Annotated in this window: 55 protein-coding genes (2 of these 55 cut by a window edge); 22 read left to right on the top strand and 33 right to left on the bottom strand. The window is 66.8% G+C overall.

What is annotated here, in order from left to right; genetic code table 11:
* The 5 genes from L6D75_RS00540 to L6D75_RS00520 all read right to left on the bottom strand — a co-directional run.
* Positions 1-395, bottom strand: partial view of an MdtA/MuxA family multidrug efflux RND transporter periplasmic adaptor subunit gene (locus L6D75_RS00540; protein ID WP_176510791.1) — the beginning only. The gene continues 907 nt to the left of window position 1, outside the view; 395 of the gene's 1,302 nt are visible here — the first part of the coding sequence; the start codon lies at positions 393-395; its stop codon lies beyond the left edge, outside the window.
* A 230-nt stretch (positions 396-625) separates the two neighbouring features.
* Positions 626-1,126 (bottom strand): thiol peroxidase, encoded by a 501-nt coding sequence (gene tpx / locus L6D75_RS00535; RefSeq protein ID WP_176510790.1) that lies wholly within the window; start codon positions 1,124-1,126, stop codon positions 626-628.
* A gap of 168 nt (positions 1,127-1,294) precedes the next feature.
* Positions 1,295-2,575: an HAAAP family serine/threonine permease gene (locus L6D75_RS00530; protein ID WP_176510789.1), complete on the bottom strand. Its 1,281-nt coding sequence runs from the start codon at positions 2,573-2,575 to the stop codon at positions 1,295-1,297.
* A gap of 285 nt (positions 2,576-2,860) precedes the next feature.
* Positions 2,861-4,057 (bottom strand): amino acid aminotransferase, encoded by a 1,197-nt coding sequence (locus tag L6D75_RS00525; protein WP_176510788.1) that lies wholly within the window; start codon positions 4,055-4,057, stop codon positions 2,861-2,863.
* Between the two features lie 141 nt (positions 4,058-4,198).
* Positions 4,199-5,224 carry an Ldh family oxidoreductase gene (locus L6D75_RS00520; protein WP_176510787.1) on the bottom strand — a complete coding sequence of 342 codons (1,026 nt, stop codon included), beginning with the start codon at positions 5,222-5,224 and terminating at the stop codon, positions 4,199-4,201.
* 139 nt (positions 5,225-5,363) lie between these two features.
* Here L6D75_RS00520 and L6D75_RS00515 point away from each other — a divergent pair, with 139 nt between their 5' ends.
* From L6D75_RS00515 to L6D75_RS00480, 8 genes are all read left to right on the top strand, one after another.
* Positions 5,364-6,227, top strand: a complete 864-nt coding sequence (locus tag L6D75_RS00515) for a MurR/RpiR family transcriptional regulator (RefSeq protein WP_176510786.1) — start codon at positions 5,364-5,366, stop codon at positions 6,225-6,227.
* Positions 6,228-6,248: 21 nt separating this feature from the next.
* Complete coding sequence (locus L6D75_RS00510) at positions 6,249-7,001, top strand: transporter substrate-binding domain-containing protein (protein ID WP_176510785.1); 753 nt, start codon at positions 6,249-6,251, stop codon at positions 6,999-7,001.
* Positions 7,002-7,164: 163 nt separating this feature from the next.
* Positions 7,165-7,884 carry an ABC transporter permease gene (locus L6D75_RS00505; protein ID WP_176510784.1) on the top strand — a complete coding sequence of 240 codons (720 nt, stop codon included), beginning with the start codon at positions 7,165-7,167 and terminating at the stop codon, positions 7,882-7,884.
* Positions 7,881-8,591 (top strand): ABC transporter permease, encoded by a 711-nt coding sequence (locus L6D75_RS00500; protein WP_176510783.1) that lies wholly within the window; start codon positions 7,881-7,883, stop codon positions 8,589-8,591. The genes L6D75_RS00505 and L6D75_RS00500 overlap by 4 nt, the downstream gene beginning before the upstream one ends.
* Before the next feature lie 16 nt (positions 8,592-8,607).
* Positions 8,608-9,852 carry an NAD(P)/FAD-dependent oxidoreductase gene (locus tag L6D75_RS00495; RefSeq protein ID WP_176510782.1) on the top strand — a complete coding sequence of 415 codons (1,245 nt, stop codon included), beginning with the start codon at positions 8,608-8,610 and terminating at the stop codon, positions 9,850-9,852.
* 22 nt (positions 9,853-9,874) lie between these two features.
* A complete protein-coding gene (locus tag L6D75_RS00490; protein ID WP_176510781.1) occupies positions 9,875-10,657 on the top strand; it encodes an amino acid ABC transporter ATP-binding protein in 783 nt (260 codons plus the stop codon).
* A 332-nt stretch (positions 10,658-10,989) separates the two neighbouring features.
* Complete coding sequence (locus L6D75_RS00485) at positions 10,990-11,799, top strand: gamma-glutamyl-gamma-aminobutyrate hydrolase family protein (RefSeq protein WP_176517981.1); 810 nt, start codon at positions 10,990-10,992, stop codon at positions 11,797-11,799.
* Positions 11,800-12,365: 566 nt separating this feature from the next.
* A complete protein-coding gene (locus L6D75_RS00480) occupies positions 12,366-12,695 on the top strand; it encodes a hypothetical protein (RefSeq protein ID WP_236193318.1) in 330 nt (109 codons plus the stop codon).
* Positions 12,696-12,743: 48 nt separating this feature from the next.
* Here L6D75_RS00480 and L6D75_RS00475 read toward each other — a convergent pair whose 3' ends face one another.
* From L6D75_RS00475 to L6D75_RS00465, 3 genes are all read right to left on the bottom strand, one after another.
* Positions 12,744-13,661, bottom strand: coding sequence for a LysR family transcriptional regulator (locus L6D75_RS00475; protein WP_176516454.1), 918 nt, complete (start codon positions 13,659-13,661; stop codon positions 12,744-12,746).
* Between the two features lie 27 nt (positions 13,662-13,688).
* Positions 13,689-14,663, bottom strand: a complete 975-nt coding sequence (locus L6D75_RS00470) for a quinone oxidoreductase family protein (protein WP_176516452.1) — start codon at positions 14,661-14,663, stop codon at positions 13,689-13,691.
* A gap of 105 nt (positions 14,664-14,768) precedes the next feature.
* The gene (locus L6D75_RS00465; RefSeq protein ID WP_176516449.1) at positions 14,769-15,983 is read right to left on the bottom strand and encodes a YeeE/YedE family protein; all 1,215 of its coding nucleotides are present in this window, start codon (positions 15,981-15,983) and stop codon (positions 14,769-14,771) included.
* Between the two features lie 199 nt (positions 15,984-16,182).
* On the opposite strand from L6D75_RS00465, the gene L6D75_RS00460 reads away from it, so the two are divergent.
* A complete protein-coding gene (locus tag L6D75_RS00460) occupies positions 16,183-17,091 on the top strand; it encodes a LysR family transcriptional regulator (protein ID WP_176516447.1) in 909 nt (302 codons plus the stop codon).
* Here L6D75_RS00460 and L6D75_RS00455 read toward each other — a convergent pair whose 3' ends face one another.
* The 4 genes from L6D75_RS00455 to L6D75_RS00440 form a co-directional block, all read right to left on the bottom strand.
* Positions 17,092-17,610 carry a DMT family transporter gene (locus L6D75_RS00455; protein ID WP_176516445.1) on the bottom strand — a complete coding sequence of 173 codons (519 nt, stop codon included), beginning with the start codon at positions 17,608-17,610 and terminating at the stop codon, positions 17,092-17,094.
* A 106-nt stretch (positions 17,611-17,716) separates the two neighbouring features.
* On the bottom strand, positions 17,717-18,295 hold the full coding sequence (locus tag L6D75_RS00450) for a hypothetical protein (RefSeq protein WP_176516443.1): 579 nt from the start codon (positions 18,293-18,295) through the stop codon (positions 17,717-17,719).
* A gap of 148 nt (positions 18,296-18,443) precedes the next feature.
* A complete protein-coding gene (locus L6D75_RS00445) occupies positions 18,444-19,736 on the bottom strand; it encodes a PQQ-dependent sugar dehydrogenase (protein WP_176516441.1) in 1,293 nt (430 codons plus the stop codon).
* Positions 19,733-20,161: a DUF2231 domain-containing protein gene (locus L6D75_RS00440; protein ID WP_176516440.1), complete on the bottom strand. Its 429-nt coding sequence runs from the start codon at positions 20,159-20,161 to the stop codon at positions 19,733-19,735. The genes L6D75_RS00445 and L6D75_RS00440 overlap by 4 nt, the downstream gene beginning before the upstream one ends.
* Before the next feature lie 178 nt (positions 20,162-20,339).
* Between L6D75_RS00440 and L6D75_RS00435 the strand changes: the two genes are divergently transcribed.
* Entirely contained in the window at positions 20,340-20,639 is a 300-nt protein-coding gene (locus tag L6D75_RS00435; RefSeq protein ID WP_176516438.1) for a hypothetical protein, read from the top strand.
* Between the two features lie 126 nt (positions 20,640-20,765).
* On the opposite strand, the gene L6D75_RS00430 is transcribed toward L6D75_RS00435, so the two are convergent.
* The gene (locus L6D75_RS00430; protein ID WP_176516435.1) at positions 20,766-22,952 is read right to left on the bottom strand and encodes an OsmC domain/YcaO domain-containing protein; all 2,187 of its coding nucleotides are present in this window, start codon (positions 22,950-22,952) and stop codon (positions 20,766-20,768) included.
* Positions 22,953-23,248: 296 nt separating this feature from the next.
* Here L6D75_RS00430 and L6D75_RS00425 point away from each other — a divergent pair, with 296 nt between their 5' ends.
* The 3 genes from L6D75_RS00425 to L6D75_RS00415 are packed head-to-tail and all read left to right on the top strand — an operon-like array spanning position 23,249 to position 27,315.
* A complete protein-coding gene (locus L6D75_RS00425; protein ID WP_176516433.1) occupies positions 23,249-23,704 on the top strand; it encodes a (2Fe-2S)-binding protein in 456 nt (151 codons plus the stop codon).
* Entirely contained in the window at positions 23,704-25,953 is a 2,250-nt protein-coding gene (locus L6D75_RS00420) for a xanthine dehydrogenase family protein molybdopterin-binding subunit (protein WP_176516431.1), read from the top strand. The genes L6D75_RS00425 and L6D75_RS00420 overlap by 1 nt, the downstream gene beginning before the upstream one ends.
* 18 nt (positions 25,954-25,971) lie before the next feature.
* Complete coding sequence (locus tag L6D75_RS00415) at positions 25,972-27,315, top strand: c-type cytochrome (protein WP_176516429.1); 1,344 nt, start codon at positions 25,972-25,974, stop codon at positions 27,313-27,315.
* Between the two features lie 24 nt (positions 27,316-27,339).
* Here the strand turns inward: L6D75_RS00415 and L6D75_RS00410 are convergent, their stop codons facing one another.
* From L6D75_RS00410 to L6D75_RS00390, 5 genes are all read right to left on the bottom strand, one after another.
* Entirely contained in the window at positions 27,340-27,882 is a 543-nt protein-coding gene (locus L6D75_RS00410; RefSeq protein WP_176516427.1) for a PqiC family protein, read from the bottom strand.
* A 27-nt stretch (positions 27,883-27,909) separates the two neighbouring features.
* Positions 27,910-29,550: a PqiB family protein gene (locus tag L6D75_RS00405; RefSeq protein WP_176516425.1), complete on the bottom strand. Its 1,641-nt coding sequence runs from the start codon at positions 29,548-29,550 to the stop codon at positions 27,910-27,912.
* A complete protein-coding gene (locus L6D75_RS00400) occupies positions 29,534-30,178 on the bottom strand; it encodes a paraquat-inducible protein A (RefSeq protein WP_176516423.1) in 645 nt (214 codons plus the stop codon). The genes L6D75_RS00405 and L6D75_RS00400 overlap by 17 nt, the downstream gene beginning before the upstream one ends.
* Positions 30,175-30,771, bottom strand: coding sequence for a paraquat-inducible protein A (locus L6D75_RS00395; RefSeq protein WP_176516463.1), 597 nt, complete (start codon positions 30,769-30,771; stop codon positions 30,175-30,177). The genes L6D75_RS00400 and L6D75_RS00395 overlap by 4 nt, the downstream gene beginning before the upstream one ends.
* A gap of 202 nt (positions 30,772-30,973) precedes the next feature.
* On the bottom strand, positions 30,974-31,294 hold the full coding sequence (locus tag L6D75_RS00390; protein ID WP_176516421.1) for a hypothetical protein: 321 nt from the start codon (positions 31,292-31,294) through the stop codon (positions 30,974-30,976).
* Positions 31,295-31,549: 255 nt separating this feature from the next.
* Here L6D75_RS00390 and L6D75_RS00385 point away from each other — a divergent pair, with 255 nt between their 5' ends.
* Genes L6D75_RS00385 through L6D75_RS00375 form a run of 3 tightly spaced genes read left to right on the top strand, consistent with a single transcriptional unit; the run spans position 31,550 to position 34,258 of the window.
* Positions 31,550-32,212 (top strand): TetR/AcrR family transcriptional regulator, encoded by a 663-nt coding sequence (locus tag L6D75_RS00385; RefSeq protein ID WP_176516419.1) that lies wholly within the window; start codon positions 31,550-31,552, stop codon positions 32,210-32,212.
* A gap of 2 nt (positions 32,213-32,214) precedes the next feature.
* On the top strand, positions 32,215-33,738 hold the full coding sequence (locus L6D75_RS00380) for an MDR family MFS transporter (protein ID WP_176516417.1): 1,524 nt from the start codon (positions 32,215-32,217) through the stop codon (positions 33,736-33,738).
* A gap of 46 nt (positions 33,739-33,784) precedes the next feature.
* Positions 33,785-34,258 carry a YMGG-like glycine zipper-containing protein gene (locus tag L6D75_RS00375; RefSeq protein WP_176516415.1) on the top strand — a complete coding sequence of 158 codons (474 nt, stop codon included), beginning with the start codon at positions 33,785-33,787 and terminating at the stop codon, positions 34,256-34,258.
* Here L6D75_RS00375 and L6D75_RS00370 read toward each other — a convergent pair.
* The 4 genes from L6D75_RS00370 to L6D75_RS00355 are packed head-to-tail and all read right to left on the bottom strand — an operon-like array spanning position 34,248 to position 38,004.
* Positions 34,248-35,051, bottom strand: coding sequence for a sugar phosphate isomerase/epimerase family protein (locus L6D75_RS00370; protein ID WP_176516414.1), 804 nt, complete (start codon positions 35,049-35,051; stop codon positions 34,248-34,250). The two genes, L6D75_RS00375 and L6D75_RS00370, sit on opposite strands and share 11 nt — an antisense overlap.
* A complete protein-coding gene (locus tag L6D75_RS00365; protein ID WP_176516412.1) occupies positions 35,048-35,788 on the bottom strand; it encodes an SDR family NAD(P)-dependent oxidoreductase in 741 nt (246 codons plus the stop codon). The genes L6D75_RS00370 and L6D75_RS00365 overlap by 4 nt, the downstream gene beginning before the upstream one ends.
* Positions 35,785-37,134: an MFS transporter gene (locus L6D75_RS00360; RefSeq protein WP_176516410.1), complete on the bottom strand. Its 1,350-nt coding sequence runs from the start codon at positions 37,132-37,134 to the stop codon at positions 35,785-35,787. Before L6D75_RS00360 ends, L6D75_RS00365 begins: the two co-directional genes overlap by 4 nt.
* A gap of 42 nt (positions 37,135-37,176) precedes the next feature.
* Positions 37,177-38,004 carry an amidohydrolase family protein gene (locus L6D75_RS00355; protein ID WP_176516407.1) on the bottom strand — a complete coding sequence of 276 codons (828 nt, stop codon included), beginning with the start codon at positions 38,002-38,004 and terminating at the stop codon, positions 37,177-37,179.
* Positions 38,005-38,150: 146 nt separating this feature from the next.
* Between L6D75_RS00355 and L6D75_RS00350 the strand changes: the two genes are divergently transcribed.
* Positions 38,151-39,104: a LysR family transcriptional regulator gene (locus L6D75_RS00350; protein ID WP_176516405.1), complete on the top strand. Its 954-nt coding sequence runs from the start codon at positions 38,151-38,153 to the stop codon at positions 39,102-39,104.
* 3 nt (positions 39,105-39,107) lie between these two features.
* On the opposite strand, the gene L6D75_RS00345 is transcribed toward L6D75_RS00350, so the two are convergent.
* The gene (locus L6D75_RS00345) at positions 39,108-39,587 is read right to left on the bottom strand and encodes an isochorismatase family protein (RefSeq protein ID WP_176516403.1); all 480 of its coding nucleotides are present in this window, start codon (positions 39,585-39,587) and stop codon (positions 39,108-39,110) included.
* 270 nt (positions 39,588-39,857) lie between these two features.
* Here L6D75_RS00345 and L6D75_RS00340 point away from each other — a divergent pair, with 270 nt between their 5' ends.
* Complete coding sequence (locus L6D75_RS00340; protein ID WP_308506876.1) at positions 39,858-40,163, top strand: hypothetical protein; 306 nt, start codon at positions 39,858-39,860, stop codon at positions 40,161-40,163.
* A gap of 96 nt (positions 40,164-40,259) precedes the next feature.
* On the opposite strand, the gene L6D75_RS00335 is transcribed toward L6D75_RS00340, so the two are convergent.
* The 8 genes from L6D75_RS00335 to L6D75_RS00300 all read right to left on the bottom strand — a co-directional run bounded on the left by L6D75_RS00335 (position 40,260) and on the right by L6D75_RS00300 (position 47,821).
* Positions 40,260-41,219 (bottom strand): PDR/VanB family oxidoreductase, encoded by a 960-nt coding sequence (locus tag L6D75_RS00335; RefSeq protein WP_219824868.1) that lies wholly within the window; start codon positions 41,217-41,219, stop codon positions 40,260-40,262.
* Positions 41,216-42,247, bottom strand: a complete 1,032-nt coding sequence (locus L6D75_RS00330) for a Rieske 2Fe-2S domain-containing protein (protein WP_176516399.1) — start codon at positions 42,245-42,247, stop codon at positions 41,216-41,218. The genes L6D75_RS00335 and L6D75_RS00330 overlap by 4 nt, the downstream gene beginning before the upstream one ends.
* 28 nt (positions 42,248-42,275) lie before the next feature.
* The gene (locus L6D75_RS00325; protein WP_176516397.1) at positions 42,276-43,088 is read right to left on the bottom strand and encodes an SDR family NAD(P)-dependent oxidoreductase; all 813 of its coding nucleotides are present in this window, start codon (positions 43,086-43,088) and stop codon (positions 42,276-42,278) included.
* A gap of 15 nt (positions 43,089-43,103) precedes the next feature.
* Positions 43,104-43,520: a VOC family protein gene (locus tag L6D75_RS00320; RefSeq protein WP_219824867.1), complete on the bottom strand. Its 417-nt coding sequence runs from the start codon at positions 43,518-43,520 to the stop codon at positions 43,104-43,106.
* A gap of 26 nt (positions 43,521-43,546) precedes the next feature.
* Positions 43,547-44,599 (bottom strand): C45 family autoproteolytic acyltransferase/hydrolase, encoded by a 1,053-nt coding sequence (locus tag L6D75_RS00315; RefSeq protein ID WP_219824866.1) that lies wholly within the window; start codon positions 44,597-44,599, stop codon positions 43,547-43,549.
* On the bottom strand, positions 44,596-45,435 hold the full coding sequence (locus L6D75_RS00310) for a polysaccharide deacetylase family protein (protein WP_176516395.1): 840 nt from the start codon (positions 45,433-45,435) through the stop codon (positions 44,596-44,598). Before L6D75_RS00310 ends, L6D75_RS00315 begins: the two co-directional genes overlap by 4 nt.
* A gap of 48 nt (positions 45,436-45,483) precedes the next feature.
* On the bottom strand, positions 45,484-46,902 hold the full coding sequence (locus L6D75_RS00305) for an APC family permease (protein WP_176516393.1): 1,419 nt from the start codon (positions 46,900-46,902) through the stop codon (positions 45,484-45,486).
* Positions 46,903-47,353: 451 nt separating this feature from the next.
* Positions 47,354-47,821, bottom strand: a complete 468-nt coding sequence (locus L6D75_RS00300) for an Lrp/AsnC family transcriptional regulator (protein WP_176516391.1) — start codon at positions 47,819-47,821, stop codon at positions 47,354-47,356.
* A gap of 196 nt (positions 47,822-48,017) precedes the next feature.
* On the opposite strand from L6D75_RS00300, the gene L6D75_RS00295 reads away from it, so the two are divergent.
* The 4 genes from L6D75_RS00295 (at position 48,018) to L6D75_RS00275 (ending at position 52,273) form a co-directional block, all read left to right on the top strand.
* A complete protein-coding gene (locus L6D75_RS00295; RefSeq protein WP_176516389.1) occupies positions 48,018-49,067 on the top strand; it encodes a Rieske 2Fe-2S domain-containing protein in 1,050 nt (349 codons plus the stop codon).
* 14 nt (positions 49,068-49,081) lie between these two features.
* On the top strand, positions 49,082-50,434 hold the full coding sequence (locus L6D75_RS00285; RefSeq protein ID WP_176516387.1) for an FAD-dependent oxidoreductase: 1,353 nt from the start codon (positions 49,082-49,084) through the stop codon (positions 50,432-50,434).
* Positions 50,435-50,617: 183 nt separating this feature from the next.
* Complete coding sequence (locus L6D75_RS00280; RefSeq protein WP_176516385.1) at positions 50,618-51,538, top strand: LysR family transcriptional regulator; 921 nt, start codon at positions 50,618-50,620, stop codon at positions 51,536-51,538.
* 96 nt (positions 51,539-51,634) lie between these two features.
* Positions 51,635-52,273, top strand: a complete 639-nt coding sequence (locus tag L6D75_RS00275) for a TetR/AcrR family transcriptional regulator (protein WP_176516459.1) — start codon at positions 51,635-51,637, stop codon at positions 52,271-52,273.
* A 6-nt stretch (positions 52,274-52,279) separates the two neighbouring features.
* Here the strand turns inward: L6D75_RS00275 and L6D75_RS00270 are convergent, their stop codons facing one another.
* Together L6D75_RS00270 and L6D75_RS00265 are read right to left on the bottom strand one after the other, a co-directional pair.
* Entirely contained in the window at positions 52,280-55,069 is a 2,790-nt protein-coding gene (locus L6D75_RS00270; RefSeq protein ID WP_176516383.1) for an amino acid adenylation domain-containing protein, read from the bottom strand.
* 104 nt (positions 55,070-55,173) lie between these two features.
* On the bottom strand, positions 55,174-55,853 hold the 3' portion of the coding sequence (locus L6D75_RS00265) for an MFS transporter (protein ID WP_176516457.1). It continues 445 nt past the right edge of the window; 680 of the gene's 1,125 nt are visible here — the last part of the coding sequence; its start codon lies off the right edge, out of view; it ends in the stop codon at positions 55,174-55,176.

Genomic DNA, 55,853 nt, shown 5'->3' with positions numbered 1-55,853 from the left:
TGCTGCAGGGCGATGCGGTAGGGGCGTGGGTCGATCTCTGCGAGCAGGTCGCCCGCCTTGACCTGCTGGCCTTCCTTGAAGTGGATCTTGACCAGCTCGCCGGCAACGCGGCTGCGCACGTTGACCGTGTTGAGCGCGGTGACCGTGCCTAGGGCCTTGTAATAAAGCGGGAAGTCGCCCACCCGCACCGGGTCGACACGCACCGGCACAGGGTCGGTGGAGCCACCGAAGCCTGGGCGCCCGCCCATGCCCATGCCTTTGCTCGGGCGCCCGCCCACCGCCTCTTTATGGGCAGGCGTTGCAGGCCACAGCCACCAGGCCAGCAGGGCCACCAGCAGCAGGATCAGCAGGCCGACGAGCCAGCGACGGGGGGATCGGGAGACAGAAGCTTGCATGGGTTGAACGAACCTTGTTCGAGATGACGGCTTGGGGAGGGTGAACGATAAGCACTGGCATCGTTTTAGCAAAGGGCCTTTACCAGAGGTTTACCTTTGCCTGACGTTGCCAAGACGCTGAACTTTAAATGAAAACGGCCCGGAAAGTATTCCGGGCCGTTTCAGGGCGTTGCTTGGAGAGAGGAAGGCCTGGAGAGTTCCGTCGCCAGAACCGCCCCCCTGGGCAATCCTTATTTCAGAACAGCCAGCGCTGCTTCGTAGTTAGGCTCGTCGGCGATTTCGCCAACCAGCTCGCTGTGCAGCACTTTATCATTCTCGTCCAGCACCACTACCGCGCGGGCAGCCAGGCCAGCCAGCGGGCCGTCGGCGATGGCCACGCCGTAGGTTTCGAGGAACTCGCGACCGCGCAGGGTCGACAGGTTCTTGACGTTGTCCAGGCCTTCGGCGCCGCAGAAGCGGGCCTGGGCGAACGGCAGGTCGGCGGAGATGCACAGCACCACGGTGTTGGCCACGTCATTGGCCTGGGCGTTGAACTTGCGAACCGAGGTGGCGCAGGTTGGGGTGTCGACGCTTGGGAAGATGTTCAGCACCTTGCGCTTGCCAGCGAAGTCCTTGAGCGACTTGTCGGCAAGGCCCTCACCTACCAGCGAGAAAGCAGGCGCCTGGGCACCGGCCTGCGGCAGGTTGCCTTTGACTTGCACCGGGTTGCCTTTGAGAGTCACTTGAGCCATGGACGAAATCCTTATGCGGGGTTTGAAAAAGACCCTGAGTTAAGCATGAAGGCGGCCGGGTGCCTATGGGGGGCGATAAAATTGTTCTATTGCCAGACAATTATTGTGGACAAAAAAATGCCCAGGTGGCGACAAGCCAACCGGGCATTGCTTGCATCAGGGCAGGTATCAGGCCAGCAGGCCGTACACCACCGAGGTCAGCGCGACCAGGCCGACCACCGTGACGAACACGTTGGACAGCGCGCCGCTGTACTTGCGCATCGAAGGTACGCGACGGATGGCGTACATCGGCATCAGGAACAGCAGCACCGCGATGATCGGGCCGCCGAGCGATTCGATCATGCCGAGGATGCTCGGGTTGAGCGTGGCGACGATCCAGCACACCACCAGCATCAGCGCCGCGACCACTCGGTCCAGGGCCTTGGCCCCCGGGCGCGCGCCGGTCTTGGCGATGATGCCCTTGAGGCCCTCGCTGGCGCCGATGTAGTGGCCCAGGAACGACTTGGCGATGGCGACGAAGGCAATCAACGGCGCGGCGAAGGCGATGGTCGGGTTGCTGAAGTGGTTGGCCAGGTAGGACAGGATCGACAGGTTCTGCGCCTTGGCCTCGGCCAGCTGGGCGCTGTCCAGGGTCAGCACGCAGCTGAACACGAAGAACAGCACCATGGCCACCATCAGCAGGTGCGCACGGGCCAGGATCTGCCCGCTGCGCTGGTCGGCGTGCTCGCCGTAGCGGCGTTTCTGGTCGACGGCGAAGGCCGAGATGATCGGCGAGTGGTTGAACGAGAACACCATCACCGGAATCGCCAGCCAAACGGTGTGCAGGAAGGCCGAGCCCGACGGCACCTGGCTGGCGCTGTCGAGGATGCCGCCAGTCCAGTGCGGCACCAGGTACAGGCCCAGCAGCGCCAGGGCGACGATGAACGGGTAGACCAGCAGGCTCATGACCTTGACCGTGGCCTGCTCACCGCAGCGCACGATCGCCAGCAGGCCGAGGATCAGCACGAACGACAGCAGCGCCCGCGGTGGCGGTGCCATGTGCAGCTGGTGCTCCATGAAGCTGCTGACCGTGTTGGTCAGGGCCACGCTGTAGATCAGCAGGATCGGGAAGATGGCGAAGAAGTACAGCACGGTGATCAGCGCACCGGCAGTGATGCCGAAATGCTCTTCGACCACTTCGGTGATGTCGCCGCCATTGCGCCCGGAGAGCACGAAGCGGGTCAGGCCACGGTGGGCGAAGTAGGTCATGGGGAAGGCCAGCGCGGCCAGGATCAGCAGCGGCCAGAAGCCGCCAAGCCCGGCGTTGATCGGCAGAAACAGCGTGCCGGCGCCGATGGCGGTGCCAAACAGGCCAAGCATCCAGGTGGTGTCGTGACGCGACCAGCTCTGCAGCGTTGCCGGGGTCGATTCTTCAAAGCGTTGTTCAACGCTTGGGGCCTGCTCATTCATTCCGGGTGAAGCTCCACTCGCAAGACTGCAACAGGCTGAGAATGGCGAAATAGACCTTCCGCCCTACTCAACCGAATAAAGAAGGGCGCGATTGTGCGCTGATGGTTGCACTTTGGAAAGCCCCACCCGAGGGACGGTTGCACTTGTCATGACAACTGGATGAGCAAAGGGGCCGCTTCGCGCCCCAATCGCCGGCAAGCCGGCTCCCACAAACAGCCCTTGGTGCGGCGCCTGTGGGAGCCGGCTTGCCGGCGATTGGGCCGCCAAGCGGCCCCTTGCGTCACATCACCTCTGAACGGCGGCAAACGCCTCGGCAACCCGTTGCAGGTTGGCCGGACGCAGGCCCGACATGCACACCCGGCCGCTGTCGATCAGGTACACGCCGAACTCGTCACGCAGGCGGCGCACCTGCTCGACGCTGAAACCGGTGTAGCTGAACATGCCGCGCTGGCGCAGGAAGAACTGGAAGTCCTGGCCCGGCAGCAGCACGGCCAGGGCATCGACCAGCGCCTGGCGCATGTCGAGGATACGCTTGCGCATCACCTCCACCTCTGCCGCCCACTGGGCGTTCAAGGCGGCATCGCCCAGCACCCCGGCCACCAGCTGGGCGCCGAAGTTGGGCGGGCTGGAGTAGTTGCGGCGCACGGTCGCCTTGAGCTGGCCGAGCACGCTCTGGGTGGTGGCTTCGTCGTCGCAGACCACCGACAGGCCGCCGACGCGCTCGCCATACAGCGAGAAGATCTTCGAGAACGAGTTGCTGACCAGGCACGGTACGCCGGCACGGGCCATTTCGCGGATGGCGAAGGCATCTTCGACCAGGCCTTCACCGAAGCCCTGGTAGGCGATGTCGAGGAACGGGATCAGCTGGCGTGCCTTGACCACTTCCACCACTTGCTGCCACTGCTGCGGCTCGAGGTCGGCGCCGGTGGGGTTGTGGCAGCACGGGTGCAGCAGCACGACGCTGTTGGCCGGCAGGCCCTGCAGGGTGGCCAGCATGCCGTCGAAGTCGACGCCGCGGGTGGCCTGGTCGAAGTACGGGTAGGTGTTCACCTTGAACCCGGCACCTTCGAAGATGGCGCGGTGGTTGTCCCAGGTCGGGTTGCTGACCCAGACTTCGGACTGCGGGAAGTAGCGCTTGAGGAAGTCGGCACCGACTTTCAGCGCGCCGGAGCCGCCGACGGTCTGCACGGTGGCCACGCGCTTGCCGGTCACCGCCGGGTGCTCGGCACCGAACAGCAGCGCCTGGATCGCCTGGCGGTAGGCGGCCAGGCCTTCCATCGGCAGGTACAGCGAGGCTTCGTGATCTACCCCAGCGATGCGTTTTTCCACCGCATCCACCGCCGCCAGCTGCGGCACCACGCCGGCCTCATCGTAGTACAGGCCGATACTCAGGTTGACCTTGTCGGCGCGCGGGTCGGCCTTGAAGGTTTCCATCAACGAGAGGATCGGGTCGCCGGCATAGGCATCGACATGTTTGAACACAGCGTGCAGCTCCTTGGATCAGGACAGTTCGGAAAGACTGCCCTGAGGATACCCGCAGTCGCGGGCAAGGAACATCACCTAATGTGCAAGGTTGTCTATGCAAGATTGCATGGGGGCCGGCTGGCCGGCGATGAGGCCGGTTCAGCCTGCCAACGCCTCAAGCTCCTGCAGCTCCCGCTCGGTCACCGCCACCCCTTCGCGCTCGGCGATTTCCCGCTCCCGATAACGCCGCTCACCCGGCATCCGCGACAACCCCACCGCCTGCATCTGTTCGACCAGCTCACGGCTGCGCAAGGCAAACCGCTCGCCTTCGGCCTTGCTCGGGTCGATGACGATGATCAACTGCCCGGTCCAGGGCGTCTTCGCCCCCGGATGCCCCGACCAGTCGAACTCCCAGGAGAAATGCCCGCCGGTCAGCGCCGCCGCCAGCAGCTCGACCATCATCGACAGCGCCGAGCCCTTGTGCCCGCCGAACGGCAGCAACGCGCCCCCTTCGAGGATCGCCTTGGGGTCGGTGGTCGGCTGGCCACTGGCGTCCACGCCCATCCCTTGCGCCAGCTGCTGCCCGGCACGCGCGGCAATCTGCACGTCGCCATGGGCCATGGCGCTGGTGGCCATGTCGAAGACGATCGGGTCATGCCCGGCGCAGGGCGCGGCGAAGGCGATCGGGTTGGTGCCGAACAACGGCTTGCGCGCCCCGTGCGGCACCACGCAGGTCATGCTGTTGACCACGCTCAAGGCCACCAGGCCTTCATCGGCGAATGGCTCGACATCGGGCCACAACGCGGCGAAATGGTGCGAATTGTGGATCGCCAGCACGGCAATGCCGGCGGTGCGGGCCTTCTCCACCAGCAGGCCACGGGCGGCGGCCAAGGCTGGCTGGGCAAAGCCGCCGCCGGCATCGACGCGCACATACGCCGGCGCCACGTCGGTGACCTGCGCCAAGGCCTGGCCGTTCACCCAGCCGCTGGCCAAGGTCGAGACGTAGCCTGGAATGCGGAACACGCCATGGCTGTGGGCACCGTCGCGCTGGGCGCTGGTGCAGTTGTGGGCCAGCACGCCGGCCACGCTTTCGCTGCAGCCGTGGCGCTGCAAAATCGCTTGCAGCAGCCCCTGCAATTGGCTGAACGGCACGCGCACGATGGGGCTGTTGGAAGGTGCGGACATCTGAAGCTCCTTATTGGAATTGGAATGGCAACAGCGTTGGCAACGACAAAAACTTTCCTGCAAGTGACAGCTATCTGTCAAATGTTGACTTTATGACAGAAAACATCCATTTTCTGTTTCACCCCTCTGGAGTGGCAGCATGAACCAACCGATCAAGCAACGCCTGGAAAACAGCCTGCAAGGGGCCGCCGCCTCGGGCCGCAAGATCGCCAGCTACATGCTCGCCAACCTCCACGAACTGCCCTTCCAGACCTCGGCCAGCATCGCCGCCAAGCTCGGCGTCAGCGAGTCCAGTGTCGGGCGCTTCTGCCGCTCTCTCGGTTATGCCCATCTCAAGGCGCTCAAGCAAGACCTGCAGAACGACCTGGGTGACGGCCCGTGGCTGGTCGGCGACCGCCTGCAGGAATACCGCCAGCAGCGCGACGACAGCGCCAGCGCCGGCAGCCTGGAGCTGGAAATCGCCGCCCTGGTGAGGGTGCATGAATACAGCCGCAGCGAGCCCTGGCACCGCGCCGCCCAGCGCCTGGCCGAGCGGCCGCGGGTGTTCGTCGCCGGGTTTCAGACCGAGCGCGGCGTCGCCCAGTGCATGGCGCACCTGCTGCATTACCTGCGCGACGGCGTGCAGGTGGTCGATGGCAGCGCCGGGCATTTCGGCGAAGTGCTGCTGGGCCGCCCGGAAAACAGCGCCCTGGTGGTGTTCGAGGCGCGCCGCTATTCCCGCCATGCCCTGATGCTGTGCCAGAAGGCGCGCCAGGCAGGCATCCCGGTCACGCTGGTGACCGACACCTTCTGCGACTGGGCCGATGCCAACGCCGACGAGGTGTTTCGCATCCCCACCGAGTTCAATCTGTTCTGGGAATCCACCTCGGCGATGCTGTCGTGGGTGCACCTGATGGTCAACGAGGTCTGCAAGAAACTCGGGCCTGATGTTGAAAAACGCTTGGAAGCGACTGCCGCTCTACATAACGAGTTCGTCGGCTATACGGCGGGCAAACAACAATAGCAAGAGTGCAAGAGGTGCAAGATGAACAAGACCATGGCTATGGTGGGTGCGTGTGCCCTGCTGCTGGCGGGTGCGGCCAGCGCCGAGACCCTGCGCTTCGCCACCGAAGGCGCCTACCCGCCCTTCAACTATGTAGATGCCGATAACCAGCTGCACGGCTTCGACATCGACATCACCCACGCCCTGTGCGAGCAGATGAAAGTCCAATGCACCCTCGTCGCCCAGGACTGGGAAGGCATCATCCCGGCGCTGATGGCGCGCAAGTACGACGCCGTGGTGGCGTCGATGATCGACACCGAGGAACGGCGCAGGAAAATCGCCTTCACCGACCACTACTACCGCACCCCGCTGACCGTCGCCGTGGCCAAGGACAGCAAGATCAGCGACGCCCAGACCACCTTCAACGGCTACACCGTGGGCGCCCAGTCGTCCTCGACCCAGGCGATCTACGCCGAGGACGTGTACGCCAAGGCCGGCGCCGACGTGAAGCTGTACCCGACCCTGGACGAAGCCAACGCCGACCTTGCCGCCGGCCGCCTGGACGGGGTGATCGCCGACAAGTTCCCGCTGCACGAGTGGCTGAACAAGAACGGCCAGGCCTGCTGCAAGGTGCTGGGTGACGTGGCCGGGACCAAGGCCGACGCCGCCATTGCCGTGCGCAAGGACGACGAGGCGCTGCGCCAGCGGCTCAATACCGCCCTGGCCGCGATCGTGGCCAACGGCACCTACCAGAAGATCGCCAGCAAGTACTTCGACTTCGACATCTACAACTGATCCCGCCCTGTAGGGGCGGCCTTGTGTCGCGAAAGGGTCGCAAAGCGACCCCAAAATTTCAGCGCCGCTGCGCAAATGGCGAGGGCTGCTTCGCAGCCCTTTCGCGACACAAGGCCGCTCCTACAAGGGCAGCGCATGGAGCAGTCAACTCAAGGAATACGTCATGCTCGACCAATTGTCCTTGCTGTCCTTCGCCAGCGGTGGCTGGGGCCAGGCGCTGCTGGCCGGCGCCCTGGTGACCGTGTCACTGGCCCTCGCCTGCCTGCCCATCGGCCTGCCCCTGGGCCTGGCCGTGGCCCTGGCGGCGCGCTCGAAGAAAAAACCCGCCCGCGCCTGGGCCACCACCTTCTCCACCGTATTTCGTGGCCTGCCCGAGCTGCTGACGCTGCTGATCATCTACTACGGCTGCCAGATCGCCGCGCAGAAACTGCTGGCCGCCATGGGCTATGAGGGCGAGTTCCTGATCAACACCTTCCTCGCCGCCATGGTCGCCTTCAGCCTGGTGTTCGCCGCGTTCTCCAGCGAAATCTGGCTGGCCGCCTTCAAGACCCTGCCCAAGGGCCAGCTGGAAGCCTGCGCCGCCCTGGGCCTGGGCAAGCGCACCGCGTTCTTCAAGGTGGTGCTGCCCCAGCTCACCCGCATCGCCTTGCCTGGGCTCTCCAACAACTGGCTGTCGCTGCTCAAGGACACCTCGCTGGTATCGACCATCTCGCTGGTCGACCTGATGCGCCAGACCAACCTGGCCGTCAGCGTGACCAAGGAGCCGATGTTCTTCTACGGCGTCGCCTGCCTGGGCTACCTGCTGTTCTCGGCGCTGTCGGGGCGGGTGTTTGCCTACCTCGAACGGCGCAGCAACCGCCACCTTTTGGGAGCACGCACATGAGTGCCGAACAACTGCTGGCCCTGGTCGTGGACCCCGACCTGCTGGAACGCTACGGCCCGCGCTTCGTCGATGGCTTGCTGGTGACTGCAAAGCTGGTGGCGATCTCCTTCAGCCTGGGCGCCGTGCTCGGCCTGCTGCTGGCCCTGGCACGCCTGTCGCGCCACCTGCTGCTGCAGCGCCTGGCGGCCGGGTACATCTACTTCTTCCGCGGCTCGCCGCTGCTGGCCCAGCTGTTTCTGCTGTACTACGGCCTCGGCTCGCTCAAGGGCTTCTGGCAGGACGTGGGGCTGTGGTGGTTTTTCCGCGATGCCTGGTTCTGCACCTTGCTGGCCTTCACCCTGAACACCGCCGCCTACCAGGCCGAGATCTTCCGCGGCAGCCTGATGGCGGTGGCCCCGGGGCAGCATGAAGCGGCCCGGGCGCTGAACCTCAAGCGCTCGACCACCTTCTTCAAGGTGATCCTGCCGCAATCGCTGCTGGTGGCCATAGGCCCCCTCGGCAACGAACTGATCCTGATGATCAAGGCCAGCGCCATCGCCTCGCTGGTGACCATCTACGACCTGATGGGCGTGACCAAGCTGGCCTTCTCGCGCAGCTTCGACTTCCAGATCTACCTGTGGGCCGCGGTGCTCTACCTGGTGATCGTGGAGGTGGTGCGGCGCCTGCTCAAACACCTGGAAGCCCGCCTGGGCCGCCACCTGAACTGAACGAAGGATGACATCCATGCATTGCCAGACCCTAGTCCTCGGCGCCGGCATCGTTGGCGTCAGCACGGCCCTGCACCTGCAGGCACGCGGGCGCCAGGTGATCCTCATCGACCGCGACGCGCCCGGCAGCGGCACCAGCCATGGCAACGCCGGGCTGATCGAGCGCTCCAGCGTCATTCCCTACGCCTTCCCACGCCAGTTCAGCGCCCTGCTGCGCTATGGCCTGAACCGCCAGCCGGATGTGCGCTACAGCTTGCGCCACCTGCCCAAGGCCGCGCCCTGGCTGCTTCGCTACTGGCAGCAATCGGCGCCCGGGCGCCTGGCCGGCGCCGCCGCCGACATGCTGCCGCTGGTGCAGCGCTGCGTGGAGGAGCACGACGCCCTGATCGAGGCGGCGGGCCTGCAGAGGCTGGTGCGGGCCAAGGGCTGGATCGAGGTGTACCGCGACCCTGCCCTGTTCGACAAGGCCAAGGCCGAGCTCAAGGGCCTGGCCCGCTACGGCCTGCAGTACGAAATCCTCGAGCGCAGCCAGCTGCAGGGGCGCGAGCACCAGCTCGACAGCGCCGTGGTCGGAGGCATCCATTGGCTGGACCCGAAAACCGTCAGCGACCCCGGCGCCCTCACCCGCGGCTACGCCGCGCTGTTCGCCCAGCGCGGCGGGCAGTTCCTCCACGGTGACGCGCGCAGCCTGCGCCAGGCAGAGGGCACATGGTGCGTCGACACCCAGCGCGGGCCGATCAGCGCCGATGAAGTGGTGGCCTGCCTGGGCCCGCAATCGGCCGAGCTCTATCAGCACCTGGGCTACCAGTTCCCGCTGGGGATCAAGCGCGGCTATCACATGCACTACGCCACCCAAGGCGGCGCGCAACTGCAGCATTCGATCTGCGACACCCAGGGCGGCTACGTGCTGGCGCCCATGGCGCGCGGCGTGCGCCTGACCACCGGCATCGAGTTTGCCGCCAGCGACGCGCCGGGCAACGAAATCCAGCTCGCTCGCTGCGAGGCCCTGGCCCGCAAGCTGTTCCCGGCCCTGGGCGAGCGCCTCGACGACAAGCCCTGGCTGGGCCGGCGCCCGTGCCTGCCGGACATGCGCCCGATCATCGGCCCGGCGCCGCGGCACAAGGGCCTGTGGTTCAACTTCGGCCATGCCCACCACGGCCTGACCCTGGGCCCGGTCAGCGGCCGCCTGCTGGCCGAACTGCTGACCGGCGAGCGCCCTTTCACCGACCCTGCGCCCTACAGCGCGGCACGTTTCGACTGAAACCCTGCGGGAGAACAACAACATGACCGCCCCTCTCAGCGTTGCCAGCCTTGCCCCTGAACCCGACCCACGCCCGGTGCTGATCCGGATCGAAGGCCTGAACAAGCACTATGGCGCCTTCCATGTGCTGCACGACATCGACCTGCAGGTGCGCGAAGGCGAGCGCATTGTCCTGTGCGGGCCTTCCGGCTCGGGCAAGTCGACCCTGATCCGCTGCATCAACCGCCTGGAAATCGCCCAGCAGGGCAGCATCCAGGTCGCCGGTATCGACCTTTCGGCCACCACGCGCCAGGCCGCCCAGGTGCGCAGCGAGATCGGCATGGTGTTCCAGCATTTCAACCTGTTCCCGCACATGAGCGTGCTCGACAACTGCCTGCTGGCGCCCACCAGCGTGCGCGGCCTGTCGCGCAAGGATGCCGAGGAACGCGCGCGCATGTACCTGAGCAAGGTCGGCATCGAGAGCCAGGCGCACAAGTACCCCAGCCAGCTCTCCGGCGGCCAGCAGCAGCGCGTGGCGATCGCCCGGGCGCTGTGCATGAAGCCGCGGATCATGCTGTTCGACGAGCCGACCTCGGCGCTGGACCCGGAAATGGTCGCCGAGGTACTGGATGTGCTGGTGCAGCTGGCAGGCACGGGCATGACCATGCTCTGCGTCACGCACGAGATGGGCTTTGCCCGGCAGGTGGCGGAGCGCGTGCTGTTCCTGGAAGGTGGGCAGATCATCGAGGACAGCCCGCCAGAGGTGTTCTTCAACCAGCCGCGCACGGCGCGGGCCAAAGGGTTCCTGGCGCAGATCCTTCACTGATTTCACGGGCCCCATCGCCGGCAAGCCCCCCTTCATTGCACCGCTGCAATGAACCAACTGCGTCGTTAAATATTATTGACCTCACCCCCTGGCAAACCCTTGCCGCCTCAGGCTCGCAAGGGTTTCAGCCCCTTGAAATCGGCGCAAAACCCCTCCCCGCGGCCCCTTCAGCCGTTTGACATATCGAACGGCTCTGGCAAGCTATCTCCAAGCCCCGACCGGAATCGTCGCCTCTGACGAGCCGGCAGTGCTCGGGGCTTCAGGTGACACACCAGGCCCTGAGCCGTGCGCCTGCACAACAACGGTAGGTCGAACCTGCCATAAGGTGACATATGTCCAACAGCAACATTGGCAACAAGCAACCCTCCCTGCGCAAACCCGTCGTCCTGATGACCATGGGCAGCCAAGAGCGCAAAGGCCATGACTACCAGGTCATGACCCACAAATACATCACCCCGCTGGTCGAGTTCTCCGATTGCGTCCCGGTACTGGTGCCCACCTGCTGTGGCGTCGAAGACCTCGAGACCTATCTGGACATGGCCGACGGCGTGTACCTGACCGGTGCCGGCAGCAACATCGAGCCGAGCCTGTACGGCCAGGAAAACCAGACCCCTGGCAAAGGCCAGGACGTCAACCGCGACCTGTTCGATATCCCGCTGGTCAAGGCAGCGCTCAAGCGCGGCCTGCCCATCTTCGGCATCTGCCGTGGCATGCAGGAAATCAACGTGGCGCTGGGTGGCGACATCTACCAGAAGGTCTACGCGGAGCCTGGCTTCAACGACCACCGGGAAAACCCGGAAGACCCGGTCGAGGTGCAGTACGCCCAGGTTCACAGCGTGAAGATCAAGCCAGGCAGCTGGCTGCGTGACACCCTCGGCACCGACGAGATTCGCGTGAACTCGCTGCATGGCCAGGGCCTGCGCAACCTCGGCGCCGGCATCGAGCCAATCGCCCACGCCGAAGACGGCCTGGTCGAAGCGATCCACGCGCCAAGCATCTCGCCGTTCCTGTTCGCGGTGCAGTGGCACCCGGAATGGCAAGCCGCGAAGAACCCTGACTCGATCAAGATCTTCCAGGCCTTCGGCGACGCCTGCCGCGCCCAGGTGCGCAAGGCCCAGGTCAAGCGCCAACACGCTGCCTGACCCCAAGCTTCGTTAGTTTTGATCGCGGGGCGGCGCAACGTCGCCCCCGCTTCCCCGGTCACCCTCTGCTGGTCCCAGAACACTTCCCGTGGATGCGGGCGGCGGGCTTGTGCCTGTCTCCGCGATCGTTTTTTTCCTTGTTCGTTCTCTCGTTCTAGAGATAGGCAGACCGTTTAGGTGGTTGTCGTGAAATCGTGGGTGCCTGTGAGACCGAGCGCCGCCCGCGCGGCGCATCGCGGATAAATCCGCTCCTACATTTGTTGCAACGTGCCTATGCCTGATAGGCCATGGTTGCCAGCCTTGGTGGCACGACGCGGTTTCTCGGCGGGCACCAAAAGCGGACAACCATGGCCTGACAGACCGTGGCACGTTGCAACAAATGTGGGAGCGGATTTATCCGCGATGCGCCGCGCGGGCGGCGCGCGATGTCCGCCACCCCGCAATATCACGGCAGGCCACTGGCACTTCGCTTACGGATCGCCACCACCATTGCGGCAAAATACTGGCCCCCAGCCTGCGCAAGCAGAGGCAAACTCCTTTCATCTTCAGATGCTTAGGACAGCAACATGCGGGTATTTCTAGCAACGATGGCCGGCTGCATGCTGGTCTCGACCGCTTTCGGCGCCCACGCCAGGACGCTGAGCCAGAATGATCGCCAGGTCTGTAACTGGGGTTCGCAGATCGCCGCCGAGGCCCAGCAGGCCAAGCTTTCCGGGGTTACCCTGTACGCCACGCGCAACAAGCTGCAGGCGCGCAAGTTCGCCAAGCCATGGATGCGCATGACCGCCTTCGGCATTACCGAGCAGACCTACAACAGCCGCTCGCAACTGAAGCCGCCCGCGATCAAGCAGACCTACTATGAACAGTGCGTTCAGCATGCAATTGCCAAACGTTAAATCCTTTTGAATCCGCTAGTTAGCAGGCTTTTCTAACACTTACTCTAGCTACCTCCATGGCGCGCCATCCTTGAAGCGCGCTTGCAACCACTCCTTGAACGCCCCCATGGCCGCCGTATTCAGGCGTGCCGTGGGGCGTACAAGGTAGATGCCCGCTGCCACATCCAGCTGCCATTGCGGCAATACCCGCACCAGGCGCCCGGCGGCAATGTCCTCGACCATCAGCCAGTCGCCACCAGCAAGAATCCCTACACCACGCCGCGCCGCTTCCAGCAGGGCCTCGTTGTCGTTTGCGCGCAACGAGCCACTGATCTTGACGCTCACGCCTTCGTTTCCACGGGTGAGTCGCCATTCAGGAAATGACCGTAAACCACTGAAACCCAAGCAATTGTGCTGCGATAGCTGTGCGGGAAATTCGGGTTCTCCCGCGCGTGCCAAATACTGCGGCGAGGCACACAGAATCCGCAGGTGGTCGCACAGCCGAGTGGCCACGAGGCGGTTGTCGGCCAGTTCACCGATGCGGATGGCGGCATCGAAACCCTCGCCCACCAGGTCGACGAAGCGGTCTGCGTACTCGGCCTCGACCGTCACCTGCGGATAGGCCAGCACGAAATCGGCCAGCATGCCGCTCAGCCAGCGCCGGCCCATGGCCGCCGGCAATGCCAGGCGCAAGCGCCCGCGCACCGCCGCCGCGCCCTCGGCAGCCTCTTGCTCGGCCTCGGCGATCAAGCGGTTGGCCTCGCGCACACGCGTCACCAGCCGTTCGCCCTCGTCGGTGAAACGCAGTTGCCGGGTAGTGCGCTCCACCAGGCGGATGCCCAGGCGCTGCTCCAGGGCGCCGAGGCGCTTGGACAGCACCGTGGGGTGTCGCTGCAGCTGGCGCCCGGCAGCGGCAAACGAGCCCTGTTCGTGCAGGGCCAGCAAGGTGGCGAGTTCATCGGCGCGGCGGCTGTCAAAGGCGTCCATGGCAAGGCTCGGTGGCGAGATCGGCAATCAGGCGGTGAGTACCAGCGCCCCTTGCGACAGGCCTTGCTCCAGGTCCCCATGGGCCCTGGCCGCCTCGGCCAATGGGTAACGGCGCCACACCGTGGGCCGGATGATACCCTCGGCGACCGCCGCCAGCACATCGCTGGCGCGCTGCTGGTACGCCTCGGGGGTCGCGGTATGCGCGGCCAGCGAAGGCCGCGTCAGGTACAGCGAGCCCTTGGCATTGAGCGTGGCCACCTCGACAGGCGCCGGCGCACCCGAGGTGCCGCCGAACGACACCAGCAACCCGCGCGGGCGCAAGCTGTCGAGCGAAGCCTGCAGCGAGGCCTTGCCCACGCAGTCGTACACCACATCGACGCCCTGCCCCTGGGTCAGCTCACGCACCTGGCCGGCCAGGGTGGCGGCGTCGAATACCAGCACATGCTGGCACCCCGCTGCTTGCGCCCGGGCAACGCTTTGCGGCCGCGAAACCACGCCAATCACGGTCGCCCCCAGATGAGATGCCCACGGCGCCAGCAACTGGCCAAGCGCGCCAGCGGCGCCATAAAGCAGAATCTGGGTGCCCGGCCCGACCGGGTAGGTGGTCTTGAGCAGGTACTGCGCGGTAATTCCTTTGAACAGCACCGCCGCCGCCGCTTCCTCGCTCAACCCCGGCGGCAGCTTCACCAGGCGCTCTGCCGGGTACAGGCGGCCGCTGGCGTAAGCCCCGACCGGGCCGGTGGCGTAGCCAACCCGGTCACCTGGCTGCACGTTGAACACCCCCTCGCCCACCGCCATGACCCGCCCGGCGCCTTCCAGCCCCAGGCCCGAAGGCAACGCCAGTGGCGCGGCGCCTTTGCGTTGCAGAATGTCGAGAGGGTTGACGCCGATGGCGCGCTGTTCCAGCCAGACCTGGCCGGGGCCAGGCTGCTGGGCCTGCAGCGCTTGCAACTGCAGGACGTCGGCGCCGCCGGTGGCGCTGAGGACGATACGGGTGGCCATGTTCGATTCCTTGAGAGTGGGTAGACCCGCTCAGGCTAATTAGCAGCCAAGAATCGAACAATCAGGCTGGGTGCAGATGATTCCTGCACCCGGTGAAGCAGTTGCTCAGCAGCCGGTGAGTGCCACCGGCCGGCGCTCGCCGGCAAAGAACAGCGGGCGCAGGCGCACGCCGATGACGTTGCCGCAGTAGGCCGCCAGCAGCCACAACCAGCCATGCACGCTGCCGGAGGCGATGCCGCTGAAGTACGCGCCGATGTTGCAGCCATAGGCCAGGCGCGAGCCATAACCCAGCAGCAGGCCACCGATCACCGCAGCGACCAGCGACGCCAGCGGAATCTTCAGGCTCGGTGCGAAACGCCCGGCCAGACCTGCCGCCAGCAATGCGCCGAGCACGATGCCGATGTCCATGACCGTGGTGATGTCCTGCCACAGCGGCGAGGCCAGCGCCTTGGCATTGGCTGGCGCCTGCCAGAACACCCAGCTGCCGACATCCACGCCGAAGCTGGACAGGGCCTTGGCGCCCCACAGGGCGAAGGCCGAGGTGATGCCCCAAGGGCGCCCGGCCAGGGCCAGGGTGGCGTAGTTGAGCAGCGCCAGGGCGATGGCGCCCCACAGCAGGGGCCAGGGGCCGCGCAGGAAGCGGCGCAGGCCCTGGTGCTCGCTGCTGGCCGGTGCTTCCAGGGCGCCATGGCGGCGCTTTTCCAGGACCACGGTGGCCCAGGCGATCAGGGCGAACACCGCGACGCTCGCCAGCAAGGCCGGCGCAACGCCCCAGGCCTGGACGATCGAGGTGGCCGGGAACGATGGCAGGGCGAACCACCAGTCGGCATGGTGGGTGGCGGTGACCGAGCCGATGATGAAGAACAACAGGGTCACCAGCATCCGCGCGTTGCCGCCGCCGACGGTGAACAGCGTGCCCGAGGCGCAGCCGCCGCCCAGCTGCATGCCGATGCCGAAGATGAAGGCGCCGAACACCACCGACACCCCGGCCGGCGCCACCAGCCCGGTGACCGGGTTGCCGAACAGGTTGCCTGCCGCCAGTGCCGGGAAGAACAGCAGCACGGCCAGGGTTAGCATGACCATCTGCGCGCGCAGGCCGGCGCCGCGGCGTTCATTGATGAACACCCGCCAGGCCGAGGTGAAGCCGAAGGCGGCGTGGTAGAGCGTCAGGCCCAGGGCGGCGCCGACGATCAGCAGCAAGACCTGCTTGAAACCGGCATTGAGGTTGAGGAACCAGGCGCCGGCCAACAGCAGGGCCAGGGCGATCAAGGGTGCGCCCAGGCGGCGCGGTTCGGGTGTGGCAGTGGCGGAAAGACCCATTGGAGTGCTCGGATACAGTGAAACGGGCGGCGATTATAGCGCCGTGGGTTTCTTTTGTGCCTGTTCTGGCCTCATCGCCGGCAAGCCGGCTCCCACAAGGTTCGGTGCGCTACCTATGGGAGCCGGCTTGCCGGCGATGGGGCCAACATATCTGTTAGGCTGATAACACCTTCGCCAAAGCCACCAGGCCATTCGCCCCATGGATGAACTGCGCAAGATCGACCTCAACCTGCTGCTGGCCCTGCATGCCCTGCTCAGCGAACGGCACGTCACCCGCGCCGCACTGCGCCTGCACCGCAGCCAGCCGGCGGTGAGCCATGCCCTGGCACAACTGCGCGCGCATTTCGACGACCCGCTGCTGATTCGCCAGAACGGCCAGATGGCCCTGAGCGCCCGTGCCCAAGCCCTGGCCAAGCCGCTGCAGGATGCCCTGGGCAGCCTCAACGGCCTGCTCGCCACCCCGCGCTTCGATCCGGCCCTGGCGCAGCGGCGGTTTCGCCTGTCGTTGTCCGACTATTCCTCGCGCATCATCCTGCCGCCGCTGGTGCGCTACCTACGCCGGGTGGCGCCGGGGGTCGACCTGGCCATCAGCCAGGCCAGCCGCGAGACCATGCTCGCGCAGCTGCTCGATGGCGAACTCGACCTGGCGCTGGGCATCTTCCCCGAACTGCCGCCGGCCATTACCGCGCAAACCCTGTTCGAGGACAGTTTCATCAGCGTCGCCGACCGCCAGGTACTGCCCGCCAAGGGCGGCCTGGCGCTGGACGACTGGCTGGCCCGCCCGCATGTGCTGATGGCCATGCGCCCCGATGCCCACGACGAAATCGAACGCGCCCTGGCCGAGCGCGGCATGCGCCGGCGCATCGCCTTGGCGTTGCCACACTGGAGCGCGGCGGTGGAGGTGCTCGCCGGCACCGACCTGGTGCTGACCGTGGCCAGGCGCGCCGTCGGCCCGCTGCGCCCGTACAAGACGCTGCGTGCGTTCACCCCGCCGCTGCCCATCCCTGCCCTGGCCTACCAACAGGCCTGGCACAGGCGAAAGGACAGCGACCCCGGCCACCGCTGGTTGCGCGAGGCCGTGTGGGCGTGCAGCCAACCCGGCCAGTAATCAGCCTTCCGGCTGCTTGGCCACGACCGCGCCACTGCCTGCCGGGCTCGACGCCCAGGTACCCTGCACCAGAAACACCCCCGCCAGGATCAGCACCACACCGGCCACCCTGGCCAGGTTGATCGGCTTGCTGGGCACGCCCATCAGGCCGAAGTGGTCGACCACCACCGAGGTGATGATCTGCCCCGCCACCACCAGCACCAGGAAACCTGCGGTCCCCAGGCGCGGGATCAACGCCGCGGCAGCCGCCACGTAGAAGGCGCCCAGCACGCCGCCGATCCACAGCCACCAGGGGCCTTGCAGCGCCTTGCCCAGGTCGGGCATCGGCACTCGCAGGATCAGCAGCGCGGCGATGACCACCAGGGAGCTGACCGTCAGCGAAGTGAACGCCCCCCACAGCCAGTGCCCCAGGGCACGACCGACAGTGGCATTGGCAGCCGCCTGGAATGGCAGCACTGCCCCCGCGAACAGGGCCATGAGCAGCGGAAGAAAACTGAGCAGGAGGGTCTTGTTGGACATGGATGCACTCATCGCAAGAACGGATGAGTGCATCATGGGTGAATTGACAGGGTGAATGGAAATCGAAACGGTGCACCCTGCTTATTCGTCAGATGAATAGCCGCGCTTAGCGCGAGGTTTCCACCCTCAGCACTTCGGTATAGATCGCATCGACGGTCTGGCCGACCTTGAGGTTTTTCATGCGTGCCTGCAGGTCTGGGTTCTCGACCTTCACCACCTGCAACTTGCCTTCAGGCGGCAGCAGGCTCACTTCGTGGGTCTTCAGGTCGATCTTCTTGATCTGCGAAGTCACCTTCACCTGGCGGAATGCCTCGCCGCCCGGGTTCGGGTTGTCCTTGGTGGCGCGGATGGTGCCGGACTCTTCGCTGGCCTTGGTCGCCCCGCCAACGTCGGTGTTGAGCACATAGGCCACCGCGCGGGTGACGTAGATGTCGACCTGGTCGCCCACTTTGAGGTTGGGCAAGGCCTTGGCCTTCTCCGTCAGCTGGAAGGTCACAGGCTTGTCGTGCGGCCCCTTGACCGTCACCTGGCGGTTGGCCTGGTCGATGGCCGTGACCTCGGTTTTGACATGGCTTTCCAGTGCTTCGCTGGCAATCGGAATATCCGCCGCCTGCACGCTGATGCTGGCAGTGGCGACCAAGCTTGCAAGTGCAACGGCACGTGCGAGTGTGCAAAGAGAATTCATAGGCCTGCTTCCCTGTGTTCAAGACCGGAGTCGTGTGCGTGAGAAGTTCACGCGCAAACAAGCATAGTCGCTGATCCGCGCCTGGCATTGATCTGCCGCAGGCTGCATGGCAGCAGATCGCTGCGCTGCCACGCAGCCTGCGCCAGGCTCAGCGGTTGCGGGTGACCCGCCACACGGTGTTGGCCAGGTCATCGGCGATGATCAACGCCCCGCGCGGGTCGACCGTGACGCCCACCGGCCGGCCGCGGGTCTTGCCGTCCTCACCCCGGAAGCCGGTGGCGAAGTCGATCGGCTCGCCGGCTGGCTTGCCGTTGCTGAACGGCACGAAGATCACCTTGTAGCCCACCGGGTTCGGCCGGTTCCAACTGCCGTGCTCGCCCACGAACACGCCGTCGGCAAAGCGCTCGCCCATGGCCGGCAGGGAGAAGCCCACGCCCAGCGCGGCCACGTGCGAACCCAGGCTGTAGTCGGGCTTGATCGCGGCGGCCACCTTGGCCGGGTTCTGCGGTTTGACCCGCTCATCGACGTTCTGCCCCCAGTAGCTGTAGGGCCAGCCATAGAAGGCGCCGTCGCGCACCGAGGTCAGGTAGTCCGGCACCAGGTCCGGGCCCAGCTCGTCGCGTTCGTTGACCACCGCCCACAGCTGCCCGCTGCCCGGCTGGATCGCCAGTGCCGTGGGGTTGCGCAGGCCGGTGGCGTAGGGCCGGTGCGCGCCGCTGGCGGCGTCGACCTGCCAGACCATGGCCCGGTCCACCTCGGCCTCCATGCCGCGCTCGGTGATGTTGCTGTTGGAGCCGATGCCCACGTACAGGTAACGCCCGTCGGGGCTGATGGCCAACGACTTGGTCCAGTGGTGGTTGATCTCGCCGGGCAGGTCGGTGACCTTGGTCGGCGCGCCGCTGGCCTTGGTCTGGCCCTCCTGGTAGTCGAAGCGCACCAGCGCATCCTGGTTGGCCACGTACAACTTGCCGCCTGCGAAGGCCAGGCCATAGGGCGCATTGAGGTTTTCGGCGAAGACGGTCTGCAGCTCGTAGGTGCCATCGCCATCGGCATCGCGCAGCAAGGTCAGGCGATTGCCGCCCTTGACCGAGGTGTTGCCCTTGGCCTTGATCTGGCTGGCGATGACGTCCTTGGGCTTGAGTTTCGCGGCATTGCCGCCGCGCCCCTCGGCCACCAGGATGTCGCCGTTGGGCAGCACCAGGCTCTGGCGCGGGATCTTCAGGTCGGTGGCGATGGCCGTGATGCTGTAGCCCTCGGGCACGCTGGGCTTGTGCTCGCCCCACTGCGCCGGCTGGGCAATCTTCATGCTCGGCAGCAGCCCACGTTCCGGGGCCGGCAATTTCGGGTCCGGGCCGAGCGCCTGGGTGGCCTCGCCGTCACCGCCACAGGCGCTCAACAACAGCGCCACGCTCAACACGGGCAACGCCTGCAAAGGCTTCATGCCACACCTCCCGAACGCAGGTTGCTCATGCCCAGCCACGCGGCGACGCAGGCCAGCACGGTGACGATCAGCGACAGCACCAGGCCCGCCGGCATCACGGCCCAGGCATCCTTGGCGTGCTCGAAGGCGTTGACCAGCCCCAGCACCCAGGTCACCAGCAACAGCAAAAAATACAACGTCGGGCGGCCAGCCTTGCGCGGGGCACGAACCAGGTTGGCCAGCGCGAACAACAGCGCCAGGCCGCAGAACACCAGCCCGCCAGCGATCAGCCAGGCGGCGAAGTTGCTCCACTGGATCTGGTAGCTCTTGAAGTAGGCGATGTCACTCAACAAGGCGCCGAGGAACAGCGGCACCGTACCGGCCAGCAGAATCGCATGCAGTGGGCTGGGCGTGCATCGGTAGAGGGTTTGCTCGGTAGCGGTCACGGCGCCTCCTTATCAGTCAGTGACCCGGAACTGATGGCGTGGGCGCGGTTGCCCGGTCCATCAGGCCTGCGCAGGGGTGCGCTTAGCAACGGATCGCCAAGTCATCCGATAAGTTCACCGCTTGGCTTGATTGACATATCCTGAAAGCATTAACCCTCCCCCTGACAGAGACACTGGCATGACCGCTCGCACCGCTCCCCCCTACGCGCAATGGGCCGCGCATGCCCTGCTCGCCCTGGCCCTGGTGCTGGCGGCCGGGTGTTCGAGCAAGGGCAGCAAGGCGCGCCAGTACGCGGCGGCGCCTGGCTCCAACTGCTTTGCCAAGGCGGTGCCGACCACGGGCGAAGGGGGGCTGGCCTGGGGCAATACGCTGAGCATTGCCAGGCAGAAGTCGATGAACAACTGCATTCGCTATGCGGGGCGCTCGGGCGGTACGCCGAACACCTGCCAGGTGGTCATGGCCAAGTGCAAGAACTAGCCCGACTAAGGGTTTGTCTGTGGCGGCTTCATCGCCGGCAAGCCGGCTCCCACACACCGGCGGCAAGCCGGCTCCTACAGGTGAGGTGGGAGCCGGCTTGCCGGCGATGAGGCCCGCCAGGTCGCCTCAGACCGCCTTGGCCCGCGCAGCGTGCAGCTTCTTGTAGCTCTCGATCAGGCGCAGATGGCGGTCCAGGCCTTCGAGCTTCATGCTGGTCGGGGTCAGGCCATGGAAGCGCACGCTGCCGTCCACCGAGCCCAGCACCGCATCCATGCGCGGGTTGCCGAACATGCGGCGGAAGTTGGCCTCGTAATCTGCCATTTCCAGCTCATCGTCCAGCTGCACTTCCAGCACCACGTTCAGCGCCTGGTAGAACAGGCCGCGCTCGACGGTGTTGTCGTTGAACTGCAAGAACGCCTCGACCAGCTCCTTGGCATCTTCGAAACGCTTCAACGCCAGGCAAATCAGCAGCTTCAGCTCAAGGATGGTGAGCTGGCCCCAGACCGTGTTGTCGTCGAACTCCACGCCAATCAGCGTGGTGATGGTGGTGTAGTCATCCACCTCGCAGTTGTCCAGGCGCTTGAGCAACGCGCGCAGGGCGCGGTTGTCGAGGCTGTGCAGGTTGAGAATGTCGGCACGGAAGCCCAGGGCGCGGTTGGTGTTGTCCCAGATCAGGTCCTCGACCGGGTAGATCTCCGAATAGCCCGGCACCAGGATGCGGCAGGCGGTGGCGCCGAGGTTGTCGTACACGGCCATGTACACCTCCTTGTCCAGGCTCTCGAGGATACCGAACAGGGTCGCGGCTTCCTGGCTGTTGGAGTTTTCGCCGTGGCCGGAGAAGTCCCACTCGACGAACTCGAAGTCGGCCTTGGCACTGAAGAAGCGCCACGACACCACCCCGCTGGAGTCGATGAAGTGCTCGACGAAGTTGTTCGGCTCGGTCAGCGCGTGGCTTTCGAAGGTCGGCTGCGGCAGGTCGTTCAGGCCCTCGAAGCTGCGCCCTTGCAGCAGCTCGGTCAGGCTGCGCTCCAGCGCCACTTCGAAGCTTGGGTGGGCGCCGAACGAGGCGAACACGCCGCCGGTGCGCGGGTTCATCAAGGTCACGCACATCACCGGGAATTCGCCGCCCAGCGAGGCATCCTTGACCAGCACCGGGAAGCCCTGCTCTTCCAGGCCCTGGATGCCGGCGAGGATGCCCGGGTACTTGGCCAGCACTTGCTGCGGCACGTCCGGCAGGGCCAGCTCGCCCTCGAGGATCTCGCGCTTGACCGCCCGCTCGAAGATTTCCGACAGGCACTGCACCTGGGCTTCGGCCAGGGTGTTGCCGGCGCTCATGCCGTTGCTGAGGAACAGGTTCTCGATCAGGTTGGACGGGAAGTACACCACCTGCTCATCGGACTGGCGCACGAACGGCAGCGAACAGATGCCGCGCTCGGTGTTGCCCGAATTGGTGTCGTACAGGTGCGAGCCGCGCAGCTCGCCGTCCGGGTTGTAGATTTCCAGGCAGTACTCATCGAGGATCTCGGCCGGCAGCGCGTCTTTGGGGCCGGGCTTGAACCACTGCTCGTTGGGGTAGTGCACGAACGGCGCGTTGGCGATCTCTTCGCCCCAGAACTGGTCGTTGTAGAAGAAGTTGCAGTTCAGCCGCTCGATGAACTCGCCCAGCGCCGAGGCCAGCGCGGCCTCCTTGGTCGAGCCCTTGCCGTTGGTGAAGCACATCGGCGACTGCGCATCGCGCACGTGCAGCGACCAGACGTTGGGCACGATGTTGCGCCACGAGGCGATCTCGATCTTCATGCCCAGCCCGGCGAGGATGCCGGACATGTTGGCGATGGTCTGCTCCAGCGGCAGGTCCTTGCCGGGGATGTAGGTGCTGGTGTCGGCCACCGGCATCAGCAGGCCCTGGGCATCGGCGTCGAGGTTGTCGACCTGTTCGATGATGAATTCGGGGCCGGTCTGCACCACCTTCTTCACCGTGCAGCGGTCGATGGAGCGCAGGATGCCCTGGCGGTCCTTTTCGCAGATGTCTTCGGGCAGCTCGACCTGGATCTTGAAGATCTGGTTGTAGCGATTCTCCGGGTCGACGATGTTGTTCTGCGACAGGCGGATATTCTCGGTGGGGATATCGCGGGTCTGGCAGTACAGCTTGACGAAGTACGCCGCGCACAGCGCCGAGGAGGCAAGGAAATAGTCGAACGGCCCCGGCGCCGAGCCATCGCCCTTGTAGCGGATCGGCTGGTCGGCGATCACCGTGAAGTCGTCGAACTTGGCTTCAAGACGAAGGTTGTCGAGAAAATTGACCTTGATTTCCATGCGGGATTACCGTGATTTGAGCGTGCAAAACGAAATTTGGCCGGCATTATCCGGGTTTTTCCGCTGGAAGTCCTGTTTGTCGGCACCGCCGGCTTCAAGCGCGCTGCAGCCTCTGTGGGAGCCGGCTTGCCGGCGATGGGGCCGCCACCTATTTGCGCATTCCGCCGGATTGCTTGCCTGATCCTCTGAACCTGCAGCCCCCGCCAGACGAATGGTTTCAGCTGTGTGCTAGCGTTTCTAGATTGGGGGACAACGTATTCCCCAGGCGACGACAACCGATGATCAGCAGGTGAGCCATGGAACTTCGAATCAATCAGCAGACCTACCAGGTCGAGGCTGAAGCCGACACGCCCCTGCTGTGGGTGCTGCGCGACGACCTGGGCATGACCGGCACCAAGTACGGCTGCGGCCTGGCCCAGTGCGGCGCGTGTTCGGTGCTGGTGGACGGCAACGTGGTGCGCGCCTGCGTCACCCCGGTGGCAGGCGTGGTCGGGCGCGAGGTGACCACCATCGAAGCCATCGAGGCCGACGCCGTGGGCAAGCGCGTGGTGGCCGCCTGGGTCGAACACCAGGTGGCCCAGTGCGGCTACTGCCAGTCCGGCCAGGTGATGGCCGCCACGGCGCTGCTCAAGCACAGCGCCAGCCCCAGCGACGAGCAGATTGCCGCGGCGATGGTCAACCTGTGCCGCTGCGGCACCTACAACGCCATCCATGCCGCCGTGCACGCACTGGCCCAAGGGGAGAAGGCCTGATGAACGCGCCCTTCGACACCCCCGCAAGCCTGCTCGACCTGCCCGTGGGCGGCGCCGTCAACCTGTCGCGCCGGCGCTTCGTGGCCGGCACCGCGATCGGCGCGCTGGTTCTGGGCTTCGGGCTGCCCCTGGGCAGCGCTCGGGTGCAGGCGGCCACCGCCAGCGCCACCGAACGCGGCACCCAGGTGCCGGCGTTCCTGGAAATCCGCCCCGACAGCAGCGTGCGCCTGCTGTGCCCGTTCATGGAGGGCGGGCAAGGCACCTACACCGCCATGGCGCAGATCGTCGGCGAAGAACTGGACGCCGACCCGGCCACCTTCCTGGTCGACAGCGCCCCGCCCGGTGAAGCCTACGTGGTGATGGAAAACGGCATGCGCATCACCGGCGGCAGCATGTCGGTGCGCATGAGCTACCCGACCATGCGCCGCCTCGGTGCCCTGTGCCGGGCCATGCTGATGCAGGCGGCCGCCGATCAATGGGGCGTGCCGCTGGGCGAGCTGAGCACCGAACCTGGCAAGGTGCTGCACAGCGCCTCGGGCCGGGCGCTGGCCTACGGCGAACTGGCCGGGCGCGCCATGGACCTGCCGGTGCCGGACCCTGCTAGCGTCAAGCTGCGCGACCCTAGCCAGTTCCGCTGGATCGGCAAGCCGGTGCGGCGCGTGGACGCCTACGACAAGTCCACCGGCAAGGCCCTGTACACCATCGACATCAAGCTCGACGGCATGCTCCACGCCGCCGTGCAACACGCCCCGCGCCTGGGCATGACGGTGGGCAGCGTGCGCAACCAGGACCAGGTGCAGGGCCTGCCGGGCGTGCACTCGGTGCACCAGCTACCCGGCGCCGTGGCGGTGGTGGCCGAACGCTGGTGGCATGCCAAGCGCGCCGTCGAAGCGCTGCAGGTCGACTGGCAGGAACCGGCCGCAGACAGCCAGGTGCGCGCCATGCCGGCGGACTTTTCCAGCGACGCCTGGCGCGATCATCTCGCGGCCCAGCAAGGCCCGGCCCGCGACGATGAACACGAAGGGGATGTGGACGGCGCGCTGGCCAATGCCAAGACCAAGGTCGAGGCCACCTACCACAACCAGTACCTCAACCACGCCCAGCTGGAGCCGCCCTCGGCGCTGGCGCGCTTCAACCCCGATGGCTCGCTGGAGGTGTGGCTGCCGAACCAGGCACCGGACATGTTCCGCGACGACATCGCCAAGCGCACGGGCCTGGCCCCTGCGCAGATCACCCTGCACTCACCGCTGCTCGGCGGCTTCTTTGGCCGCCACTTCCTGTATGACTCGGCCAACCCCTACCCGCAGGCCATCGCCCTGGCCAAGGCCGTGGGCCGGCCAGTGAAGCTCATATGGAGCCGCGAGGAGGAGTTTCTGCGTGATGTGCTGCGCCCGGTGGCCGTGGTCAAGTTCCGCGCAGGCCTGGATGCCGACGGCCTGCCCGTGGCCCTGGAAGCGGTGAGCGCCACCGAGGGGCCGACCGAAGCCCTGGCTGGCAAGCAAGGCGAAAAGATCGACCCCACCGCCCTCGAAGGCCTGTCGGGCAAGGCCTACGCCATCGCCAACAAACGCATCGCGCAGATCTACGTGAAAGGCCCGGCGATGCTCGGCTACTGGCGTTCGGTCGGCAACTCGCTGAACGACTTCTTCTACGAGGCATTTCTCGACGAGCTGGCCGACAAGGGCGGCAAGGACCCCTTCGAGCTGCGCCTGCACCTGCTGCGCGACAACCCCCGGCTGACCACCCTGCTCAATGCGGTCGGTGAGCTCTCCGGTGGCTGGAAGCGCGGCCCGTTCACCGCCGAGGACGGCAGCAAGCGCGCCCGCGGCGTGGCCATGGCCTCGCCGTTCGGCTCCCAGGCGGCGGTGATTGCCGAGGTGTCGATCGAACAGGGCCAGGTCAAGGTGCACGACATCTGGCAGGCCATCGACCCCGGCAGCATCGTCAACCCGGCGATCATCGAAGCCCAGGTCAACGGCGCCGTGGCCCTGGGCCTGTCGCAGACGCTGGTCGAGGAGGCGGTGTACCTGGACGGCAAGCCGCGTGCGCGCAACTACGACCTGTACCCGATCCTGCCGGCTTCGCGCATGGCCCGGGTGCATGTGCGCATCGTCGAAAGCGGCGAGAAGATGGGCGGCATCGGCGAGCCGCCGCTGCCTGCGGTGGCGCCGGCGGTGGCCAATGCGGTGGCGCACCTTACCGGACAGCGCATCCGCAGCCTGCCCCTGAGCCGCTATACCTTCAGCTGACCGGACAAGGACGGCCCCATGACCCAACGCCGATTGGCAACGACCCTGGGCTGGCTGGCAGTGCCCTGCCTGCTCGCCGCAGGCCTGCTGGCCTGGTACGTGACCCGCGAGCCCGCCTCGCCCTTTGCCGCCGAACAGGCCGCCAGCCCCGACCCGGCGCTGGTCAGCCGTGGCGAGTATGTGGCCAGGCTCAGCGATTGCGTGGCCTGCCACAGCCTGCCCGGCGCCAAGCCGTTTGCCGGCGGGCTGCAGATGGCCACCCCGCTGGGCGCGATCCACGCCACCAACGTCACCCCCGACCGCGCCACCGGCATCGGCGCCTACAGCCTGGCCGACTTCGACCGCGCGGTTCGCCATGGCGTGGCGCCGGGCGGCAAGCGCCTGTACCCGGCCATGCCCTACCCCTCCTACGCCAAGCTCAGCGATGACGATGTGCGCGCCTTGTATGCCTTCTTCATGCACGGCGTGCAGCCCGCACAGCAGGCCAACATCCCCAGCGACATTCCCTGGCCGTTGAACCTGCGCTGGCCCATCGCCCTGTGGAACGGCCTGTTCGCCCCCACCACGCCCTACGCCGGCAAGCCGGGCCAGGACGCGCTGTGGAACCGCGGCGCCTACATCGTCCAGGGCCCTGGCCACTGCGGCAGCTGCCATACCCCACGTGGCCTGGCGTTCAACGAAAAGGCCCTGGACGAAGCCGGCGCGTCCTTCCTCGCCGGCGCCTTGCTCGACGGCTGGTACGCGCCCAGCTTGCGCACCGACCACAACACCGGCCTGGGCCGCTGGAGCGAGGCGCAGATCGTGCAGTTTCTCAAGACCGGGCGTAACCAGCACGCGGTGGTGTTCGGTTCGATGACCGAGGCTTTCAACAACTCCACCCAGTTCATGGCCGATGACGACCTGGCGGCGATCGCCCGCTACCTCAAGTCGCTGCCGGGCGACCCGGGGCGCGACGGCACGCCCTGGCAGTACCAGGCTGATGCTGGCGAGCGCCTGGACCGCCCCGGCGCGCACACCTACCTGACCCGCTGCGCCACCTGCCATGGCCTGGACGGCAAGGGCCAGCGCGAATGGATGCCGCCGCTGGCCGGCGCCACCTCGGCCTTGGCCAAGGAAGATGCCTCGGCCATCAACATCACCCTCAATGGCTCGCAACGCATCGTCGCGGCGGGGTTGCCGGATGCCTACCGCATGCCGGCCTTCCGCGAGCAGTTGTCGGACCAGGAGATTGCCGAGGTGCTGAGCTTCGTGCGCAGCACCTGGGGCAACCATGGCGGCGCGGTGCAGGCCAAGGCCGTCGGCAAGCTGCGCGGGCATACCGACCCGGCCAGCAGCAGCCCGATCATCCTGCACATGCGCTGAGCCGCCAGCCGGCCAGCGACCGGGTCATTGCAGGGACGGGCAACTGCTTCTGCCAGGCACCGCCGCCGCCCGCACGGCTTCGGCGAGCTTGCGCAGGTTGGCCTGCTGGGCGTTGACCAGGCTGTTGATGCTGTTGTCGGCCGGCGTCTGCACCGCGGTGCGGCAGGTCAGCTCGGCCTCGCCCGGGCGTTTCAGGCGCCACAGCGTGTCCAGCGCGGCGTATTGCCCGGGCACGCTGTCAAAGCGCTGCACATCCACCCTGAGCAGCGCCTTGGCACCGGCGGCCGGGCCACCCAGCAGGTCCTGCAGGGCACTGCGGAACTCGTCGACCAGGTTGGCGCCCCACCACTCGGTTTCCAGAATCGCCAGGCCACTGGCACCTTGGCGCACCACCAATTGCGGGCGGTCCACCTGCGGCGGCAGCACCACCCGGCCGACCAGCACCGGCTGGCCGCCGCTCTTCACCGGCTGGGCCGGCACCAGGGTGTGGTAGTTGTTCGGCGTACTGCTGCAGCCCCACAGCAGCGTGAGCACAGCGGCCCCACACAGGTTGCGCATTCGATGCATCGGGTGGCACTCCTCTGGCCTGCGCCCTCAAGGTTTCAGGTTGTCTGCACCGGCCGCCTTCGGCCGGCCACGAATCAGCGATTCAGGGTGGCGGCCCAGGTAGTCCGACAGGTCGCGCAAGGAGCGCGACATGCGTTCCAGCTCGTCCAGCGTCTCGCCCAGCCGTTCGCGTTGCGGCGAGTCCTCGGAGATCGCCGCGTTGGCGGTCTGCAAGGTCTTGTGGATCTCGTCCAGGGTGGTTTTCACCCCAGGCAAGGTCTGGCCATTGAACTGCTTGAGGTTGGCGCGCAGGTCGCGCAGGCTGCCGTCGAGGTTGTTGGCGATGCTCTCCAGCGGCAACTTGCTGATACGGGCGATGAAGTGCTGCAACTGTTCCTGGAGCTTTTCCAGGCTGCCCGGCAGCGTGGGGATGACGATCGGCTCGGCCGCCATGTCGAAGGTGACCTTGGGCGCATCGGGGTAGAAGTCCAGGGAGATGAACATCTGCCCGGTGATCAGGTTGCCGCTGCGCGCCTGGGCCCGCAGGCCGTGCTCGACGAAGGTGCCGATCAGGCGCCGGGCGCCGGCCATGTCGCCTGGGGTCTGCTTGAACACGCCGAGCATCTTCTGGTGCACCGGGCCCAGGCGCTGCGGGTAGATCACCGCATCGACCACCACCGGGAAGCTCTGCTTGACCGGGTCGTAGTCGAGCTGGATCGAGGTGACCTTGCCGAATTCCACCCCCTTGAACTCCACCGGCGCGCCCACCGACAGGCCGCGCATGGCCTGGTCGAAGCGCAGCTGCAGGTACTGGGCCTGGCCGTTGGGCGGCGACAGCGCCGTTTCGCGGTCGGCGAACAGCTGGAACTGCGCCTGGTCCTGGGCGGGGTGGGCGTCGGGGGCGAAGTCGGGCGAGCCGAATGCCAGCCCGCCCACCAGGATCGACGACAGCGACTCGGTATCGACCTTCAGGCCATTGGCGCCGATCTGCATGTCGACGCCGCTGGCGTTCCAGAAGCGCGTGTCGTCGGTGACGAAGGCATCGTAGGGCGCCTGCACGAACACGCCGATTTCCACGCCCTTGCCATCTTCCTGCAGGTTGAAGGACACCACCTCGCCCACCGGGATCTTGCGGTAGTAGATCGACGAGCCGATATCCAGCGAACCCAGGTCACTGGCGCTGAGCTTGAAGCGCTTGCCCTTCTCGCCATAGGTGATCGGCGGCGGCAGGTCCAGGCCGGTGAAGTTTTTTGCCGGCGCCTTCGATTCACCGGCATCGGCGCCGATGAAGCTGCCCGACAACAGCGTATCCACCCCGGAAATGCCCCCGGCGCCAATCCGCGGGCGCACCACCCAGTAGCGCGCGCCTTCGGTGGCGAACGACTTGGCATCGTTGGACAGCTGCACCTTGACCAGCACGCTCTTGTGGTCCTCGGCCAGGTCCACCGTGGTCACCTCGCCAATCACCACGCTGCGGTACTTGACCTGGGTCTTGTGCGCCACCAGGCCTTCGCCGGAAGGAAACGAAATCGAGATCACCGGCCCTTGCTGCATCCAGTTGCGCACCACCAGCGAGGCGCCGACCAGGATCGCCAGGATCGGCACGATCCACACCAGCGATACATTCCAGCGCCGGGTACGAATCTGCGCCTGCCCTGGGCCTTCTCGGTTGTCACTCGCTTGCGCCATCGGTGCCGCCTCCGTCGTTGCCAGGGTCGTCCCAGATCAAGCGTGGGTCGAAGCTCATTGCCGAAAACATGGTCAGCACCACCACCATGCCGAAAAACAGGATGCCCGGGCGCGGCTCGATGGTGCCCAGGCCGCGCAACTGCACCAGGGCAGCCACCAGCGCCACCACGATCACATCGAGCATCGACCAGTAGCCGATCAGCTCCACGGCGCGGTACAGCTGCGAGCGCTGCCGGCGCGCCCAGCGCGAGCCGCTCTGGGCGGTGAACAGCAGCAGGCCGAGGGAAAAGAACTTCACCGCCGGCACGCCGATGCTGGCGATGAAGATGATCAGGGCGATGTCCCAGGCGCCGGCTTCCCAGAACTCCAGCACCCCGCCACCGATGGTGCTGTCGCTGCCGCTGCCGAGCATTTCGGTGTGCATGACCGGCAACAGGTTGGCCGGGATGTAGAACACCAGCGCCGCCAGCAGAAAGGCCCAGCCGCGGCTGATGGCGTTGCTCTTGCGCGGGTGCAGCGGCGCACCGCAGCGGTTGCAGGTGTGCGCGCCGTCGCGCAGGTCACAGGCCTGGCCGCAGCCGTGGCACAGGCACAGGCCCAGGTCCTCGGCCTGCAGCGGTGTGCTCATACCAGCTCCCACAGGTCGCGGATGTCGCGCCCGGCGATATAGATGATGAGCATGCTCAGTGCGGCCAGGGCGATCAGGCCGATGCCGGGGATCACATCGAGCAGGCCGGCCAGCTTGATCACGGCCACCAGCGCGCCCAGCAGGCAGACTTCCAGCATGCTCCAGGGCCGCAGGCCCTCCAGGCAGCGCATGCACAGGGCAAACCCGGGCGCCCGGCGGCCGGCCAGGGCGAAGCTCAATAGCCAGCACAACAAGGCGATTTGCAGCACGGGGGCGAAGATCACGGCCAGGGCCATCACCAGGGCGATGAAGGTGATGCTGCCGCTGCTCAGGATCAGCACCGAATCCCACAGGGTGGCCGAGTTGGTCAGCCCCTGCATGCCGATGGTCATCATCGGGTAGAGGTTGGCGAACACCAGCAGCACCGCGCCGGTGACGCTCAGTGCCAGGCGCTGCTGCACGCTGAGGCTGGTATGGCGGTACAGCACGCCGCCGCAGCGCGGGCACAGCGCACGCTGGTGCCGCTGCACGGGCGCACGCGCGTACACCGCATCGCAGTATTCGCAGATGACCAGGTTGCCGGGCCCGTTCATGCTCATGTGGTTTCCCTGAGGACAGTCTTGTAACAAGCAGTCATTCCAGGCCTTCCTGCACGCTGACAGGTGCAAGCCTAGTAGGAAAATGTACTTGTGCAGGGAAGGAACACGAATTGCGGGCGGAGATGGCAAAACGGCGAGGCCAGGGCATCGACCTGATCATCGATACCCTGCCCTCGCCGTGCGGGCGAAGCGCGGATCAGCTGCGGATACGTGCCAGGGTGCGTTCGGCCGCCGTCTGGAAGACCCGGCGCAGGCCGTCGGTCTGGGCCTGGGAGAGGCCCTTGGCACAGGTCACCCCTTGCAGGAAGCCGATGCCCCAGTTGCGGGCCTCTTCCAGTTGCTGGCGGTCTTCGGCGTCAGCGATGTCGCCCAGGTGCAGGGCGGCGTGGTGTTCGTAGCGGTCTTCCAGCGCCAGGTCGCGCAATGCTTTGAGCGCGATCTTGAATTCGGCAGCGGCAACATCGTCCAGGCCCAGGTGCTCGAATTGCAGCAGGCTCAGACGGTCGGTGGCGGTCATCGGCGAATCTCCGTTTCTCAATCAGGGCAGCAAGGCATGAACATCACCAGCCATGCGTCGACGCCTCCAGGTGGCGGACGATGATGGTAGCGGTAACCGCTTGTATACCATAGGTGAAGCCTCTGGCCCTAGTGGCGGGCGCCATCCGGTCGGCTTTGCCGTGCGCGGGTGCCTTTCGTCGTCATCACTAAATTTAAATTGAATTTAAGTTAAATCTGACCCAGGCTCGGCACATCCCTACAAGGAAACCAGACCATGGCGATTACCCAGCGTGAACCCCGCAAGGATGGCGAAGCCACCCGTGCCCGCATCCTGCAGGCAGCCGGTGAACTGTTCGCCGCCGTCGGCTACGCCGAAGCCAGCAACAAGGCGGTGGCGGCCAAGGCCGAGGTCGACCTGGCGTCGATCAACTACCACTTCGGCAGCCGCAACGGCCTTTACCTGGCGGTGCTCGATGAGGCCCGCCGGCGGTTCCTGGACATCGCCGACCTGCAGCGCATCACCCTCGGCCAGCAGCCGCCAACGCAACGGCTGCGCGAGCTGATCGAGCTGGTGGTCAGCAAGGCCACCCAGGTGCGCAACAACTGGCACCTGCGCGTGCTGGCCGCCGAAGTGCTGGCGCCCAGCCCGCACGGCCAGGCCCACCTGCAGGCCGGCACGCCGCTGAAGCTGGCACTGCTCAAGGGCCTGTTCAGCGAGATCACCGCCATCCCGCTGGAGGCGCCCGCACTGACCCGCTGCATCCTCTGCGTCACTGCGCCCTGGGCGATGCTGCTGATCGGCCCGCGCGGCACCTCCAGCGCCCTGCACGAGATTCTCGGCATGCCGGCCGACGAGGTCAGCGACCACCTGTACCACTTCGCGCTGGCGGGCCTTGAGGCCACCGGGCGCCAGTACGCCCAGGGCGAGGCCCAGTGAACATGAACGCACCCGCCTCCCAATCCGAGATGCCACCCCTCGCCGCCGACGCGCCCAAGGCTTCCCTCCCCTGGCTGCTCGGCGCCTTGATGCTGGTGATGTTCCTCGCCGCCCTCGACCAGACCATCGTCTCCACCGCCCTGCCGACCATCGTCAGCGACCTGGGCGGCCTGCGCTGGCTGTCCTGGGTGGTCACCGCCTACCTGCTGGCCTCGACCGTGGTGGTGCCGCTGTATGGCAAGTTCGGCGACCTGTATGGGCGCAAGCGCGTGCTGCAGATCGCCATTGCCCTGTTCCTGCTCGGCTCGGCCCTCTGCGGCCTGGCCCAGGACATGACCCAGCTGATCCTGTTCCGCGCCTTGCAGGGGCTGGGTGGTGGCGGCCTGATGGTGGTGGCGATGGCCGCCATCGGCGATGTCATCCCGCCCGCCGAGCGTGGCCGCTACCAGGGCCTGTTCGGCGGTGTGTTCGGCCTGGCGACCGTGGTCGGGCCGCTGATTGGCGGTTTTCTGGTCGAGCACCTGTCGTGGCACTGGATCTTCTTCATCAACCTGCCGCTGGGCCTGCTGGCGGTGCTGGTCATCGGCGGCGTGTTCCGCCCGCATGTGGCGCCGGTCAAGCACGTGGTGGACTACATCGGCGCGTTCTTCCTCACCGTGACCCTGGGCTCGCTGGTGCTGATCACCAGCCTTGGCGGCAGCCTGGTGCCCTGGGCGTCGCTGGACATCCTGTGCCTGGCGCTGTTCGCGGTCATCGGCCTGGTCGGCTTCATCTTCGAGCAACGCCGCGCCGCCGAGCCGATCATGCCGCTGCACCTGTTCCGCCACCGCACCTTCGTGCTGGCCGGGCTGATCGGCCTGATCGTCGGGGTGTCGCTGTTCGGTTCGGTGACCTTCCTGCCGCTGTACATGCAGGTGGTCAAGGGCGCCACGCCAACCAGTGCCGGCTTGCAGATGCTGCCGTTGATGGGCGGCCTGCTGGTGGTGTCGGCCATTACCGGGCGGCTGATCAGCCGCTGGGGGCGCTACCGGATCTTCCCGATCGTCGGCACCTTGCTGCAGGTGATTGCCCTGGGGCTGTTGAGCCGGCTCGAGCTGGACACGCCAAAGCTGCTGTTGAACCTGTACATGGGCCTGTTGGGCGCAGGCCTGGGCATGGTCATGCAGGTGCTGATCCTGGCGGTGCAGAACAGCGTGGAACGGCGCCACATGGGCGTGGCCACCTCGGGCGCGACCCTGTTCCGCTCGATTGGCGGCTCGGTCGGCGTGTCGGTGTTCGGCGCGCTGTTCTCCCATTCGCTGCTCAACAGCCTGTCCGGCGATTTCGCCGCCACCCCCGGCGGCCCCGCGAGCCTGTCGCCCACGGCCGTGCACGCACTGGCCGCGCCGCTGCAGCAGGCCTACCTGCAGGCGTTTTCCGGGGCGATGCATGGGGTGTTCCTGGTGGCAGCGGTTGTTACCAGCGTGGCGTTCGCGCTGTCCTGGCTGCTGCGCGAAGTGCCGCTGCGTTCGGCAGCTACCCCGTGACCCAACTATTCTGAGTGATGCGGTTTCTATCCAGTGGAGGTGTGCCATGCATGCGCGCTCGTGGCGTTACCTGCTGGTGCTGCTTTTGGCAGCGCCGGCAGTCCAGGCCCAGTCGGTGGTACCGCTCAAGGGCCAGAGCAGCCAGCAGATGCAGCTCGATATCAATGATTGCAACACCGTGGCCAGCAATGCCGCCAACAGTGCCGGCGGCAGCACCAGCCCGCATGTTGGTGGCCGGGTCAAAGGCGCGGCCGCGGGCGCTGCGGCGGGCGCTGTAGGTGCGCAGGTGCGCGGCAACCAGCACGAAGCGATCTACGATCGCGCCAGCGACGATGCCAAGCAGCAGTATCGCCAGAACCGCGCCGGCGAAGTAGCCGCCGCCGGGGCCGTGGTCGGCGGCGCGCGCCAGCGCCAGGAGCGCCGCCAGGACCGGCGCGACCAGGGCCAGGCACAGAGCTCGGCATACGCCAGTGCCAACAGCGGCTGCCTGCAGGGGCGTGGCTACCAGGTCAACCCTTAAGGGCGCGATCAAACAGCCAGGCACAGGTGGCATCATGTGCCTGGCGCAGGCGCTGGTGATCAGCACGCCCCCGCGAGGGCGTTTCGACACTGATCTGCACCTGCGCTGGCAACGCCGCCAGCAACGCGGCCAATGGCAGTTGCCCGTGCCCCGGCAACAACCGCTCCTCCCGGGCCTCCTCGATGATCAGCGCATCCATCGGCGCCTGCCACGGCGCATCGCACAGTTGCACGCTGCGCAGGTAACCCGCAGGCACCTGGGCAATGTCTGCCACCCCACCCCCTGAACGAAACAGGTGCAAGGCATCGAGCAACACACCTGCGTTGCCCTGCCCGGCTGCAGTTACCACGCCCGCCGCGTGCTGCAGCGTGGCCACCGGCCGCCAGCGCATGAACTCGAGGTCCACACGCAGCCCGTAGCCACGGGCCAGCTCGCACAACGCCGCGAAATGCTGGGTCAGCCGCGCATCATCCGGGTCGTCCCCGGACACCGTGAGGCTCTGCGCGCCAAGCTCGGCACCCGCAGCGAGCAAGGGGTGGAGCTCGGCAACCCGCACCTCGGGTGTCAGCGCAACGAATTCGATATCGGCAACCCGCACGCCCTCGCCCGCCATCACCCGTTTGAGCTCCCCCAGCGCCTGGCTGCCCGGCACCAGCGGGTAAGCCTGCGCCCCCGGTTGTACCGGGTGCAGGCGCAGCCCGACGGCGCCAAAGCCTGCCCGGCCGGCCTCGCGCACCAGCGCCGCGGGGGCCAGGTCCAAGGCCGTCAGGTGCGCTACCGCCAGGGTTCTCAATAGGTCGCCCTGCCGCCGCTGAGGTCGAACACGAAGCCGGTGGTGAAGCTGCATTCCGGCCCGGCGACCCAGGCCACCATGTTGGCGATCTCTTCGGCCTTGAGAAACCGCCCCATGGGGATCTTGGCCTTGCTGGCGGCGATGTGCTCTGCGGTCATCTCGGCCATCAGCGGGGTTTCGACCATGGCCGGGGCGATGCAGTTGAGCAGCACGCCGTCCTGCGCCAGCTCCTTGGCTGCCGCCTTGGTGAAGGCGATGACCCCGGCCTTGGCCGCGGAGTATCCCGAGATGTACTGCACCCCGTCCTTGCCCGCCATCGAAGCGATGTTGACGATGCGCCCGAAACCGCGCTCGCGCATGTGCGCGATCGCTGTGCGGCAGCAGTAGAAGACGCTGTTCAGGTCAACGGCGATGACCTTGTCCCAGGCCTCAGGCGGGTACTCCCAGCACGGCAGCACCGGGCCGTTGATGCCGGCATTGTTGACCAGGATCTCGACCTGCCCCAGGCGCTCCAGCACCTGGGCGAACGCCGCCTGCACCGAGGCCAGCGAGGCCACGTCCAGCGCCTGGCGCAGCACCGGCTCGAAGCCATTGGCAGTGCTGTCCCAGCCATCGACCGCCAGGTCCCAGATCACCACCTGGGCGCCTGCGCTGTGCAGCCGCTGGGCGATGGCCAGGCCGATGCCGCGCATGCCGCCGGTGACGATTGCAGTTTGCCCTTGCAGGGTTTGGCTCATTGTCTTGCTCCATTTTCGACACAGGGGAGATCCGGCAGGCGACGCAGGTCGCGCACCATGAACAGGTAGCACAGCGCACCCAGCGCCGTGATGGTGGCCACGAAGGCCAGGGCCCAGACGAACGAACCCGTGGCGCTGACGATCAGGCCGATGGTCAGCGGGGTGACGATGCCGGCGGCGTTGGCGAACAGGTTGAACAGCCCGCCACTGAGGCCCAGCAGCCCCTTGGGGGCGATATCGGAAACGATCATCCAGGCCAGCGCCGACATGCCCTGGGCAAAATAGGCGACACAGAGGATGGCGATCACCCAGGCATCGGACTGCACGTAGTTGGCCAGCACGATCACCGAAGCGCTCAGCAGGCCGGCGATCACCGGCAGCTTGCGCGCCAGGTTCAGCGAGTAGCCACGGCGCAGCAAGGCGTCCGACAGCCAGCCGCCGGCCAGGGTACCCAGGGACGCGGCGATGAAAGGCAGTACCGCGACCCAGCCGACCTTGAGCCAGGGCATGTGCCGCTCGGTGACCAGGTAGGTGGGGAACCAGGTCAGGAAGAACACGTTGGTCGAGTTGCAGGCGAACTGCCCCAGGCAGATGCCCAGCATGTTGCGGTGCCTGAGCAGCGCCGGGATCTGCGACCAGCGAAACACCGTGGCCTTCTGCCCGCCATCGACCACCCCACCGCCGGCGGCGATGTAGTCGAGCTCGGCGCGGTTGGCAGAGGTGGATTGATGCGGCTCGTGGTACTTGCGCCACCACACAAGGCCATACAGCACCCCCAGAAGGCCCACCGCCATCAGCAGAAAGCGCCAGCCGTAGGCGTGCAGCAGCCAGAACAGCAAGGGCGTGAGAAACGCCAGGCCCGTGTACTCGGCAAAGGTGTAGATGCCCGTGGCCCGGGCCCGCTCGCTCTGCGGGAACCAGGTCGCCACCACGCGGCTGTTGGTGGGGAAGCACGGCGCTTCGGTCACGCCCACCAGAAAGCGCATGCCCAGCAGCGACAAGAAGCCCTGGGCCAGGCCTTGCAGGCCGGTGAACAACGACCACAGGGTCAGCGCCAGCCAGTAGGTGAACTTGGTGCCGAGGCGGTCGATGAGGATGCCGCCGGGTATCTGCGCGGCGGCGTAGGTCCAGGAGAACGCCGAGAAGATCACCCCCATCAACGCCGCGTTCAAACCCAGGTCGGCGCTGATGCTGGGGGCTGCGATGCCCATCACGCTGCGGTCCAGGTAGTTGATCATGGTGCCGCCGGAGATCAACGCCAGGATCATGAAGCGGGTGCGGGTCCTTTGTTGCAGGCGTGCGGGCGTGTCTAGCACGCCTTGGCCAAGGTGCTGTTCGACAGTCATGACAAATGCTCTGTTGTTATTGGAATGGCAAATGCGCGCAGGTCAGGCGAAGCCGAACAGGCGCCTGGGCGTGTCCCACAGGACTTTGCGGCGTAGCCGATCGTCGGGCATCAGGCGCTCGGCCAGCTTCAGCAGCGGGCCGTAGTCGACCCGCACAGGTTGGCGGATGAACGGCCAGTCCGAACCCCACACACAGGCCTCGGCGCCGAAGGCATCAAGCAGCGCCTGCACGTAGGCGCTGCTCTGCGCGTGCAGGGCATGGGCGGCGGCGAACTTCTGCATGCCGGAGAGTTTCACGTAGACCCGGCCAAGCCGGGCCAGCCCGAGCAAGGCCTGAAAGCCCGCCTGCTGCACGCCGGCGGCGGCGTTCGGGCGCCCGCAGTGGTCGATCAGCACGCGCACCGGGCTGCGGGTGATCAGGCCCTGCAAGTCGACCAGCTGGTCATCGCAGACCTGGATCTGCGCGAACAGGCCCAGTTCGGCCAGCCTGGCCAGCAGCGGCTCGGCCTCCTGCAACCTGGAAAGACCATGCATCGCCGGGTTGAACGCCACGCCCACCACCCCTTGCTCACGCAGCGCGGCCAGTTGCTCCAGGCTGATGTGGCGATCGACCACTGCCACGCCCTTGAAGCGCCCCGCCCCGCTGGCCAGCGCATGGAGGAGGCAGCGGTTGTCGGTGTGGTAGCCGCTGTTGGGCCCCACCAGCAAGGCGTGGCGTACGCCGTAGGCGTCCATCACCTGGTTGAACTGCTCGAGCGGCGCCACCTCCTGGCCAGTAGGTGCATAGGGCGCATCCGGGTGGTAGGGAAAGCGTGCAGGGTCAAACAAATGGTTATGGCAATCGATCTTCGGTTCATCAAAGATGTTCAAGGGCGCCTCCTTCAAGCGTCACTGCGCTTGCCTGCAGATCTTGTTATCGTTCGCTATCCAGGCGATTTACCTGGGCTCACGATACTGCGGGGGCGTGCATTACGCTCATACACAGATGGCCAGGACCATAACCGGAGGTAATACCCATGCAGCCCGGCAAAGCAGGCGCCGACGCCAGCACGATGCTGTTCAAACTGCGGCACATGGAAGTGTTTCGCGCGGTCATGCTGACCGGCTCGATCAGCGCCGCCGCCAAGCTGCTGTATGTCTCGCAGCCGGCGGTGAGCAAGTTGATCGGCTACATCGAGGGGCGGCTGAGCTACCGCCTGTTCGAGCGCATCAACAACCGCCTGGTCCCCACCGAGGAGGCGCAGGTGCTGTTTCGCGAAGTCGAGCGGGTGTACCAGGCGGCGCTGCAGGTCAATGAATGCGCGCTGTCACTGGCAGCCGGCAGCCACCGCAAGCTGCGCCTGTGCTGCAGCGCTTCGTTGTCGACGGTGGTGATCCCCATGGGCCTGGCGCAGCTCAAGCGCGAGTCGCCCGCGCTGCACATCGAGTGGCAGACCACGCTGATGGGCGAGATGCCCAACCAGATCCTGTCGAAGAAGGTCGACCTGGCGATCGCCGCCCTGCCGGTGGTTCACGATCACCTGCATTCGCAGCCCTTCATGCGCGGGCGCATGGTGGCGGTGATGCCTCCTGAACATGTGCTCGCGCAGCAGCCCACGCTAAGCCTGCACCAGTTGCAGGGCCATGCCCTGCTGCTGTTTCGCCCGGACATGCCGTTCGGCCAGCTGCTGGCCGAGGCGATCGCGCGGCAAGGGCTGCAGCTCGAGTCGCTGCTGTCGTTCACCAATGCCAACGAAGCCGTGGCGCTGGTCAAGCAAGGCATGGGCGTTACCCTGATCGACGAGTTCGTGGCCCAGGACAGCGGCCTGGCGGTGGTGCCTTTGGCCGAGGACATTCATTTCGACATCAGCTTCGTCCACTCACGCTTCGAGCCGCCGTCGCAGGCGGCGCTGCAGCTGATGCGCGTGTTGCAGGAGCAGGCGCTCAAGCTGGGGCGGCATATCGAGGCGAGCAGCATCCGTGCCGCCTGATCGTCAGCCTTGCAGTTCGGCAAGGATCTCGGCGCGGGTGGTGACATTGCCGAAGTGGTGCTTCCACAGCTCGATGCCCATTTTCCCCGAGCGGTCCAGCGACGAGCCGACGGTGAGGTCGGTGATCAGGGTCGGCATCAACCCCGCATCGAACAGGGCGAAGCCTGCGGCCAGCACGCAGGTTTCGGTCTGCAGGCCACACACCAGTACCCGCTGCGCGCCCAGCTGGCGCAGGTGTTCGAGGGTTTCTGCGGTCTGCCCGTAGCCATGCTTGACGAACACCCTGTCGGCTTCGACCAGGCTCTCGTCCTGGGCCGCGGGGTGCCAGCCGAGCTGTTTCTGGAAGGGCGTGGCCTGTTCGTCGTGCAGCTCGATCGAGGCGATGGTCGGAATGGTCGCCGACAACGCCCGGATGCCATCGACCAGCCATTCGGGCGGGCTGAAGGTGGACTGGACATCGACGATGAGAAGAACCTGCCGCATGAGCGCTCCGGGGCCTGGATAAGGGCGCGGAGTATAACGCCCCTGGCCGCCGATGACTGCATCGGGCCAGCACCGGGTGATGTCCGGGCGAGCATTTAAGTTACGGTTTTCTAGAACTTTTTCCGCTTTGCTGGTCTATGTGAACAGGCCCTTGGCCTAACGCCCCATAGTCAGCAGAGGTTGTCTTCGCTCATGAAAATCCATGTCCCACGGATAGTGCTGGTTGGCCTGTTCGCGTTCGCGGCAATGGGCTCGGCATCTGCAACACCGATGAACGTTTCGACCCCTGCGCGGGCCACCGAGGCCGTTGCCGCGAGAGCCGACGAGAACCCCTGGCCGAACCTGGCCAGCATGGCGGTGGAGCAGCCGGCGACCTTGCTGGCCCATGACGACCGTTACTGGCACGACGGCCGCCGGCACGATCGCGACGACTGGCGCCGGGAAAACTGGCGCCGCGAGCAATGGCGCCGCGAGCAGGCACGGCGCGACTATGAACGGCGCCGCGATTGGCAGCGCCAGCATGAGCGCGCCATGCGCCATCGCTATGAAGCCGATCATCACTACTACCGCCGTTAAGGTGCCTGGCGTTGGGGGAGTAGCGTTATTGAGATCGCGCGCCGCCCGCGCGATTTCACATCCACCCTCTCACCATCGACCTACACTCCAACCACCCTACAAATCCAGCGTCAACGTCGGTGTCAACGCCCGCGAAACACACAGCATCATCACCTCCCCCCGCGCCCGCTCCGCCTCACTGAGCAACAGGTCGCGGTGCTCCGGCACACCGTCCAGCACCCGTGTCTCGCACATGCCGCACACGCCCTGCTCGCAGGAAGACGCCACCTCATGCCCCGCTGCCCGCAACGCTGCCATGATGCTGCAGCCCGCAGGCACCTGTACCTGCGCACCGCTGCGGGCGAGGATCACCGTCAGCGCCTCGGCGTCGGCCGCAAGCGGCGCCGGCAGTGGTGCGAAGCGCTCAAGGTGCAGGCGTTGCTGCAAACCCGCCTCGGCAAACCGCGCCGTCAACGCATCCAGCAGCGCCGCTGGGCCGCAGCAGTAGACCTGGCGCCCGGCCCGGGCAGCGGCCACCACCGCGTCCAGGTCAAGCAACCCGACCTCGTCCATCGGCAGCACCTCCACCCGCCCTGCGCCCATGGCCTGCAGCTCGTCGATGAAGGCCATCGAACGCCGCGAGCGGCCGCCATAGAGCATCTGCCAATCGGCACCGGCACGCTGGGCCGCCTGGGCCATGGCCATGATCGGCGTGATGCCGATGCCGCCGGCGACGAACAGGTAAGCCTCGCCCTCCTGCAGCGCAAAGGCGTTGCGCGGGCCGCGAATGGCCAGCTGCTGGCCCAGGCGCAGGGCGCCGTGCACCTCGCTCGAACCGCCCCGGCCGTTGGCTTCGAGCAGCACGGCAATGCGCAGCACATGGCGCTGCGCCGGGTCGCCGCACAGCGAATACTGGCGCACCCGCCCACTGGGCAGCAGCAGGTCGATATGCGCCCCCGCCGTCCAGGCCGGCAAGGGCGCGCCATCGGCGGCGCGCAGCTCCAGCGAGACCACGCCCTCGGCCTCCAGCCGCAGGCCGCTGACCTGCACGCTCAGCGCCTGGCCCTGGGCACTCACGGCAACGCCCTCGGCTCGTCCACCAGGCGTACCGGCGCCTGCTGGCCGCGCTCGATGAACTCACGGAAGGCCCGCCGGTAGTTCAAAGTATACAGGTCCGAGGGCACCGAGTGCTCGACCGCCTTGGCGTCCCAGTCGATCTCGGCCGGGGTGATGGTCGCGGCCACCGGCAGGTCTTCCAGGTACAGCAGCTCCTCGATGCGCAGGCACTCCTGCAGATCGCCGCCCTTGTACCCACGGTCGTTGGCCACCGCCCAGAAGATCTTCACCTGGTCATACGCCACCGGGCACGGGAAGCCGGCCACCACACGCTTGCCCAGGCGCTCGTAGTCATAGGTGATGGCCACCAGGCCTGGGGCGACGATGTGGTAGTGCATCATGCAGTCACCGTCGTTGGCCCATTCGCCCTCGCAGGCCTGCAGCGGGCGGTCCATCCAGATGTCCAGGCCTTCGCGGCGCACGTTCAGCGGTTCGACCACCGGGTTGACGTGGCCCATCATGCCGCGGTGGATGTACGAGAAATGCGCGACGTCGCCGAAGTTTTCCACGGCCACGGCCACCCCGGTGGGCGAGTCCAGCGGCTCGGCAGCCAGCCATTCAAGCGCCAGCTCGCGCCACTCGGCCAAGTCATACAGTTCGAACGACGGCGTTTCCAGGGCCGTCCATACGTGCCCGTAGCGCTCCTGGCAGGGGTAGGTGTGCAGCGCCGCGCCCTGGGGAATCTTGCACTGATCCTCCAGCGACGGCACATGGCTGCACTTGCCGCCGTCGCCGGCAAAGCGCCAGCCGTGGTACGGGCAGCCGATGCTGTCGCCGTGCACCTCGCCCAGCGAGAGGTCGGCGCCGCGGTGCGGGCAACGCGCTTGCTGGACCACGGCCTGGCCGGCGGCGGTGCGCCACACCACCAGTTTCTCGCCCAGCAAGGTGGCCGATTGCGGGCTGGCCAGGTCGGCCGAACGGGCCACCGGGAACCACTGGCGGCGCATGGCCTGCTCGGCGCGTTGGCGCTGGGTTGCTTGAGTCGTCATGGGGTTGTCCTCACAGGTTGTGCTTTTGTCAGATGCCGACCACCAGCGCCCCGCCGTTGACGGGGATGGCCTGGCCAGTGATGAAGGCCGCTTCGTCCGAGGCCAGGAAGGCCACCACAGCGGCGATTTCTTCCGGGTGCACCAGGCGGCCGAGGGGGATGGCGGCCTGCTCGGCCGCGATGTACTGCTCGGGCACCATGCGCGTCAGGATCGCCCCCGGGGTGATGGCATTGACCAGGATGCCCTCGCCGACGAACTCCTTGGCCAGGGTCTTCATCAGCCCCAGCTGGGCCGCCTTGCTGACCATGTAGCCGTAGGAGTGGCCATCGGGCACCTGGCCCCATTGCGAGTTGATGAAGATCACCCGCGCCGCCGCACTGCGCCGCAGGTGCACCAGGGCCGCACGGGTCAGGTACAGCGGCGCGTTGACGTTGATCGCCAGCAGCCGCTCGAAGTTGGCATCGTCGGTGGCTTCAAGGCCGGTCATCGAGTAGATCAGCCCGGCGTTGTGCACCAGGATGTCGAGCCCGCCCAGCTGCTCGGCAACCTGCGCCACACAGTGCTCGGCCAGGGCGCGGTCGGTGATGTCGCAGGCCAGGGCAATCGCCCGGCCACCCTCCTCGGCAATTTCCGCCGCCGTGGCGCGGGCCACGTCGGCATCGATATCGACCACCGCCACGGCGGCGCCGCGCCGGGCCAGCAGCCGGGCATGGGCGCGCCCGGCGCCACGCCCGGCACCGGTGACCAGCGCCACGCGGCCATCCAGGGCGCGGGCTTCGGGTGCCAGCGCCAGTACCGAAGCCGGCGCCAGGCGCGCCGGGTTGTTGTGGGTCATGGGCATGCTTGAGCCTCCGGTTCAGACGGTCTTGTGCGGTTCGGTGATGTAGAGCATGTTGCCGTCCGGGTCGAACATCGGCCGGTAGCGGTAGTGGGTGCCGTTGGGGTGCTGCCATTCGATCGGCGCGTCGGTCACCCACTCGACCTTGCCGTGCAGGTAGGCCATGGCCTCATCCAGGCATTCGACTTCGAAGGCGAAGGAGTCCAGCCCCGGCTTGTCGGCAAGGTTCACCGCCGTGCGCCGCACCACCGGCGCCGGGTTGTGGGTGTGGAACAGGTACAGGGTGACGTTGCCCATTTCGATCGCCGCCCAGCGCTCTTCGGCGACGTAGGGCAGGAAGAAGCCCAGGCCCAGGGTGCCGTGGTAGAAGTCGACCAGGCGTTGCACGTCGTGGGTGAGGATGTCCATGTTGTCGAGGCGTTTGAGTTGAAGCATGGCGAGGTTTCCTGTGGGTCGAAGGTTTACAGGTGGCGGCACGGGCCGCCTGGCAAGGCGCGCAGGGTGCCGTTGGCGACGTCGAGGGTGATGCTGGCCAGGGTTGCGTACTGCCCTGCCGCCGGCAGCGCCGGGTCTGGGTGGCAGCACAGCGCGCCGGTGCTGCCCAGGTGGCTGTTCAGGGCCTGCAGCAGGTCGCCGGCATCCAGGCCCGGGCGGTTGCCGAGGCGGCGCAGCAACTGGTCGTGGCGCACCAGGGTGTCCGGGTAGCTGCCGGGCTCGGTATCGAAGTCGCGGGCGGGGCTTGAGAGGAAGTGGTTGGTGTGCACCAGCAGGCCATCGGCGCCGGGGAACACCAGGCCGGGGCCGCCGGGGTGGATTTCCACCGACACCGCGCAGCTGGCACGTTCGGCCGCCGCGACCAGGGTCAGTGAACTGGAGGCCGACACCGGCGCCCGCTGGCACAGCTGCAGGGCCTGGTTGATGTCGCTGCAACTGTCGAGAATCCAGCGCGACAGCACATGCACCGGCACGCCGATGTCGGCGCCATCGTCGGCGTGGTGCAGGATGTTGAAGTGCACGCCCAGGCCCCGGTTGTTGACCCCAGGCTTGCCGACAATGCCGTACTCGGTGACGGTGGTGGTCAGGCGGCCATCGCCATGGGGGATCTCCCAGGTCAGCCACTGCTCGGCGAACTCGGCGTACCAGTCCCAGGTCTGCGCGGTGACCGGCGCACCCCAAGGGTCGACCTGGACCACCGTGGAGCATTCGCCGCGCAGGCGCGCCCCGAGCACGGCGAGCACCTCGGTGCGGGCATTGATCGCGCCGATCAGCGCCGGGGCGATGCCGGCGCCCTCGGCGATGCCGAGCATTTCTGCATGCAGCGGTGGCGCGAACAGCGCCACCTGTTCAAGGCAACGGTTGCCCATCGCCTGCAGGTCGAAGGGCGCCTTGGCAACCCGGGCAAACAGCCCCTCATAGGCCTGCACGGTGGCGCGCACCTTGGCGGCGAAGCTTTCGCCGAATTCGCGGCCACGCTCGGCCGGGTGCACGCAGGTGGAGCGGAACACCGTGCTCATGCGCGCACCTGCTGCAGTTGTGGGGCGACCTGGGCGGCCACCTCATCGAGGCGGGCAAACCACACATCGCCATCGCTGGCCATGCGCTCGACCAGGCGCTCGAGTTGCTCGAAGCGTGCCGCCCGGCCAATCACCTCCGGGTGCAGGGTGAAGCTGGTGTGGCGGCCGTCCCGGCGCGCCGACTCGTACTCGGCCAGCCAGCCGTCGAACAGCACCCGGGGCGCGGTGAAGTTGCCGCCGTTGTCGATGCTCCAGCCGAACATCGGCCAGTCGTCCAGCGACCAGTGCACCGGCAGTTCGAGGATCGACGCGCCGTTGCAGTGCTCGAAGTACGGGCGGTCGTCGCCCATGCAGCTGGAGTCGTAGGCAAAGCCGTTGGCCAGCACCAGTTCGAAGGTTTCCGGGGTCAGCTCCCAGGACGAGGAGCGATAACCGGCTGGCCTGGGCGCCCCGGCCTTCGCCAGTGCGGCCAGGCCCAGCGCCATCTCGTCGGCCTGCTGGGCGGCACTGACCTTGTCGCTGCGCAGGTGCATATGGCCGTGGTGGCCGATTTCGTGGCCCTCCTTGAGCAGCATCTCCACCAGGTGCGGGTGCTGCTCGGCGGTGTAGCCCGGGACGAAGAAGGTCGCGCAGATCTTGTGCCGGCGCAGCAGTTCGAGAATGCGCGGCACGCCACGGGTCACGCCGAAGCGCCCTTCCGACAGGCTGGTCAGGCGCCGGGCGAAGCTTGGGCTGTCGCCCAGCAGGCCGGCTTCGGCGTCGACGTCGAAGGTCAGGGAAACGGCCACAGGGCTGTTTTTCGGCCAGCACAGGCGGCCGGAGTCATCTGCACGCATCAGGTGCACTCCTCTACGGGGGTTGTCAGCGAAGTTGGGGGTTGCGCGTCAGCGCGGGCTCGCGGCGGCGATGGCCTTGCGCTCCTGCAGCCGGCGCAGGCGGTACAGGGCTTGGGAAATGGCCAGCACGGCGACGGCGATCAGCACTTCCTTGAGGCCGCCGTAGCCGGTGATCGAGGCGCTGGTCACACCCACCAGCAGGATCACCGCGTCGAAGGCGGCCAGGGCCATGGCGACCGCGACCCAGCCACGGCCCAGGCGAATCGGCCGGGGTTGCTGCGGGCGGTCCAGGCGCAGTGCCACATAGCCCGCCACCGCCAGGCAGTGGGCCAGGATGTAGCCGATGTTGCCGGCGACGATCACCGCCAGCGGGTTGCCCACCAGCAGCACCAGGGCCACGTTGATGAACAGCTGCACGGTCACCGCCCGGGCCGGCACACCGGCCTTGTTGAGTTCGCCGAACTGGCGCACGGTCAGGCCATCGAGCGCGCTCTGGTACAGCGCCCGGCCGGCATCGGCGGTGCCCATCACCGACAGCACCAGGATGCCGGCGATCAGCACCCAGGTGACCAGCGCCGCGCCGCCGCCCAGCAGCACCTGGGCCGCCGCCTGCAGGAAGCCGTAGGGCTGCTCGGCCATCACCTGCTCGCCGAGCAGGCCGGCCAGGCCCAAGGGGGCCAGGGTGAACACCAGCAGCAGGATCAGCGCGGCAATGCGCAGGGCCTTGCGGGTGTCGGCCACGGTGTCGCGAAACTCGGGGATGAACGAGGCCGCCGCCTCCACCGCGTAGGCCGACCAGGCCATGATGAACAGCCACGCCAGCACCGTGCGCAGGCCATGCAGGCCGCTGCCGGTGTGCCAGGTGAAGCTGGCGGTGCTCCACACCGGGCTGGTCAGGAAACTGGTGCCGAACAGCAGCACCGGCACCATCAGCAGCACGCCGGCAACGGTGAGGATGACCATGGTGAAACGCAGCTGGACCATGCTCAGCGCCCAGCTGAACAGCGCCACCCCCAGGGCGATGGCCTGGGGCAGCCCCAGTTGCAGCGGGCCCAGGTCGTAGTGGGCGGTGACGTCGGGCCAGAACTGCTGGGACAGGATCTGCGCCACTGCCAGGCCCCAGATGGCCGGTGCGGTGGCCCAGGCGAACCAGTAGGCGTAGGTGGCCAGCGGGCCGAGGCATGGCAGGCGAACGGCCCAGGCCTCGTTGGCGTAGAGGGCGATGCCGCCGGACTTGTCGGCGAACATGGCGCCCATTTCCGAATACAGCCAGTTGTGCAGCACCGCCACGGCGGCGATCGACGCCCACAGGGCGATGGCGGCCCAGGCGCCGATGGCGCCGATCGAGTAGCCAAGGCCTACGAACAACGCCGCCGGCAAGCTCAGGGTGATCGCCACCCCGTCCCACCAGCGGATGGATTTAACCAGCTGCGCCGTCGGCGCGGTGCCTGCAATGGCCTGGTGCATCGTCTCGCCCTCTGTTTTTGTTATGGGTCTCGATGAGCAGATCCTACGTCATGATTCTGCGCATGTGTATATTTTTATTTCATATGAGTGCGCATTGCGCAACATGAAAAGATATTTTCTACGCAATGTGCAGTTTCGGGGCGTGGCGCGCCAAGACCGTGCGCGGGGTTCGGCAGGCTCTAGGGCGAAGGTTTGCAGTACGCGGGAGGGAGGATTGGCGCAGGGGATGGCGCAAGAATTTCTGCATTGCGCAGGAAAGAAAAGAAATTGTTGCGCATGAAAAGATCGTGCGCAGTACCTGTGGGAGCCGGCTTGCCGGCGATGGGGCCCGCACAGCTACCGGTGGAGCCCTGCCCTGGCCTCATCGCCGGCAAGCCGGCTCCCACAGGTAACCTCCCACAGGTACCTTCCACAGAGGGCTTTTCGCAGGGCTAGGTGGCTTGGGCTGCGCTCAGCTTTCGCCTTCAGCGGGCGGCAGGGTGAAGCGGATCTTATGCACCTTCACCTCCTGCAAGGTCTGCACCTCGCGAACCCCCGGCAGGCTGCGCACTTTCTGCTGCAGGTTCCACAGGCTCTGGTCATCGCGGCACAGCACCTGCACGCAGATGTCCGCCGTGCCCAGGGTGGTGGACAGGTAGCTCACCTCTGTCCAGCGGCCAAGGGTATCGGCGACCCGGTCATGGTCCTCGGGCGCCACGTTGACGAACAGCAAGGCGAGCTTGGCATGGCCGAGCTTGGACGGGTTGGTGAACGCGAGGATCTGCAGGATGCCCTGGTCCTGCAGGCGCTTGACCCGGGTGCGGATGGTCGCTTCCGGCACCGACAGGTTGCGGGCGACCTCACGGAAGGCGCGACGCCCGTCCTCCTGCAATTCGCGGACGATCTCGAAATCCAGTGGGTCGAGGGTGGAAATAGACATGTTCAGCGCTTCCATGGTCGATCGGGATGGCGGGGCACAGGCTAGCAGATTCGGCGGGCCCGCAGGTTGCCCGGGATGGCGCCGGAACATAAGCAGCGGCATATGACCAACATGTGCCCCGCGCCATGGGCAGGCCGCCCGGGCTTCTCTAGCATCGACCTGGCACTCGATGCGATCGATAACAAGGAGAAGCGAAATGCCCGCCACAGCCTGCCCTGCCCCGACCTGGAACCCGATCACCCAGACCAGTTCCTTCACCCCCCACGACCGCGAGATCCTCACCCGCCACTGGCACCCCGTGGCCTTCAGCGCCGACGTCGGCGACAAGCCCTACGCCGTGACCCTGCTGGACGAGCCCATCGTCCTCTACCGCACCGCCGGCAAGCTGAACGCCGCCCGCGACATCTGCAGCCACCGCGGCGCACCGCTGAGCAAGGGCTGGGTGCAGGGCGAGAACATCATCTGCCCTTACCACGGCCTGCACTTCGGCACCGACGGGCGTTGCACCCGCATCCCCTCGGAGCCCAACGCCAACCTCACCGAGCGCCACCGCATCCAGATGTACGCCACCCGCGAAGACTACGGCATGGTCTGGGTGCTGATGGCCGGCAGCGAAGCGCCCTTCGCGCAAATGCCGTCGTGGCACGACGCGCGCTTCCAGCGCATCCTGCCGCCGTCGATCGACATCGCCGCCTCCGCCGGCCGCCAGGTCGAAGGCTTCATCGACGTGGCACACTTCGCCTGGATCCACCACGACGCCTTCGCCGACCGGGACAACCCGGTGGTGCCCACCTACAAGGCCGAACTCACCCCCCATGGCATGCATGCCGAATACGTCAGCAGCGTCAGCAACTTCCCCAAGCAGCTGCAGCACCGTGCGCCGGCCGGCTTCCAGTGGAAGCGCACGTTCGATGTGTTCGCACCGTTCACTGCGCGCCTGGCGGTCAACTTTCCCGATGCCGAACACCAGCTGGTGATCCTCAACGCGGCCAGCCCGATCTCGGCGCGCAAGACCCGCATGTTCTGCGCCATCACCCGCAACTTCGACCAGCACCTGCCGCTGGATGACGTCTACGCCTTCAACCAGCAGGTGTTCGAGGAAGACCGCGACATCGTCGAACTGTGCCGCCCCGAAGACCTGCCACTGGACCTGTCGCTGGAGATCCACATCCCCGCCGACCGTTCCTCCACGGCCTATCGCCGTGCCTTGAGCGCATTGGGCCTGGGCCGCGCCTTCACCAGCTGACGGGAGTCGCCAACATGTACAAATGGGAATGTTTGGTGTGCGGCTTCTTCTACGACGAAGCCGTGGGCAGGCCGGAAGACGGCATCGCCGCCGGTACCCGCTGGGAAGATGTGCCGCAGGACTGGTATTGCCCGGAGTGCGGCGTGGGCAAGGCCGACTTCGACATGGTGCGCTTGCCGCAGGAGGCCCAGGCGCCGCTTGCCAGCGCGGTCGAGCCGGTGGTGATCCTCGGCTCAGGGCTGGCCGGCTACACCGTGGCGCGTGAGTTGCGCAAACTCGACAGCGTTACCCCCATCGTGATCGTCACCCGCGATGGCGGTGAGTTCTACTCCAAGCCGGCGCTGTCCAATGCCTGCCAGAGCGGGCGCCTGCCCGACCAGCTGGTGAGCAGCGATGCCGCGCAGATGGCTGCGCAGCTGGGCGCCACGGTGCTCACCCACACCAGCGTGGAGCGCATCGACGTCGATGCCCAGTGCGTGTACTTCGCCGGCAAGGCGCAGCGCTACCGCGCCCTGGTGCTGGCACTGGGCGCCGCCCCGCGGCGCCCGACGCTGCAAGGCGATGGGGCCGATGCGCTGATCACCGTCAACGACCTGGATGACTACCGGCACCTGCGCCAGCAGATCGGCCAGGCCAGCCGCATCGCCATCCTCGGCGGCGGGCTGATCGGCTGCGAGTTCGCCAACGACCTGCGCCACGCGGGGCACGAGATCACCGTCGTCGACCGCGCCACCTGGCCGCTGAGCCGCCTGCTGCCGGAGCAAGCCGGCGAAGAGATGGCCAACGCCCTGCAATCGATCGGCGTGCGCCTGGCGCTGGGCAACGGCCCGGTCGCCGTGCACCGCCGCGCCAGCAGCCTTGAGCTGCAACTGGCCGATGGCGGCACGCTGGAGGTGGACTACGTGCTCAGTGCCATCGGCCTGCAGCCGCGCGTGGAGCTGGCGCGCACCGCCGGCATCGCGGTCGAGGGCGGCATCGTCACCGATGCCCAGCTGCGCACCAGTGCCAGCCAGGTGTATGCCCTGGGCGACTGCGCGCAGGTGCATGGCCTGCTGCTGCCCTACGTGATGCCGATCATGCTGCAGGCACGGGCGCTGGCGCAGACCCTGGCTGGGCAACCGACGTCGGTCGCCTACCCCGCCATGCCGGTCACCATCAAGACCAGCGTGCTGCCGACGGTGGTTGCCTCACCGCTGGATGACCAGGGGCTGTGGTCGACCGAACTGCTCAGCCGCTGCAGCAAAGGCATCGCCGCCATCCGCTCGCTCTACCACGGCCCCGACCGCCGCGTGCAGGGGTTCGTGCTGATGGGCGAGGCGACCCAGCAGAAGGCCGAACTGCTGAGCACGCTGCCAGCCTGGAGGTGACAACCCGAGCGGGCTTGCAGTATATATTTTTATATATATCGAAACCACCCTCTGCTGTGGGAGCCGGCTTGCCGGCGATAAGGCCAGACCTGGCAAACCGCCGATTCGCGCCCTATCGCCGGCAAGCCGGCTCCCACAGGGACCGCGCACTGGCCTGGTTTTTTGCCGTGCTGGAGAACTGCCGTGCCCAAGCCCACCCCCAACTGCGATGCCCAGCTGCTGCGCACGCTGTACACCCTGCTCACCGAAGGCAGCGTTTCACGTACCGCCGAACGCCTCGGGCAAAGCCAGCCGGCCATCAGCGTGGCGCTGCGGCGCCTGCGCGAGATGACCGGCGACCCGCTGCTGGTGCGCAGCGGCAGCCGCATGCTGCTGACCAGCCACGCCCAGACCCTGATCGACCCGGTGCGCCAGGCCCTGGCCGGGATCGACCAGGTGCTGCACCCGATCGACCGCTTCGACCCCGCCACCAGCCGCCAGCACTTTCGCATCAGCACGCCGGACTACCTGAGCGTGTTCTTCGTGCCCGCCATCATCGAGCGCTTCCACGCCCAGGCGCCGTGCGCCACCCTGGAGCTGACCCACCTGCAGGCCGAAGGCGGCTACGAGCGCGGGCTCGAAGACGGCTCGCTGGACCTGGTGATCGGCAACTGGCAACGCCCGGCGCAGCACTTGCACCTGCAATCGTTGTGCGACGACGACCTGGTCTGCCTGCTCCGCGAGGGCCACCCGATCGCGCCCGGCAGCCTTGACCGCGAGGCCTACAGCCAGGCCGACCACCTCGATGTGCTGACCCACACCGCCGGCGGCCATGGCACCATCGGCACCGAGCTGGCCAAGGCCGGCCTGCTGCGCCGGGTGACCACCACCCTGCCGTACTTCTGCCTGGCGCCCTACACGCTGGTCAGGTCCGACCTGGTGTTCACCACCACCCGCGCCTTCGCCCGGCACTACGCCGAGCTCCTGCCGCTGCGTATCGAGCCCTTGCCCGCGGCCACCAAGCCCTTGCGCTACTACCAGCTGTGGCATGCCCGCAAGCACCGGGCGCAGGCATCCCGCTGGCTGCGCAGCCTGGTGCTGGCCAGCGCCAACGCCATCGCCTGACGCGCCACAGGCTTTTATCAGGCGAGTGCACACCTACGCTGTATATTTTTGTATATTGCGACTTTACCCGCTTCAGGGAAGCTTGCCGTGTACATCATGCCGTTCGAACTGCCGCGAGAAATGCCCAAGGCTGGCGAGGAGCCCCTGGCCGAACCCGTGCGCAGTACCATCCTCAATGCCGCCAGCGAAGCATTCGCCCAGCAGGGCTATGCCGCCACCAAGCTCTCAGCCATCGCCGCCCTGGCCTGCCTGCCCAGGTCCAACGTGCTCTACTACTTCAAATCCAAGGCCAACATCTACAGCCAGGTGCTGGAGGACATCGCGCCCCGCTACCTGGACGCCTGCGCGCCCTTCCAGCAGGGCGACCAACCGCTGGAGGCGCTGAGCCGCACGGTCACGTCCATGATCGGACTGTTCGAAGGCCGCCCGTTCGCCTCCAAAGTGCTGTTGCAGGAACTCAAGGAGGGGGGCCGGCGCATCCCCGGCGACTTTCTCGAACGCTGGGCCAGCCAGGCCCGGGACAATACCGCGCAGATCCGCCAGTGGATCGGCAGCGGGCAGCTGGCGCCAGTGAACCCGGAGCACGTGCTGCCCTCGGTGTGGGCCATCGCGCAAGCCTGCATCAACCGCTGCTGGCATGCCCCCGGCGGTAGCGAGCAGCGCATCGACTACCACGCGGCCACGGCATCCTCGGTGCGTTTGCTGCTCAATGGGCTGGCGCCGGGCAACCGCTGAGCGCGTTCAGGCGGCAGGTTCCAGGGCATCTGCGGGGCGCTTGCGGTGGTTCCAGCGCTCCAGCATCAGGCGCAACGCCAGGTTCCAGCAATAGGCAACCAGCACGCCGCCGACAATCGCCAGGGCCACGGCAAACAGCGGCTGGTCGCTGATACGCCGGGCCACGGACTGGAACTGGTAATGGGTCAGGTAGATGAACAGGGTCGACGATGCAATCAGCGCCCCGCCCCGTGCAATCGCCCCAGGCACCGGCACCGAGCGGCACCAGATCAGCGCCAGCACCGCCGGCAAGGCGATGTCGATGTGCACCCCGCTCAGCCACATGTCCCAGCCGTAGCCGGCGATGGTCACCAGCTCCAGCTCGCCGACCACCACCACCGCCACCGCGCTGGCCAGCCATTTGCGCGGCGCCGTGTCGGCATATTGCACAGCCATGCCCAGCACCATGGCCGCCAGGTAGTGCTGGGGCACGCGGTTGTACAGCGCGGTGGCGTCGAACACCCAGCGGCTCAGCGCCAGGTCCGCCAGCACCAGCGCACCGGCGGCCAGCAGCAGATGGCGGAACGGGTCGGCCATGATCAGCAGGCGCACCGGCCTGATCGACAGCACCAGGCCGATGATCAGCACCATCTGCACCAGCACCTCGATGTACCAATAGCTGAAGTGGCCGACCGTTTCGGCGGGGAACCAGTTGGAGATCAGCAGCAAGGATTGCCAGTGCAGCCGGTCGAACACGCACTGCACCAATGCGGTGTACAGCAGGGTCGGCAGCGCGATGGCGAACATCGACTTGATAAGCGAGCGCGCATCGCCGCGATCGTTGATGGCCTTGACCTGAAAGCGCGCCAGCCCCAGCCCCGACACCAGAAACAGCGCGGTGGTCTCGCCCATGATCATGCCTTTGCCCAGCACGCCCAGGTGCCCCATGACGATCAGCAAGATCGACAGCATGCGCATCAACACCGGCATTTCCATGGCCCGCAATGCGTGCCTGGGCGCCTTGCCCGTGGCCGCCAGCGCCGCCAGGGCCTTCACCGGCAGCGACTCCCAGCGCGGCGGCAGTTGCCCGATCCGCGCTTCGAGCGCCGTCGAGGCCTGGACGAACGACAGCGAATCGCCGCCCAGCTCGACGAAGCTCAGGTTGGCATCGATGTGCGGCACCTGGAGTATCTGCGCCCAGTCGTCTGCCAGCTGCTGCGCGAGCGGGGTCAGGGTGTCAGCGCTGTTGCTCGGGGCGTCCTGTGGCGGCGGCAATGCGCGCCGGTCGATCTTGCCGTTGGGGGTCAGCGGTATTGCATCGAGGAACACGAACTGCGCCGGCACCATGTAGTCCGGCAATTGCGCGGCGAGCGCTTCGCGCAGGTACCCGGCGGCTACCGCCGACCGCGCTACGCAATAGGCCACCAGCTTTGGCGCCGCGCCTTCGGTGTTGGCCACCACCACGCATTGCGTGATTGGCGAAAGCCCGGCGAGCACATTTTCGATTTCGGCAAGCTCGATGCGATGGCCGCGAATCTTCACCTGGCAGTCGCCGCGGCCTAGGAAGGTGGCGCTTCCGTCCGCCAGGTAAGTGCCCAGATCGCCTGTGCGGTAACAGGTATCACCGGGCTCACCGGTGAGCGGATTGACCACGAATTTTTCCGCAGTCAGCGCCGGATCACGCCAGTAACCCAGGGACAGGTATGGGCTGCGAATCAGGATCTCGCCCACCTCGCCTTCGCCGGCCAGTTGACGCTGGTCGTTCAGCACCAGCACCTGGGCGCTGTCGATCCCTTTGCCCAGGGGTATCGCGCCCTGCCCCGGCTGCGGGTCGAGTTGATGAAAGACCATCGCCTGGGGCGTTTCCGTGGTGCCGTAGAAGTTCACGCTGGTGGCAGACGGGGCAATCGCCCGCATGCTCTGGTACAGCGCAGGGCTCAAGGCATCGCCGCCCCAGAACAACCAGCGTAATGCGCCCAACGACTGTTGGTCGAGGTCCGCGCCAGTGGCAATCAGCTTGCCCAAGGGAGGCGTCAGGTGAATGGCCGTGATGCCGTGCTGCCGTATCCAGGCTGCCAGTTGCGCAGGGTGCGTGAGGGTCGCCTGGGCCGGGCAAAAGACCGTCGCGCCAATCGACAAGGGCGTGAAGATATCCCGGTACACCGGGTCGTGCCCCAGGCCCGACAGCAGTGAAAAGCGATCCTGCCCGGTGAAGCCGTGGCGGCGCACGTGCCAGTCGATGAAATGCACCAGCGGCGCGTGGTTGGCCACCACGCCCTTGGGCGTACCGGTGCTGCCGGAGGTGAAGGTGATATAGGCAGGCGCACGCGGGTCGATTTCGGGCAATGCCCCTGGCTGCTCGGGAAACTGCAGCAAGACCTCGGCGGGCGTGTCCGGCACGCTGATCAGCCGCGCCGGGCAGCGCCCTGGCGGGGTGAATCGCGCTTCACCGCAGCACAGGATGAACGCAGGCTCCAGGCTCTCGAGCAACTGCGCGATACGCGCGGGCGGGTAAGCCACATCGACCACGCTGAACGGCAAGCCGGCGCGCAGCGCAGCGAGCATGGCATACACCAGCCCGGCACCGCGGCTGCAGACGATCAGCACCCGCTCGCCTTTGCTGGCGGCGCCTTCTAGCAGGCAGCTGGCGATGCCCTGGCTGATGGCCTGCAACTGCCCATAACTGCAGCGCATGCCCGGGCCAATGATCGCCGGTGCTTCAGGCGAGCGCTGGGCCTGCTGCACAAAGTCGCTGAAAATCGGCCGGTCGGCACGGTATTCCAGGCACAGCCTCGGGTTCGGGCGCGGGTCCTGCATGGCGTATCTCGGCGGCTGCGGGTGGCGGCTGAATGCTTCAAACGCTAGTGCACACGCGGCCTGCGCGCCAATGCAGGTGGTCGCCAGCCTCTGCCACGAGGCTTTCAGCGCAGGCTGGCGCGCACCTTGCGCATCACCGCCAGCACCAGGCCGACATTGGCCAGCGCCAGCAGGCACAGGGTCACCAGCACGCCCATCGCGCCAAAGTGCTCGAACAGGTAGCCGCCCACCAATGGCGTCAGGGCCTGGCCGATCAACGAGGGCCGCGACATGCGCCCCATCAGCAGCACGTACTGCGCCGGCGGCATCATCGCCAGGGGCAGCAAGCCCCGCACGATCGCCCGCAAGCCATTGCCGCAGCCGAACACCAGCAGGCCCACGGCCGTGGCTGCCGGCACCAGCGTCACCAGCAGCAGGCCGACCAGCACCAGGCTCACCCAGGCCAGCGCCGTCCAGATCGGGTGGCGCTTGCCCGCCAGGATCTGCAGCACCCGCGAGGCCACCTGGCTGGGGCCGAGCATCGCCGCCAGGCCGATCGCCGCCGGCAGCGAATGGCCCAGGCCCTGGAGCACCGCCACCAGTTGCACGGCGATGGCCGTCATGATGATTGCGCCGATGGCGAACAGGCTGGTCAGCAGCAGGTAGAGCGAGCGCTCGACCTCGGGCGCGTCGGCGTTCTGCTGCTGCCGGCGTACCTCCACCCGCCCACCCGCCGGCAGCACCCGCCAGTACAGCGGCGCCACCACCACGATCAGCAGCAGCGCGTAGCACACGCAAGTGATCC

It is taken from the genome of Pseudomonas faucium, from assembly GCF_021602585.1.
GTDB lineage: Bacteria > Pseudomonadota > Gammaproteobacteria > Pseudomonadales > Pseudomonadaceae > Aquipseudomonas > Aquipseudomonas faucium.
This window is presented reverse-complemented; position numbering and strand designations above follow the sequence as displayed.

Coding starts and splice junctions, on each gene's coding strand:
- tpx (WP_176510790.1), bottom strand. CDS start 1,126: ATGGCTCAAGTGACTCTCAAAGGCAACCCGGTGCAAGTCAAAGGCAAC.
- L6D75_RS00530 (WP_176510789.1), bottom strand. CDS start 2,575: ATGAATGAGCAGGCCCCAAGCGTTGAACAACGCTTTGAAGAATCGACC.
- L6D75_RS00520 (WP_176510787.1), bottom strand. CDS start 5,224: ATGTCCGCACCTTCCAACAGCCCCATCGTGCGCGTGCCGTTCAGCCAA.
- L6D75_RS00515 (WP_176510786.1), top strand. CDS start 5,364: ATGAACCAACCGATCAAGCAACGCCTGGAAAACAGCCTGCAAGGGGCC.
- L6D75_RS00510 (WP_176510785.1), top strand. CDS start 6,249: ATGAACAAGACCATGGCTATGGTGGGTGCGTGTGCCCTGCTGCTGGCG.
- L6D75_RS00505 (WP_176510784.1), top strand. CDS start 7,165: ATGCTCGACCAATTGTCCTTGCTGTCCTTCGCCAGCGGTGGCTGGGGC.
- L6D75_RS00500 (WP_176510783.1), top strand. CDS start 7,881: ATGAGTGCCGAACAACTGCTGGCCCTGGTCGTGGACCCCGACCTGCTG.
- L6D75_RS00495 (WP_176510782.1), top strand. CDS start 8,608: ATGCATTGCCAGACCCTAGTCCTCGGCGCCGGCATCGTTGGCGTCAGC.
- L6D75_RS00490 (WP_176510781.1), top strand. CDS start 9,875: ATGACCGCCCCTCTCAGCGTTGCCAGCCTTGCCCCTGAACCCGACCCA.
- L6D75_RS00485 (WP_176517981.1), top strand. CDS start 10,990: ATGTCCAACAGCAACATTGGCAACAAGCAACCCTCCCTGCGCAAACCC.
- L6D75_RS00480 (WP_236193318.1), top strand. CDS start 12,366: ATGCGGGTATTTCTAGCAACGATGGCCGGCTGCATGCTGGTCTCGACC.
- L6D75_RS00475 (WP_176516454.1), bottom strand. CDS start 13,661: ATGGACGCCTTTGACAGCCGCCGCGCCGATGAACTCGCCACCTTGCTG.
- L6D75_RS00470 (WP_176516452.1), bottom strand. CDS start 14,663: ATGGCCACCCGTATCGTCCTCAGCGCCACCGGCGGCGCCGACGTCCTG.
- L6D75_RS00465 (WP_176516449.1), bottom strand. CDS start 15,983: ATGGGTCTTTCCGCCACTGCCACACCCGAACCGCGCCGCCTGGGCGCA.
- L6D75_RS00460 (WP_176516447.1), top strand. CDS start 16,183: ATGGATGAACTGCGCAAGATCGACCTCAACCTGCTGCTGGCCCTGCAT.
- L6D75_RS00455 (WP_176516445.1), bottom strand. CDS start 17,610: ATGTCCAACAAGACCCTCCTGCTCAGTTTTCTTCCGCTGCTCATGGCC.
- L6D75_RS00450 (WP_176516443.1), bottom strand. CDS start 18,295: ATGAATTCTCTTTGCACACTCGCACGTGCCGTTGCACTTGCAAGCTTG.
- L6D75_RS00445 (WP_176516441.1), bottom strand. CDS start 19,736: ATGAAGCCTTTGCAGGCGTTGCCCGTGTTGAGCGTGGCGCTGTTGTTG.
- L6D75_RS00435 (WP_176516438.1), top strand. CDS start 20,340: ATGACCGCTCGCACCGCTCCCCCCTACGCGCAATGGGCCGCGCATGCC.
- L6D75_RS00430 (WP_176516435.1), bottom strand. CDS start 22,952: ATGGAAATCAAGGTCAATTTTCTCGACAACCTTCGTCTTGAAGCCAAG.
- L6D75_RS00425 (WP_176516433.1), top strand. CDS start 23,249: ATGGAACTTCGAATCAATCAGCAGACCTACCAGGTCGAGGCTGAAGCC.
- L6D75_RS00420 (WP_176516431.1), top strand. CDS start 23,704: ATGAACGCGCCCTTCGACACCCCCGCAAGCCTGCTCGACCTGCCCGTG.
- L6D75_RS00415 (WP_176516429.1), top strand. CDS start 25,972: ATGACCCAACGCCGATTGGCAACGACCCTGGGCTGGCTGGCAGTGCCC.
- L6D75_RS00410 (WP_176516427.1), bottom strand. CDS start 27,882: ATGCATCGAATGCGCAACCTGTGTGGGGCCGCTGTGCTCACGCTGCTG.
- L6D75_RS00405 (WP_176516425.1), bottom strand. CDS start 29,550: ATGGCGCAAGCGAGTGACAACCGAGAAGGCCCAGGGCAGGCGCAGATT.
- L6D75_RS00400 (WP_176516423.1), bottom strand. CDS start 30,178: ATGAGCACACCGCTGCAGGCCGAGGACCTGGGCCTGTGCCTGTGCCAC.
- L6D75_RS00395 (WP_176516463.1), bottom strand. CDS start 30,771: ATGAACGGGCCCGGCAACCTGGTCATCTGCGAATACTGCGATGCGGTG.
- L6D75_RS00390 (WP_176516421.1), bottom strand. CDS start 31,294: ATGACCGCCACCGACCGTCTGAGCCTGCTGCAATTCGAGCACCTGGGC.
- L6D75_RS00385 (WP_176516419.1), top strand. CDS start 31,550: ATGGCGATTACCCAGCGTGAACCCCGCAAGGATGGCGAAGCCACCCGT.
- L6D75_RS00380 (WP_176516417.1), top strand. CDS start 32,215: ATGAACGCACCCGCCTCCCAATCCGAGATGCCACCCCTCGCCGCCGAC.
- L6D75_RS00375 (WP_176516415.1), top strand. CDS start 33,785: ATGCATGCGCGCTCGTGGCGTTACCTGCTGGTGCTGCTTTTGGCAGCG.
- L6D75_RS00365 (WP_176516412.1), bottom strand. CDS start 35,788: ATGAGCCAAACCCTGCAAGGGCAAACTGCAATCGTCACCGGCGGCATG.
- L6D75_RS00360 (WP_176516410.1), bottom strand. CDS start 37,134: ATGACTGTCGAACAGCACCTTGGCCAAGGCGTGCTAGACACGCCCGCA.
- L6D75_RS00350 (WP_176516405.1), top strand. CDS start 38,151: ATGCAGCCCGGCAAAGCAGGCGCCGACGCCAGCACGATGCTGTTCAAA.
- L6D75_RS00345 (WP_176516403.1), bottom strand. CDS start 39,587: ATGCGGCAGGTTCTTCTCATCGTCGATGTCCAGTCCACCTTCAGCCCG.
- L6D75_RS00340 (WP_308506876.1), top strand. CDS start 39,858: ATGAACGTTTCGACCCCTGCGCGGGCCACCGAGGCCGTTGCCGCGAGA.
- L6D75_RS00330 (WP_176516399.1), bottom strand. CDS start 42,247: ATGACGACTCAAGCAACCCAGCGCCAACGCGCCGAGCAGGCCATGCGC.
- L6D75_RS00325 (WP_176516397.1), bottom strand. CDS start 43,088: ATGCCCATGACCCACAACAACCCGGCGCGCCTGGCGCCGGCTTCGGTA.
- L6D75_RS00320 (WP_219824867.1), bottom strand. CDS start 43,520: ATGCTTCAACTCAAACGCCTCGACAACATGGACATCCTCACCCACGAC.
- L6D75_RS00315 (WP_219824866.1), bottom strand. CDS start 44,599: ATGAGCACGGTGTTCCGCTCCACCTGCGTGCACCCGGCCGAGCGTGGC.
- L6D75_RS00310 (WP_176516395.1), bottom strand. CDS start 45,435: ATGCGTGCAGATGACTCCGGCCGCCTGTGCTGGCCGAAAAACAGCCCT.
- L6D75_RS00305 (WP_176516393.1), bottom strand. CDS start 46,902: ATGCACCAGGCCATTGCAGGCACCGCGCCGACGGCGCAGCTGGTTAAA.
- L6D75_RS00300 (WP_176516391.1), bottom strand. CDS start 47,821: ATGTCTATTTCCACCCTCGACCCACTGGATTTCGAGATCGTCCGCGAA.
- L6D75_RS00295 (WP_176516389.1), top strand. CDS start 48,018: ATGCCCGCCACAGCCTGCCCTGCCCCGACCTGGAACCCGATCACCCAG.
- L6D75_RS00285 (WP_176516387.1), top strand. CDS start 49,082: ATGTACAAATGGGAATGTTTGGTGTGCGGCTTCTTCTACGACGAAGCC.
- L6D75_RS00275 (WP_176516459.1), top strand. CDS start 51,635: ATGCCGTTCGAACTGCCGCGAGAAATGCCCAAGGCTGGCGAGGAGCCC.
- L6D75_RS00270 (WP_176516383.1), bottom strand. CDS start 55,069: ATGCAGGACCCGCGCCCGAACCCGAGGCTGTGCCTGGAATACCGTGCC.